Raw genomic sequence first — 56690 nt, 5'->3', positions numbered from 1 at the left:
GACCGAGCCCTATCACCTGTGGCGGGCCGAACGGCTGGCGCGCGCCACCGGGTTCGATCGCCTGTTCGATGTCCAGTTCGCCGCGGCGCCGAGCAGCTGCTGGCAGACCTGGGGCATGGCCTTCAAAGGCGCGTTGCGCGAGCCCTTGGCGATCGTCAACAATGCCGCCAATGGCTATTTCTAGCGCACGGGACTCCATGCTCAGTCCGCAGGTGATCGAGAAGTACCTCGAGCATTTGCGGGTCGAGCGCCGGCTGGCGGCGCGCACGCTCGATCTGTATGCCATCCACCTGGCGACGCTGGCGCAGAACGCTGCCGCAGCCGGGTTGGCGCTCGATCAGGTGCAGACCGCCCATGTGCGGCGCTGGATGGCCCAGCTGCACGGCGCCGGCCGCGAGTCGCGCGGCATTGCGCTGGTGCTGTCGTGCTGGCGCAGCTTCTACCGCTGGCTCGGCAATGAAGGGCGGGTCGGATCGAATCCGGTGCAGGATGTCCATGCACCGAAGGCCGCCCGGCCGCTGCCCAAGGCGCTGGCGGTCGACGAAGCGGTGCAGCTGGCCGACCTGCACGACGCCGAAGCCGAGCCTTGGGACGAAGCGCGCGATCGCGCGATCGTCGAGCTGCTCTACGGCTGCGGCCTGCGCGTCGGCGAGCTGATCGGACTCGACGTCCGCGCCAGCAGCACCGCGCGGGGCTGGATCGACCTCGATGCCGCCGAGGCCCATGTGCTCGGCAAGGGCAGCAAGCGCCGCATCGTGCCGGTGGGCAGCAAGGCGCTCGAGGCGCTGCGGGCCTGGCTGGCGCTGCGCGACGACTGCCCCGCGCTCGAGGCCGCCCGCCTGCGCGACCCCGGCAGCGCCGCGGCCCTCTTCATCGGCCGCAACGGCACCCGCTTCTCGGCCCATTCGGTCTGGAAGCAGCTGCGCGAGCGCAGCCTCAAGGCCGGCTTGACCGCGGCGGTGCATCCGCACATGTTGCGCCACTCCTTCGCAAGCCACCTGCTGCAGTCCAGCAGCGACCTGCGCGCGGTCCAGGAACTGCTGGGCCATGCCAGCATTTCCACCACCCAGATCTACACGCGGCTGGATTTCCAGCACCTCGCCAAGGCCTACGACGCCGCACATCCGCGCGCCCGGGCCCGCGACGAGGGTCCGCCGCCGGTCGGCGACACGCTGCGCAAGAACAAGAACAAGAACAAGAACAGGAACCCATGAAGCTTCTCCGTCTCCGCTCCGGCAAGGAGCGCTCGCTGCTGCGCCGCCACCCCTGGGTGTTCGAGTCCGCCATCGCCAAGGGCGGCGGCGATGCCGGCGAAACCGTGCGCATCGAGGCCGAGGACGGCTGCTTCCTGGCCTGGGCCGCCTACAGCCCGCACTCGAAGATCCGGGCCCGCGCCTGGAGCTTCGACGAAGCGCAGCGTATCGACGCCGCCTTCCTGGCGGCACGGGTCGCCCAGGCGGTGCGGGCCCGCCTGCTGTTCGACCTGCAGAGCGATGGCGTGCGCCTGGTGCACGGCGAGGCCGACGGCCTGCCGGGCCTGATCGTCGACCGCTATGGCGACACGCTGGTGGCGCAGTTCCTGTCGGCCGGCGTGGAGCGCTGGAAGGCACCGCTGGTCGACGCGCTGCTTGCCGCCACCGGCCTCGACAAGCTCTACGAGCGCTCCGACGCCAGCGGCCGCGAGCGCGAGGGGCTGAAGCCGGTCACCGGCTGGCTGCGCGGCAGCGGCCCGACCGAGCTGCGGATCCGCGAGCACGACTGGCAGCTGGGCCTGGACATCGCGACCGGCCACAAGACCGGCTTCTACCTCGACCAGCGCGACAGCCGCCGGCGCTTCGCGGAACTGGCGGCGCGGCGGCGTTTCCGCCGGGTGCTGAACTGCTTCTGCTACAGCGGCGGCTTCACGGTCGCCGCCCTGGCCGGCCTGAAGGCGGCGGGCGCGGTCGAGGGCGCCGAGCTGATCTCGATCGATTCCTCCCTCCCGGCGCTGGAGCGCGCGCGGGCCAACGTGGCGCTCAACGGTTTCGGCGATGCCCGCACCGAATTCCTCGATGCCGACGTCAACGCCACCCTGCGCCGCTACGTCGACGAGGGCCGGCAGTTCGACGCGATCGTGCTCGATCCGCCGAAGTTCGCGCCGACCGTGGCCCACGCCGAGCGCGCCGCGCGCGCCTACAAGGACCTCAACCGGCAGGCCTTCAAGCTGCTGGCGCCGGGCGGCCATCTGCTGACCTTCTCGTGCTCGGGCGGCATCGGCGCCGACCTGTTCCACAAGATCGTGGCCTCGGCCGGCATCGATGCCGGGGTCGACGGCTACATCACCGAGCGCCTGGGCGCCGCGCCCGACCATCCGATGACCATCGAGTTCCCCGAAGGCGAGTACTTGAAAGGCCTGGTGGTGGTGCGCAAGTAGGCTTTGTCCCTGCGGCGGCGGGGCCGGGCGGCCGTCGCTAAACTTCCGGCCTTCCCCTGTTTTCCCCGTTCCCCTCGTTTCCCCGTTCCCCTCGTTTCCCCGGAGCATCCCCATGGCCCTCATCCCCGCGACCATCCTCACCGGCTTCCTCGGCTCCGGCAAGACCACCCTGCTCAAGCGCATCCTGAGCGAGGCCCATGGCCAGAAGATCGCCGTGATCGAGAACGAGTTCGGCGAGGAGAACATCGACAACGACATCCTGGTCACCGAGTCGAAGGAGCAGATCGTCCAGATGAGCAATGGCTGCATCTGCTGCACCATCCGCGAAGACCTGCGCGAGGCGCTGCAGTTGCTGGCGGCCAAGAAGCGCAAGGGCCTGCTCGACTTCGATCGCGTGGTGATCGAGACCACCGGCCTGGCCGATCCGGGCCCGGTGGCCCAGACCTTCTTCATGGACGACGAGATCGCCGAGAGCTACCTGCTCGACTCGATCCTGACCCTGGTCGATGCCAAACACGCCCCGCAGCAGCTCAACGACCGCCAGGAGGCGCGCCGCCAGGTCGGCTTTGCCGACCAGATCTTCATCAGCAAGAGCGACCTGGTCGCCGAGGAGGAGACCGAGGCGCTGATCCATCGGCTCAAGCACATGAATCCGCGCGCGCCGCAGCAGAAGGTGCACTTCGGCGATGTGCCGATCAAGGACGTGTTCGACCTGCGCGGTTTCAACCTCAACGCCAAGCTGGACATCGACCCTGATTTCCTCAAGGAGGAAGAAGCGCACGACCGCGACCATGACCACGCGGATGGCGAGCATTGCGACCATCCCTCGCATGCGAACGAGGGACATGGCCACCACCACCATCATGACGACGATGTCAAGAGCTTCGTCTACCGCTCCGACCGGGCTTTCGATCCGGCCCGGCTGGAAGACTTCCTGGGCGCGATCGTCAACATCTACGGCCCGCGGATGCTGCGCTACAAGGGCGTGCTGCACATGCAGGGCACCGAGCGCAAGGTGATCTTCCAGGGCGTGCACCAACTGATGGGCAGCGACCTCGGCCCGGCCTGGGGCGCCGACGAAAAGCGCACTAGCCGCATGGTGTTCATCGGCATCGACCTGCCGCGCGAGATCCTCGAACAGGGTCTGGACCAGTGTCTGGTCTAGGCGGCCGCCGGGCCGCTCCCAAGGCGGCCTGCGGCCCCCTCGGGGGCAGCGACCACACGAAGTGAGGGAGCGTGAGGGCCAGTGTGAAACCCCCGATGCGCCAGCGGCGGCGCTTCGGGACCGATCTCTCTATACAATCGCGCGCCTGTTCCGGAGGCTGCGATTGACCTTCTTTGACCAAGTGTGACTTCCGGCATAGGGCCGGGCGCGTTTCGGGGCCGAATTCGGGGGTATAACCCCGGGGTTCGCCATCGGCGAGCCCCCATGATCTGAATGCGCGTCCGAGTCCATCGAAGGAGCCAGTCACCGTGAAGAAACCCGCCGCCAACGCCAAGCCTGCGTCGAAGCCTGCCGTCAAGAAGACGGAGGCTGCCAAGCAGGCTGTGCCCGCGGCGAAGAAGGTTTCCGCCAAGCATGCCGCGCCGTCCCCGTCTCCCGCCCGGAGCACGGCCTCTACGGCGGCCGCGAGCACCTCCTCCTCCAAACCGGCCGGCCCCCCCGCCGYGCCACCTGCACCATCGAGTCCCATGAAAAAAACGGCCGCAGCCTCCACCACCTCCGCCCCGGCGGCACCCGCAACGACCGCCGCGCCCGCCCGCGGCGGCCGCGTGTCGCGGCTGTCCCAGCTCACGGTCCCCTCCATGCCGCAATCCGTGGCCTCCACGGCGGCCAAGTCCAGCTTCGTCCAGATCACCTCGAACGCGCTGGTGCCGCCGCCGCCGATCGCGGTCAAGAAGGATCCCAAGCTGGTCAACAACTGGAAGACCAAATCGGCCGAGGAACTGACCGACGCCGAAGTGATCGCCATGCCGGATGCCGAGTACATGAACGAGAAGCAGATGGCGTTCTTCCGCCTCAAGCTGCAGGAACTCAAGCGCGGCATCCTCGAGAACGCCGGCGAGACCACCGAACACCTGCGCGAGGACACCGTGGTTGTGCCCGACCCGGCCGACCGCGCCACCATCGAGGAAGAGCACGCGCTCGAACTGCGCACCCGTGATCGCGAGCGCAAGCTGCTGAAGAAGATCGAGCAATCGATCCAGCGCATCGATGCCGGCGACTACGGCTATTGCGACGAGACCGGCGAGCCGATCGGCGTCGGCCGCCTGTTGGCCCGCCCGACCGCCACGCTGTCGCTCGAAGCGCAGCAGCGCCGCGAACTCAAGCAGAAGATGTTCGGCGACTAATCGCTGGCCGCCAGACGGAGACGCTGCGCATGGCCAAGGAAGAAACCGGTCGCTTGCTGTCGAAGGTGGCGAAGTTCGTTCGCAATCCCCTGAAGGATTGGTCCGAGCTCGACACCGACGAGTCGTCGACGCTCGAAAACGGCTACAGCCGTGAAATGCTCAAGGAGATGATCGAGCGGCGGCAGCGCAACGACTTCGTGCGCCGCCGCGAGTTCGACATGCTGCGCAAGTTGCGCCAGCGCGAGGCCGCCGGCGGGCGCGACCCCGCGGCGACGCCGTCTTCCTTCAATGTCAGCAGCACCTCCGGCAAATCGGAGGGCAGGGCGCTCACGCTCAAGAAGATCGATGAGATCGAAGAGCAGATGTCCCAGCAATGGTGGAAGGGCCGCGACCCCCGCGCCGCGCCGGCCGCCGACGGTGCGTCCGCCGACGGCTCGCAGATGGCCGCGCAGCACGCGCGCGCCTATGCCGACACCGTGCCCGGCGTGCCGGGGGTCCAGGGCATGCAGGTCCAGTTGCCGGCGCATGACGGCAGCATCGAGGAAGCCGCGATCCGCTACGCCCACGGCGACGATGCGGGCGCCGAGGCGATCCTGCTGCAGGCGCTGGCGCCCGACAGCCCGGCCGCCGAACACGACGACACCTGGCGGACGCTGCTCGATCTCTACCGCGCCGTCGGCGATGCCGAGAAGTTCGTGGCCGCCAGCACCCGCTATGCGCAGCGCATGAAACAGGCGGCGCCCGAGTGGATGTCGTTCCGTGCCCTGGCGAATTCGGCCCGCGTCTCGAGCGTCGGCCCGTCCGAGCCGCCACCGGTCGCGGCCAGCGATGCCGACTGGGCCAGCCCGCCGCGGCTCTCGCGCCAGGGCCTGATCGGCCTGACGCGCGCGCTCGGCGCCGCGGGCCCCTCCTGGCGGCTCGACTGGAGCGCGCTCGATGCCATCGAGCCCGACGCCGCCGGTCCGCTGCGGGCCTTGTTCACCCATTGGGCCGATTCCACGGTGCAACTGCGTTTTCGTGCCGCCGACCGTCTGCTGCTGGTGCTCGCCGAAGCCACGCCGGCAAACGAACGCGGCGTCGACGCGGTCTGGTGGCAACTGCATATGGCGGCCTTGCGCATGATGCATCGGGCCGACGAATTCGAATTGCTGGCGCTCAATTACTGCATCACCTACGAGGTGTCGCCGCCGCCCTGGGAAGATCCCAAGGGCAACTATGGGTCGCTGGACGCCTTTCCGGCGGCGAAGCCTGCCGCCATGGGGAACTCGGCCGATGCCGACCGCCCGGCGCCGGCCGCGGCGAGCGCGGGCCCCAGCCTTCTGGTCGGCGACCTAGTCGGGGAATCGCTCTCGACCTGGCAGCGTCTCGATGCCGAACTGGCCGATTCGACGGCGCCCACCGTGTCTTGCGCAGCCCTGGTGCGGATCGATTTTGCCGCCGCCGGAACCCTGCTCAACTGGGTCACGGACCACCACGCACGCGGCCAGAAGATCCAGTTCGTCGACGCCCACCGCTTGGTGGCGGCTTTCTTCGAAGTCATCGGCATCGGCGACCACGCCTCGATCGCGCTCAGAAAAGACTGACTTCGGCGGCTGCCGGGGTTGAGATCCGGGCTTTTGCCCTGAAGTTGCTTCGATGGAACAATTTCACGGAACCACGATCGTCAGCGTCCGGCGCAAGGTGGCCGGGGCCGCCGACCAGGTCGCCATCGGTGGCGATGGCCAGGTCACGCTCGGCAATATCGTCATCAAAGGCACGGCGCGCAAAGTGCGCCGGCTCTACCACGGCAAGGTGCTGGCCGGCTTCGCGGGCGCGACCGCTGACGCCTTCACGCTGTTCGAGCGTTTCGAGGCCAAGCTCGAAAAGCACCAGGGACACCTGGCCCGGGCGGCGATCGAGCTGACCAAGGACTGGCGCACCGACCGCGTGCTGCGCCGCCTCGAGGCCATGCTGGCGGTGGCCGACGCCACCACCTCGCTGATCATCACCGGCAATGGCGACGTGCTGGAGCCTGAGAACGGCATCATCGCGATCGGATCCGGCGGCGCCTACGCGCAGGCCGCGGCCAAGGCGCTGATCGACAACTCCGAGTTGCCGGCCGAGCAGATCGTGAAAAAAGCGCTCGAGATCGCCGCCGATCTCTGCATTTACACCAACATGCACCACACGATCGAGACCCTCTGAGAAGCGCGAGCCCCTCCATGTCCATGACCCCCCAGGAAATCGTTTCCGAGCTCGACCGCCACATCGTCGGGCAGCCTCAGGCCAAGCGCTCGGTCGCGATCGCGCTGCGCAATCGCTGGCGCCGCCAGCAGGTCGAGGAAAAGCTGCGCGCCGAGATCACCCCCAAGAACATCCTCATGATCGGCCCCACTGGGGTCGGCAAGACCGAGATCGCGCGCCGGCTGGCACGGCTGGCCGATGCGCCCTTCATCAAGGTGGAAGCGACGAAATTTACCGAGGTCGGCTACGTCGGCAAGGACGTCGATTCGATCATTCGCGACCTCGCCGAGATCGCGATCAAGCAGACACGCGAGGCCGAGAGCGCGAAGGTCCACATGCGGGCCGAGGACGCGGCCGAGGAACGCATCCTCGACGTCCTGCTGCCGCCCGCGCGGCTGCCGGATCGTGCAGCGAGCGACACTCCCAGTCCGACCCGCCAGGCCTTCCGCAAGAAGCTGCGCGAGCACGAACTCGACGACAAGGAAATCGAGATCGACCTGGCCGAGACCCGCCTGCCGCTCGAGATCATGGGCCCGGCCGGCATGGAGGAAATGACCGAGCAGCTGCGCGGCATGTTCGGCCAGCTCGGCCAGGCCAAGCGCAAGACGCGCAAGCTCAAGATCGCCGAGGCGATGCGCCTCTTGATCGACGAGGAAGCCGCCAAGCTTGTCAATGAGGACGAGATCCGCTCCCAGGCGATCCACAATGCCGAGCAGAACGGCATCGTCTTCATCGACGAGATCGACAAGGTCGCGACCCGCAACGAGGCCCAGGGCGCCGATGTCTCGCGCCAGGGCGTGCAACGCGACCTGCTGCCGCTGGTCGAGGGCACCGCGGTCAGCACCAAGTACGGCGTGGTGCGCACCGACCACATCCTGTTCATCGCCAGTGGCGCCTTCCACCTGAGCAAGCCGAGCGACCTGATCCCCGAACTGCAGGGCCGCTTCCCGATCCGGGTCGAGCTGCAATCGCTGTCGGTGGCCGATTTCGAAAGTATCCTGACCCAGACCCAGGCCTCGCTGGTGAAGCAGTACCAGGCCCTGCTGGCGACCGAGGGTGTTACGCTCGAGTTCACCCCCGAGGCCATCACGCGGCTCGCGAGCATCGCCTTCGATGTCAATGAGCGCACCGAGAACATCGGYGCCCGCCGGTTGTCGACCGTGATGGAGCGGCTGCTCGACGAAGTGAGCTTCGATGCCGCCAGGCTGGACGGACAATCGGTGCACATCGATGCCGCCTATGTCGACCAGCGACTTCAGGCACTAAGTCACGACGAAGACCTCTCTCGCTTCATCTTGTAGCGGGCGCTCACACGGGCTGCGGTTCACGCATCACATTCAGTGCGTGAGCTAAGTGCTTCATTTGCAACGGAATTCGGTGTTTTTGCGGTTGCGAAAACACCGCTAAGTCCTTGATTCCATTACAAAAAATACCCCCGAGGCATGGTTGCGCAGTAGGTGTTTCCTGCTACAGTGCAAAAAAGTGCAGTTAAGTGGGAAAAAGTGTCGAACAAGGCCTGATTTGGGTCTCGCGGCAACTCCCACCACCGGGGTCTCGTGGTCGTGTTTCAAGGCGCTTCATCGCTCAGTCTGGATGCCAAGGGGCGGCTCTCCGTGCCGACCCGGCACCGTGACGTCCTGAGCGCGACCGCCGCCGGCCAACTCACGATCACCAAGCACCCGCATGGCTGCCTGATGGTGTTCCCGCGTCCCGAATGGGAGAAGTTCCGCGAGCGCATCGCCGCGCTGCCGATGTCGGCGCAATGGTGGAAGCGGGTCTTCCTCGGCAACGCGATGGATGTCGAGATGGACGGCACCGGCCGTGTGCTGGTCTCGCCCGAGCTGCGCGCCGCGGCCGGCATCTCGCGCGATGCCCTGCTGCTGGGCATGGGCAACCACTTCGAGCTCTGGGACAAGGCAACCTACGAGGCCAAGGAAGCCGAGGCCACGCAGGGGCAGATGCCGGATGTCTTCCAGGACTTTTCGTTCTGAGGCGCGCAGTGGAACAGCCATGGACCCATACGACCGTCTTGTTGAATGAGGCGGTGGAGGCGTTGATTCCGGATGCATCGCATGCCGTGGGCACCTACGTGGATGCGACATTCGGACGCGGCGGCCATTCCCGCGCCATCCTGGACAGGCTGGGGCCGACGGGCCGGCTGATCGCGTTCGATAAGGACGCGGAAGCGGTGGCCGAAGCAGCGCGCATCGAGGATGCGCGTTTTTCCATTCGGCACCAGGGTTTCCGGGACCTCGGAGAGCTGCCACCGCGGAGCGTGGCCGGCCTGCTGATGGACCTCGGCATCAGCTCTCCCCAGATCGACAACCCCGCACGGGGTTTTTCTTTTCGTTTCGACGGACCGCTCGACATGCGCATGGACACCACGCGCGGCGAGAGCGTCTCCGAGTGGCTGGCGACAGCCGAGCAGAAACAGATTGCGGAGGTGATTCGTGACTATGGCGAAGAACGGTTTGCTGTTCAGATTGCAAAGGCGATTGTTGCTCGCCGACAAGAACGGGGCCCAGTTTCAACCACCGCCGAGCTGGCCGAGCTCGTGGCTGGCACGGTCAAAACCCGCGAGCCGGGCCAGAACCCTGCAACGCGCACATTTCAGGCTTTTCGGATTTTCATCAATGCCGAGCTTGAAGAGCTGCAACAGGCGCTAGAGGCCAGCCTGACCGTGCTGCAGCCGCAGGGCCGACTCGCGGTGATCAGCTTCCATTCGCTGGAAGACCGCATCGTGAAGCAATTCATCGCCCGGCATTCGAAGGAGGTCTACGACCGCCGCGCGCCCTTTGCCGCGCCGAAGGCGATGAAGCTCAAGGCGCTGGCGCGCATCAAGCCCTCGAAGGCCGARGTCGAAGGCAATCCGCGCGCGCGCAGTGCGATCCTGCGCGTGGCGGAACGCACCAGCGAGGGCCTCTGACATGGCCCGGCTCAACCTGCTTCTCCTGCTCGCCGTGCTCGGCTCGGCGGTCTACCTCGTCCACACGCAGTACCTGTCGCGTCAGCTTTTCACCGAGCTGCACCGGATTGAGCTCGAGGCCCGCCGCCTGGAGCTCGACCGCGACCGGCTGCAGGTCGAGAAGCGCGCCCAGGCGACGCCGCTTCGGGTCGAGAAGCTGGCCAAGGAACAGCTCAAGATGCGCACCACCACGCCGGCCATCACGCAGTACGTCCGCGCCGACGGCAGCGTGATCCCGGCCGTGGTGGCGCCGCTGCCCGTCACGCCGGTGGGCCGTCCCGCACCGTCAAAGGGAGCGCACTGATGCCGCGCCGCAGCGTCCAATACACGACCAGCCCTTTGCTCGCGAGCAAGACGCCGCTCTGGCGCAGCAAGTTCATCGTCGCGGCGATCGCCGGCGGCTTCGTGCTGCTTGCGGCCCGCGCGGGCTACGTGCAGGTGCTCGACAACGCCTTTTTCCAGCGCCAGGGCGAGGTCCGCTTCACGCGCACGCTCGAGCTGCCCGCCAACCGCGGCCGCATCCTCGACCGCAACGGACTGCTGCTGGCCTCCAGCGTGGTGGCACCGAGCATCTGGGCGATCCCGGAGGACATCGAGCGCGACGACCCGGAGGTCAAGGCCAAGCTGAAGCAGGTGGCCAAGCTGCTCGAGATGCCGCAGAAGGACTTCGACAAGAAGCTCGAGGACGAGGACAAGACCTTCGTCTGGATCAAGCGCCAGGTCGACGAACCGATCGCCAAGCAGATCGCCGCGCTCAACATCAAGGGCATCTACCAGCGCAAGGAATACAAGCGCCAGTATCCCGAGGGCGAGGCGGCCGCGCACGTGGTCGGCTTCACCAATGTCGAGGACAACGGCCAGGAAGGCATCGAGCTGGCCTTCAACAAGGACCTGGCCGGCAAGACCGGCTCGCGCCGCGTCATCAAGGACCGCCTCGGCCGCGTGGTCGAGGGCGTCGGCGAGCAGGTGCCGCCGGTGGACGGCAAGGACATCCAGCTCAGCGTCGACAGCAAGGTGCAGTTCTTCGCCTACCAGAAGCTGCGCGACGCCGTGACCATGCACAAGGCCAAGGCCGGCAGCGTGGTGGTGCTCGATGCCATCACCGGCGAGGTGCTGGCGCTGGCCAACTACCCGAGCTACGTGCCCGACAAGCGCCAGAACCTGACCGGCGAGCAACTGCGCAACCGCGCCTTGACTGACACCTTCGAGCCCGGCTCGACCATGAAGCCGGTGACGGTCGGCATGGCGCTCGAGGCCGGCCGCGTGAAGCCGCAGACGGTCATCGAGACCGCGCCCGGGCGCATGAGCATCGGCGGCTTCACGATCAGCGACACCCACAACTACGGCGCGCTGACCGTCGAGGGCGTGATCCAGAAGTCGAGCAACATAGGCGCCCTCAAGATCGCGCAGAAGATGACGCCGCGCGAGATGTGGGACACCTACACCGCGCTCGGCTACGGCCAGAAGCCGCAGATCCAGTTCCCCGGTGCGGTCACCGGCCGGCTGCGGCCCTGGAAGTCGTGGAAGCCGGTCGAGCAAGCCACCATGGCCTACGGCTACGGCCTGTCGGCCTCCCTGTTCCAGATGGCGCATTCATACACCGCCTTCGCGCACGACGGCGACATCATTCCGGCGACGATCCTCAAGAGCAGCGAGCCGGCGGTCGGCGTCAAGGTGTTCTCGTCCCAGAACGCGCTGGCGGTGCGCAAGATGCTGCAGATGGCGGCCGGCCCCGGCGGCACCGGGCCGCTGGCGCAGACCATCGGCTACTCGGTGGGCGGCAAGTCCGGCACCGCCCACAAGCAGGTCGGCAGGGGCTATGCGAGCAAGCAGTACCGGTCGTGGTTCACCGGCATGGCGCCGATCGAGAAGCCGCGCATCATCGTCGCGGTGATGATCGACGAGCCCAGCAACGGCCAGTACTTCGGCGGCCTGGTGGCGGCGCCGGTGTTCAGCGAAGTCGTCCAGCAGACCCTGCGCATGATGAACGTGGCGCCCGATCTCGCGGTCAAACCCCTGGTCGTGACCAAGGGCGTGGAAGAGAGCTTCTGATGACCGTGACGACGCTGCACAACCCCGCCGAAGCCGCCGCCTGGCTGCGCTCGCGCCTGCGCGGCGCGCTGCATGCCGACAGCCGCGCGGTGGGTGCGGGCGATGGCTTCATCGCCTGGCCAGGTGCCGCGACCGACGGCCGCCGTTTCGTTGCCGGCGCCCTGGCGCAGGGCGCCTCGGCCTGCCTGGTCGAGCAGGAGGGCAGCGCGGCCTTCGGCTTCGAGGGCGAGGCGATCGCCACTTACGCCGGCCTCAAGGCCGCGACCGGGCCGATCGCGGCCGCCTTCTACGACACGCCCTCGGCCGAGCTCGACCTGATCGCCGTCACTGGCACCAATGGCAAGACCTCGACCGCCTGGTGGCTGGCGCAGGCGTTGTCGTCAGGGTCGACCGTGCGCAAACCCTGTGCGGTGGTCGGCACGCTGGGCATCGGCGTGCCGCCCGAGCTGACCTACACCGGGCTCACGACGCCCGACCCCGTCATGCTGCAGCGCGAACTGCGCGCCTTCGTCAACCGGGGCTTCGGCGCCTGCGCGATCGAGGCCTCGTCGATCGGCATCGCCGAACGCCGGCTCGACGGCTGCCGGATCGCGGTGGCGGTGTTCACCAATTTCACCCAGGACCATCTGGACTACCACGGCAGCATGGAGGCCTACTGGGAAGCCAAGGCCGAACTGTTCCGCTGGCCCGGCCTGCGCGCCGCGGTGGTCAACATCGACGACGTGCACGGCGCGGCCCTGGTCGCCAACCTGATCGAGCACGGTGTCGGCGCGCTCGACGTCTGGACGGTGTCGGCCGAGGGCGCCCCGGCCCGGCTGCGGGCGGACGACATCAGCTACGACGCCCGGGGCCTCAATTTCTCGGTGATCGAGGAGGGCGTGCCGGCGCAGCGCCTCGCGACCTCGCTGATCGGCCAGTACAACGTGGCCAACCTGCTGGGCGTGCTAGGCGCGCTGCGCGCCCTCGGCCTGTCGCTCGAAGCGGCCGTGCAGGCCTGCGCCGGCCTCGAGAGCGTGCCAGGCCGCATGGAGCGGCTGAGCCTGCCCGGCCGGCCGTTGGCGGTGGTCGACTACGCCCATACGCCCGATGCGCTCGACAAGGCGCTGGCCGGCCTGCGGCCGCTGGCGCGGCAGCGCGGCGGCGCCCTGTGGTGCCTGTTCGGCTGCGGCGGCGACCGCGACAGCGCGAAGCGGCCGATGATGGCCGCGGTGGCCGAGTCGCAGGCCGACCGCGTGGTCGTGACCAGCGACAACCCGCGCAGCGAGAAGCCGTCGGCGATCATCAGCCAGATCCTGCTGGGCCTGGCGCGGCCCGAAGCCGCGCAGGTCGAGCCCGACCGTGCGCGGGCGATCGCCGAGACGCTGGCCCAGGCCCGGCCGGAAGACGTGGTGCTGCTCGCCGGCCGCGGCCATGAGGCCTGGCAGGAAATCGCCGGCGAGCGGATCGCGTTCTCGGACCGGAGCCATGCGCTCGATGCGCTGACGGCAAGGAGCGGCACATGACCGACACGATCCCGGCGACGCCCATGATGACCCTTGGACAGGCCTTGGCGTGGATCCCTGGTGCGCGCCTGGTCGGCGACCCCGCGACGCCGATCCAGCGCGTCCACACCGACACCCGCACCCTGGCGGCCGGCGACCTGTTCGTCGCACTGAAGGGTGAGCGCTTCGATGCCAACCAGTTCCTGGCCGATGCCCGGGCCCGCGGCGCCGTCGCCGCGATCGCCCATGCCGGTCTCGAGGCCGCGGGCCTGGCGGGCCTCGAAGTCGCCGACAGCCTGAGCGCGCTCGGTGCGCTGTCGGCAGGCTGGCGCGCCCAGTTCCAGCTGCCGCTAATCGCGGTCACCGGCAGCAACGGCAAGACCACGGTGACGCAGATGATCGCGTCGATCCTGCGCGCCGCCTGCGGCGAGGGCGCGCTGGCCACGGCTGGCAACTTCAACAACGAGATCGGCGTGCCGCTGACCTTGCTGCGCCTGCGTCCCCGGCACCAGCGCTCGGTGGTCGAGCTCGGCATGAACCATCCGGGCGAGATCGAGCGGCTGGCGCGGGTCGCGCAGCCGACCATCGCGCTGGTCAACAACGCGCAGCGCGAGCACCAGGAATTCATGGCCACGGTCGAGGCGGTGGCGCGCGAGAACGGCGCGGTGTTCGAGGCGCTGCCGCCGCAGGGCACCGCGGTCTTCCCCTATGCGGACGAATTCACGCCGCTGTGGAACGAGATCGCGCATCGGGGCGCACCGCGCCGCTGCTTGACCTTCGGCGAGCAGGCCGGTGCCGACATCGCGCTGGCGGCGGCCGACTGGGTCGACGGCGTCTGGCAGGTCGCTGCCCGCACGCCGCTGGGCGATCTGCGCTTCGCGCTCCACATCGCCGGCCGGCACAACGTCGTCAATGCGCTGGCGGCGATCGCCTGCGCGCTCGCCAGCGGCGTCTCGCTGGAACGAATCGCCGACGGCCTGTCGGCCTTCGAGCCGGTCAAGGGCCGTTCCCGGGCGATCGCGCTGCCGCTCGCGGGCCAGCGCTCGATCACGCTGGTCGACGACACCTACAACGCCAATCCCGATTCGATGCTGGCGGCGATCGACGTCCTCGCGGCGCTGCCGGGCCCGCGCCTGCTGGTGATCGGCGACATGGGCGAAGTCGGCGATCAGGGGCCGCAGTTTCATTCCGAGATCGGCGCGCGGGCCCGCGAGCGCGGCATCGAGGCGGTGTTCGCGCTCGGCCGCGAGTCGGCGCACAGCATCGCCGCTTATGGCGGGGCCGGCCCTGCCGGCGAGGGCCGGCATTTCGAAGACATCGATTCGCTCAACGCCGCCGTCCAAGCGCAGTTGCCGCAGGTTGCGAGCGTGCTGGTCAAGGGCTCGCGCTTCATGCAGATGGAGCGCGTGGTCCAGGCCGTCGCCGGCTGGGCCGAATCACGACAACAAGACAAGGAGGCCGGTCATGCCGCATGAGTCGCGCATCGAGGCCTGTTCGCTCATGCATCAAATCCCGACGAGGTTCCGCGCATGCTGATGAGCCTCGCCTTGTGGCTGCAGACCCTGTTGCCGGACTTCGGCTTCCTGCGGGTCTTCCAGTACCTGACTTTCCGCGCGCTGATGGCAGCCCTGACCGCGCTGCTGCTCGGGCTGGCGGCCGGTCCCTACGTAATCCGGCGCCTGACCGCGCTCAAGATCGGCCAGCAGGTGCGCAGCTACGGCATGGAGACGCACCTGACCAAGAGCGGCACGCCGACCATGGGCGGCGTGCTGGTGCTGTTCTCTATCGCTTTCTCGACGCTGCTGTGGTTCGACCTCTCGAACCGCTTCGTCTGGATCGTGCTGTGGGTCACGCTGGGTTTCGGCGCCATCGGCTGGGTCGACGACTGGCGCAAGGTGGTGCGCAAGGACCCCGAGGGCATGCGCTCGCGCGAGAAGTACTTCTGGCAATCGGTGGTCGGGCTGGTGGCCGCCTTCTACCTGCTGTTCAGCATTTCCGAGAGCTCCAACTGGCGCGTGCTCGAACTGTTCTTCACCTGGGTGCGTTCGGGCTTCGACCTCGACTTTCCGCCCAAGATCAATCTGCTGGTGCCCTTCTTCAAGGAGATCAACTACCCGCTCGGCGGCATCGGCTTCGTGATCCTGACCTACCTGGTGATCGTCGGCGCCAGCAACGCGGTGAACCTCACCGACGGCCTCGACGGCCTGGCGATCATGCCGGTGGTGATGGTCGGCTCGGCGCTCGGCGTCTTCGCCTATGTCACGGGCAGCGCGGTGTACTCGCGCTACCTGCTGTTCCCGCACATCCCCGGTTCGGGCGAGCTGCTGGTGTTCTGCTCGGCGATGGCCGGCGCCGGCCTGGCCTTCCTATGGTTCAACACCCATCCGGCGCAGGTCTTCATGGGCGACGTCGGCGCGCTGGCACTCGGCGGTGCGCTGGGCACCATCGCGGTCATCGTGCGGCAGGAGATCGTGTTCTTCATCATGGGGGGCATCTTCGTCGTCGAGGCGATCTCGGTGATGGCGCAGGTCAGTTACTTCAAATACACCAAGAAGCGTTTCGGCGAAGGCCGGCGCGTGCTCAAAATGGCGCCGCTGCACCATCATTTCGAGAAGAGCGGCTGGCGCGAGACGCAGGTCGTGGTCCGCTTCTGGATCATCACGATGCTGCTGTGCCTGGTCGGCCTGTCCACCCTGAAGCTGCGTTGACACCATGCGGCACCTGAAAGATCTCCACGTCCTCGTCCTGGGCCTCGGCGCGTCCGGACTGGCGATGGCACGCTGGTGCGCGCGCCACGGCGCGGTGCTCACCGTGGCCGACACCCGCGAGGCGCCGCCGCAGCTGGCCACGCTGCGCGCCGAACTGCCCGATGCCGTTTTCATCGGCGGACCGCTGTCGGCCGCGCTGGTCGAAGGCGCGCCGGTGCGCGCGGTCTACCGCTCGCCGGGCCTGTCGCCGGCCTCGGTGGCGGTGGTACTCGATGCGGCGCGCGCCATGGGGCTGACGGTCGGTGGCGAGCTGGACCTGTTCGCGCGTGCGCTCGCGGATCTGCGTACGGTCGAAGTGGTCGAAGTGGTCGAAGCCCCCGAGGCCCCCGAGGCTGTGCCCGCTGCCGAAACCGCCGTGCCGGAGGTGCCGGAGCCGGAGCCGCTTTCCGCCCCGGAAGCGGATCTCCATGACCCCGATTTCGAACCGCAGGCGCCGGCCGCCGACGCGCCCGAGTTCGAGTCGGCCCGCCCGGCCGAGGCGATCGCCGCCGCGCTGCCCGATGAGGACGACGATTCCTTCTCCCCGCTGCCGGAAGTCGTGCTGCCGCCGCCGGTGCCGCAGGGCTACATGCCGGCCGTGCTGGCGATCACCGGCACCAACGGCAAGACCACCGTCACCGCGCTGACCGGCCAACTGGTCGAGCGCGCCGGCAAGTCGGTCGCCGTGGCCGGCAACATCGGCCCGACGCTGCTCGACACGCTCTCGGCCCGCATGGATGCCGACGACCTGCCCGAAGTCTGGGTGCTCGAGCTGTCGAGTTTCCAGCTCGACGGCGTCCAGGGCTTCGAGCCGACTGCCGCCACTGTGCTGAACCTGTCGCAAGACCACCTCGACTGGCATGGCGACATGGCGGCCTATGCGGCGGCCAAGGCACGCGTCTTCGGGAGCAAGGGCGTGATGGTGCTCAACCGCGAGGATCCGGCCGTCATGGCGATGCGGCCGGCGCCGGTGAAACTGGCCCGTGGCCAGGTGGCGCGCAGCGTCATCACCTTCGGCGCGGCGATGCCGCTGCGGCCGGGCGACTACGGCATCGAGCGTCTCAACGGCATGGCCTGGCTGGTGCGTGCGCTGGAGGCCGACGAGACGCAGAAGCGCAAGCGCGGCGCCGCGGTGGAAGAGGAAGAAATCTTTATCCAGCGCCTGATGCCCGCGGACGCCCTTCGCATCCGCGGCCGCCACAACGCGCTCAACGCGCTGGCCGCGCTGGCATTGGCCACCGCGGCCGGCTGCCAGCTGGCGCCGATGCTCTACGGCCTGCGCGAGTATCGCGGCGAGCCGCACCGGGTCGAGCCGGTCGCGATCGTCGGCGAGGTCGAGTACTTCGACGACAGCAAGGGGACCAATGTCGGCGCCACGGTCGCGGCCCTGGTCGGTCTCGGCGAGGAGCGCCGGCTGGTCGTGATCCTCGGCGGCGAGGGCAAGGGCCAGGACTTCGGGCCGCTGGCCGCGCCGGTCGCGCAGTACGCACGCGCCGTGGTCCTGATCGGCCGCGACGCCCCGCTGATCGAGGCCGCGCTCGCCGGCACCGGCATCGCGCTGCTGCATGCGCCCTCGCTGCCCGAGGCGGTGACGCTGGCGGCCGGCCGTGCCCATCCGGGCGACGCGGTGCTGCTGTCGCCGGCCTGCGCCAGCTTCGACATGTTCCGCGATTACGCGCACCGGGCCCAGGTGTTCTGCGACGCCGTGGAAGCGCTCGCCGACCTGCCGGCCCACCCCGTGGAGGATGCGGGATGAACACCGCGAGCGCCGCCACGCCCGAGAAATCCGGCCGCTTCAGCGGCTGGTTCAGCCGTGCCAAGAGCGGCATCGATGCGCTGCCGATGCACCTGCCGGTGCGGCTCGGCAACGCCGGCATGACCCAGACCAACGCGGCGCCGGTGCGCGTGCTCGGATTCGACCAGGCGCTGGTCTGGGTCACCGTGGCCCTGCTGGCCTGGGGGCTGGTGATGGTCTATTCGGCCTCGATCGCGCTGTCCGACAGTCCGCGCTTCGCGCGCGCCGGCTACACGCCGACCTTCTTCCTCACGCGCCATGCGGCCTCGCTGGTGATCGCCGCGATCGCCGGCCTGCTGGCCTTCCAGGTGCCGATGAAGACCTGGGAGCGCGCCGCGCCCTGGCTCTTCGTTGCCTCGCTGCTGCTGCTGGTGGCGGTGCTGATCCCGCACATCGGCATCAATGTCAACGGTGCACGGCGCTGGCTGCCGCTGGGCTTCATGCGCTTCCAGCCCTCGGAGCTCGCCAAGCTCGCGATGGTGCTCTACGCGGCCAGCTACATGGTGCGCAAGATGGAGATCAAGGAGCGCTTCTTCCGCGCCGTGCTGCCGATGGGCGTCGCGGTGGTGGTGGTCGGCATGCTGGTGATGGCCGAGCCGGACATGGGCGCCTTCATGGTGATCGCCGTGATCGCGATGGGCATCCTGTTCCTGGGCGGGGTCAACGCGCGCATGTTCTTCGTCATCGCCGCGCTGGTGGTGGTGGCCTTCGGCACCATCGTGGCGACCAGCCCCTGGCGCCGCGAGCGCATCTTCGCCTACCTCGACCCATGGAGCGAGGAGCACGCGCTCGGCAAGGGCTACCAGCTCTCGCATTCGCTGATCGCGATCGGCCGCGGCGAAGTCTTCGGCGTCGGCCTCGGCGGCAGCGTCGAGAAGCTGCACTGGCTGCCCGAGGCCCACACCGACTTCCTGCTGGCCGTGATCGGCGAGGAGTTCGGTCTGGTTGGCGTGCTGTTCGCGATCGGCCTGTTCCTCTGGCTGACGCGCCGGATCATGCACATCGGCCGCCAGGCGATCGCCCTTGATCGCGTGTTCGCGGGGCTGGTGGCGCAGGGCATCGGCATCTGGATCGGCTTCCAGGCCTTCATTAACATGGGCGTGAACCTGGGCGCACTGCCGACCAAGGGCCTGACCCTGCCGCTGATGAGCTTCGGCGGCTCGGCGATCCTGCTGAACGTGGTGGCGCTGGCCGTGGTGCTGCGAATCGACTACGAGAACAGAGTGCTGATGCGCGGAGGCCGTGTATGAGTCGTACGGCACTGGTCATGGCAGGCGGCACGGGAGGTCACATCTTCCCGGGTCTGGCCGTGGCCGAGGCCCTGCGCGAGCGCGGCTGGCGCGTCCACTGGCTCGGCGCCCCGGGCAGCATGGAAGAGAAGCTGGTGCCGCCGCGCGGCTTCGCCTTCGAGCCGGTGCAGTTCGGCGGCGTGCGCGGCAAGGGGCCGCTGACGCTGGCCCTGCTGCCGATGCGCCTCTTGCGCGCCTTCGTGCAGAGCATTGCCGTGGTGCGCCGCGTGCGCCCCGACGTCGTTGTCGGCCTCGGCGGCTACATCACCTTCCCGGGCGGCATGATGAGCGTGCTGCTCGGCAAGCCGCTGGTGCTGCACGAGCAGAACTCGGTCGCCGGTCTCGCCAACAAGATACTCGCGGGCGTGGCCGACCGGGTCTTCACCGCCTTCCCGAACGTGCTCAAGAAGGCGCAGTGGGTCGGCAATCCGCTGCGCGCCGCCTTCCTGTCGCAGCGCGACCCGCCCAGCCGCTTCGCCGGCCGGGCCGGCCCGCTCAAGCTGCTGGTGGTCGGCGGCAGCCTCGGCGCCCGCGCGCTCAACGCCGTGGTGCCGAAGGCGCTGGCGCTGATCGCTCCGGCCGAGCGGCCGCAGGTCACGCACCAGAGCGGCGCCAAGCAGATCGACGAACTGCGCGGCAACTATGCCGCCGCCGGCGTCGACGGCGAGCTCACGCCTTTCATCGAGGACACGGCGCAGGCCTATGCCGAGGCCGATCTGATCGTCGCCCGCGCCGGCGCCAGCACCGTCACCGAAATCGCGGCCGTCGGCGCAGCAGCGCTGTTCGTGCCTTTTCCTTCCGCCGTGGACGATCACCAGACCACCAATGCCCGCTTCCTCGTCGACGCGGGCGGCGGCTGGCTCGTTCAACAAACTGAACTGACACCCGAATTGCTGGCCGACTTGCTTAAGAACACCGGGCGCGCTGCGCTCCTTGAACGCGCCGTGAAGGCGAAGACGATGCAGAAAACCGAAGCGGTCGACCAAGTCGTTCGCGCCTGCGAGGAGCTTGCCAAATGAAGCACGCGATTCGTCACATCCACTTCGTCGGCATCGGCGGCTCGGGCATGAGCGGCATCGCCGAAGTGCTGCTCAACCTGGGCTACAAGATCTCCGGCTCCGACCTGTCCGACAGCGCGACCCTCAAGCGCCTGGCCAGCCTCGGCATCGCGACCTTCGTCGGCCATGACGCCGCGAACATCGCGGGCGCCGATGCGGTCGTCACCTCGACCGCGGTCAACGCCGAGAACCCCGAAGTGGTGGCGGCGCGCGAGAAGCGCATCCCGGTGGTGCCGCGCGCCATGATGCTGGCCGAGCTGATGCGGCTCAAGCAGGGCGTCGCGATCGCCGGCACCCACGGCAAGACCACCACCACCAGCCTGGTGGCCAGTGTGCTGGCGGCCGCCGGGCTCGATCCGACCTTCGTCATCGGCGGCCGGCTCAACAGCGCCGGCGCCAATGCGCAGCTCGGCAGCGGCGACTACATCGTGGTCGAAGCCGACGAGTCCGATGCCTCGTTCCTGAACCTGCTGCCGGTGATGGCGGTGGTCACGAACATCGATGCCGACCACATGGAGACCTACGGGCACGACTTCGCGAGGCTCAAGAAGGCCTTCGTCGATTTCCTGCATCGAATGCCCTTCTATGGCGTCGCGATTCTCTGCATCGACGACCCGGCCGTGCGCGAGATCGTGACGGCGGTGTCCTGCCCGGTGACCAGCTACGGCTTCGACGAGGACGCCCAAGTGCGCGCGGTCAACGTGCGCGCGGTGGGCTCGCAGATGCACTTCACGGCCCAGCGCCGCAACGGCGTGACGCTGCCCGACCTCGATATCGTGCTGAACCTGCCGGGCGAGCACAACGTGCGCAATGCGCTCGCGGTGATCGCGGTGGCGGTGGAGCTCAACGTGCCCGACGAAGCGGTGCAGCGCGGCCTGGCCGACTTCAAGGGCGTGGGCCGGCGCTTCCAGCGCTATGGCGAGGTCCCGCTCTCCGGCGCCCGCACGGGCCGTTTCACGCTGATCGACGACTACGGCCACCACCCGGTCGAAATGGCGGCGACCATCGCTGCCGCACGCGGCGCCTTTCCGGGCCGGCGCCTGGTGCTGGCCTTCCAGCCGCATCGCTTCACGCGCACCCGCGACTGCTTCGAGGACTTCGTCAAGGTGATCGGCCAGGCCGATGCGGTGCTGCTGGGCGAGGTCTACGCAGCCGGCGAGGCGCCGATCGTGGCGGCCGATGGCCGCTCGCTGGCGCGCGCGTTGCGCGTCGCGGGCAAGGTTGAGCCGGTGTTCGTCGACGAGATCGCGGCCATGCCGCAGGCGATCCTGGACAACGCGCGCGAGGGCGACGTCGTGATCTGCATGGGCGCCGGTTCGATCGGCGCGGTACCGGCCAAGGTGGTCGAGATCGGCGCGCTGGCGCCGCAGAAATCAGAGCGCTTCACGCGCGAAGGGAGGGCGCTGTGAGCGTCGTCGATCCAAAGGCCTTCGGCAAGGTCGCGGTGCTGTTCGGTGGCAGTTCGGCCGAGCGCGAGATTTCGATCATGTCGGGCACCGGCGTACTCGAGGCGCTGCGCGCGCGCGGCGTCGACGCGCATGCCTTCGACCCGGCCGAGCGCGATTTGGCCGAACTCAAGCGCGAAGGCTTCGCGCGCTGCTTCGTCGCGCTGCACGGCCGCCACGGCGAGGACGGCACGGTGCAGGGCGCGCTCGAACTGCTCGGCCTTCCCTACACCGGCTCGGGCGTGATGGCCTCGAGCGTGGCGATGGACAAGGTCATGACCAAGCGCATCTGRCATGCCGACGGCCTGCCGACGCCACGCTACGTGCGCCTGGCCTTCGACCAGCAGAGCCGCGAGCAGATCAACGCCGTGCCCGACGTGCTGGGCCTGCCGCTGATCGTCAAGCCGCCGCGCGAGGGTTCCTCCATCGGCGTCACCAAGGTGCAGGGCTACTCGCAGATGCAGGATGCGGTCGCCCTTGCGGTGCGCTACGACGCCGACGTGCTGTGCGAGGAGTTCATCGAGGGCGAGGAAGTGACCTGTGCCGTGCTCGGCAGCGGCCTCGACGCCGTGGCGCTGCCGGTGGTGCGCATCGCCGCCCCCGAGGGCGCCTACGACTACCAGAACAAGTACTTCACCGATGAGGTCAAGTACCACTGTCCGAGCGGTCTGCCCGAAGCCGAGGAACACGAGATCCGCCGCATCGCGGTGGCCGCCTACCACCAGCTCGGCTGCCGCGGCTGGGGCCGCGCCGACCTGATGATCCGGGCCAGCGACCGCAAGCCCTTCCTGCTCGAGATGAACACCTCGCCGGGCATGACCAGCCACTCGCTCGTGCCGATGTCGGCCCGCGCCGCAGGCATCGCCTACGAGGACCTGTGCCTGCGCGTGCTGGCCACGGCCACGCTGGATTCGGGCCTGCCTGGAGGCGCCGCCTGGCCATGACACGCAGCATCCCCGTGCCCTTCGACGTCAAGCTCATGAACGTGCTCGCGACCCTCGTGTTCGTGATGTTCGCGGCCATGCTGCTGGCGGCGGGCGCCTGGTGGGTGCTGCGTCAACCGTTCTTCCCGCTGGCCGGCATCAAGGTCGACGGCGAGGTCACGCACAACAACGCGGTCACCTTGCGCGCCAACGTCGCGCCGCAGCTGGCGGGCAACTTCTTCACGGTCGACCTGGCGCACGCGCGCACTGCGTTCGAGTCGGTGCCCTGGGTCCGCAAGGCGGTGGTGCGGCGCGAGTTCCCGAACAAGCTGCGCGCCACGCTGACCGAGCATGTGCCTGTCGCGCATTGGGGCGACGAGGCCGGCTCGAAGCTGATCAACGGCTTCGGCGAGGTATTCGAGGCCAACGTGGCCGAGGTCGACGACGACCTGCCGCGGCTCGACGGTCCTGCCGAGCAGGCCGGCCAGGTGCTGGGCATGTTCCGCGTGCTGGCGCCGCTGTTCCAGCCCTACGACCTCGCCATCGACCAGCTCACGCTGACCAGCCGCGGCAGCTGGCGCGTGCTGCTCGACACCGGGGCCGTGATCGAGCTCGGTCGCGGCCAGGGCGAGGAGGTGGTGGCACGCACGCAGCGCTTCCTGCGCACCGTGACGCCGGTGGCGGGCCAGTACGGGCGTACGGTGGCGGCGGTCGAGGGGGCCGACCTGCGACACAACGAGGGCTACGCGCTGCGCTTGCGTGGCGTGACGACGGTCGTTGCCGACCCGAAGAAAAAGTAGAGAGAGCGAACAGAGGAAGCACATGTCCAAAGAGTACAAAGATCTCGTTGTCGGTCTCGACATCGGCACCGCCAAGGTGATGGCAGTGGTCGCCGAGGTGCTGCCCAACGGCGAGCTCAAGCTGGCCGGGCTCGGCATTGCGCCGAGCAATGGGCTCAAGCGCGGCGTGGTGGTGAACATCGACGCCACGGTGCAGAGCATCCAGCAGGCGCTGAAGGAGGCCGAGCTGATGGCCGACTGCAAGATCACCCGCGTCTACACCGGCATCACCGGCAGTCATATCCGCGGCATCAATTCGAGCGGCATGGTGGCGGTCAAGGACAAGGAGGTCACGCCGGCCGACGTTGCCCGCGTGGTCGAGACGGCGCGCGCCATCAACATCTCCAGCGACCAGCGGCTGTTGCTGGTGGAGCCGCAGGAGTTCGTGATCGACGGCCAGGATGTGAAGGAGCCGATCGGCATGAGCGGCATGCGCCTGGAGGCCAAGGTGCACATCGTGACCGGGGCCCAGAGCGCGGCCGAGAACATCATCAAGTGCGTGCGCCGCTGCGGCCTCGAGGTCGATCAGCTGATGCTGAATCCGCTGGCCTCCAGTTTGGCGGTGCTGACCGAGGACGAGCGCGAACTCGGCGTCGTGCTGGTCGACATCGGCGCCGGCACCACCGACGTGGCGATCTTCACCAACGGCGCGATTCGCCACACGGCGGTGATTCCGATCGCCGGCGACCTGATCACCAGCGACATCGCGATGGCGCTGCGGACGCCGACCAAGGACGCCGAGGACATCAAGGTCGAGAACGGCTTCGCCAAGCAGCTGCTGGCCGATCCCGATACCCAGGTCGAGGTGCCGGGCCTGGGCGACCGCGGACCGCGCATGCTGAGCAAGCAGGCGCTGGCCGGCGTGATCGAGCCGCGCATCGAGGAGATCTTCTCGCTGGTGCAGCAGGTGGTGCGCGAGTCGGGCTACGAGGAGGTGCTGTCCTCGGGGGTGGTGCTGACCGGCGGCAGCGCGGTGATGCCGGGCATGGTCGAGCTCGGCGAGGACATCTTCCTTAAGCCGGTGCGGCGCGGCATTCCGAAGTACTCGAGCGCGCTGTCCGACATGGTCGCGCAGCCGCGTGCCGCGACCGTGATGGGCCTGCTCGAGGAAGCACGCTATGCGCGAATGCGCGGCTTCAAGGTGGCGCAGAAGAACGGTTCCGTCAAGACCGCGTTCGGCCGCTTCAAGGACTTCATCGTGGGGAATTTCTGATCATGAACCCTCACCGTCTGTGGCTGGCGCGCGGCAGTCCGCCCCTGCATTTCAACGAGCGATGGCGACGAACAGGACCTCCGCCCTGACAGCGCAACGGTTACCCACAAAAAATTCATTCATCAATAAACGGCAACTGCAAATTCAAGGAGTCAGAAAAATGGCTATCGAAATGATCGAGATCGAAGAGTTCAACCAGGGCACCCAGATCAAGGTGATCGGTGTCGGCGGTGGCGGCGGCAACGCGGTCGCGCACATGATGGAGCGCGGCGTGCAGGGCGTGCAGTTCGTCTGCGCCAACACCGACGCGCAGGCGCTGTCGCGCAGCAACGCCCACAAGACGATCCAGCTGGGCACCAACGGACTCGGCGCCGGCAGCAAGCCCGAGAAGGGCCGAGATGCCGCCGAGGCCGCGATCGACGACATCCGCGAATCGATCGCCGGTGCGCACATGCTGTTCATCACGGCCGGCATGGGCGGTGGCACGGGCACCGGCGCRGCGCCGGTGATCGCGCGCATCGCCAAGGAGATGGGCATCCTGACCGTGGGCGTGGTGACCAAGCCCTTCGACTGGGAAGGCGGCCGCCGCATGACCAACGCCGACGCCGGGCTGGCCGAACTCGAAGCCAACGTCGACTCGCTGATCGTGGTGCTCAACGAGAAGCTGCTCGACGTGCTCGGCGAGGAGGTGACCCAGGACGAGGCCTTCGCGCATGCCAACGACGTGCTGAAGAACGCGGTCGGCGGGATCTCGGAAATCATCAACGAGTACGGCGGCGTGAACGTCGACTTCGAGGACGTGCGCACCGTGATGGGCGAGCCCGGTAAGGCCATGATGGGCACGGCAGCAGCCAGCGGCCCGGACCGCGCCCGCATCGCGGCCGAGCAGGCCGTGGCCTGCCCGCTGCTCGAAGGCATCGACCTCTCGGGCGCCAAGGGCGTGCTGGTGCTGGTCACCGCATCGAAGGCCTCGCTCAAGCTGAGCGAGTCGAAGCTGGCCATGAACACCATCCGCGCCTATGCCTCCCCGGATGCGCACGTGATCTACGGCGCCGCCTACGACGACAACTTGGGCGACGAGATGCGCGTGACCGTGGTCGCGACCGGCCTGTCGCGCCAGGATGCGCGCCGCCAGGCACCGACGCTCGAAGTGATCCGCACCGGCACCGACAACATCCCGTTCACCGTGCCGACCCTCGGCACGGGCACGGGCCACGCCGCCAGCCAGCCGAACTACGACGGCATGGCCGTGCCCAGCGTGTGGCGGACCAACCGCACCATGGCGGCGGCCAAGGTCGATGCGCTGTCGTCGGGCGGCATGGACGATTTCGAGATCCCGGCCTTCCTGCGCCGCCAGGCCGACTGAGGCGTGCCGGAGTGTCGGCTATCGGGGACATAGCGAGGCGGACGGTGCGGGGGGCACCCCGCGCCTCTAAAATGCCGTCCGTRCTGTCCCAACGAACCCTCAAATCGATCACCCGCGCCGTTGGCGTGGGGCTGCACAGCGGGCAGCGGGTCGAACTGACGCTGCGACCGGCGCCGGTCGACCACGGCATCGTGTTTCGACGGGTCGACCTGCCCGAGCCGGTCGAGATCGCGATGACCGCCGAGTCGGTGACCGACACCCGGCTGGCGTCGACCATCTCGGCGGGCGGGGCCAAGGTCCAGACCGTGGAGCACCTGATGTCGGCCTGCGCCGGGCTGGGCATCGACAATCTGCTGATCGACATCACGGCCGACGAGGTACCGATCCTCGACGGCTCGGCCTCGTCCTTCGTCTTCCTGCTGCAGAGCGCAGGCATCCAGTCGCAGGCCGCGCCGCGGCGCTTCATCCAGGTCACGAAGCCGGTCGAAGTGCGCGAAGGCGAGGGCGCCGATGCCAAGTGGGCGCGGCTCGAGCCGTACCACGGCTACAAGCTCAGCTTTGAGATCGACTTCGACCATCGCGTGGTCAACTCGACCGGGCAGCGCGTCGAGTTCGACCTCGGCAGCGGCTCCTACAGCCGCGACATCGCGCGCGCGCGGACTTTCGGATTCACGAAAGAAGTCGAGTACATGCGCTCCAAGGGCCTGGCCTTGGGCGGGGGCCTCGACAACGCGATCGTGATGGACGACACCAAGGTGCTCAATGCGGGCGGGCTTCGCTACGACGACGAGTTCGTCAAGCACAAGATCCTCGACGCGATGGGCGACCTGTACGTGATCGGCAAGCCGCTCCTGGCCGCCTACAGCGCGTTCCGCTCGGGCCATGGGCTCAACAACAAGCTGCTGCGCGAACTGCTTGCGCATCCGGACGCCTACGCGGTCGTGACCTTCGACGACGAGAAGCGGGCACCGGCCGGCTTCGCCGAAGTCGCGCGCGCCTGGTAGCGCGCCGCACGCCTGCCTTCGATGCTGCTGTTCCGCTGGGCCATCCTGCTGCTGCTCCTGGTGGCGGGCATCACGTTCGCGTTCTATGCCGGCACCGGGCAGCTCAAGTACCGGCGCTTCGGCTGGATCGTGCTCAAGTGGACCCTGCTGGCAGCCTTCGGCTTCTTCGCGGTGCTGATCGCCGAGCGGGCGTTCTAGCTCAGCGTGTCCTTACCGTTTGGTAAGGAGATCGAATGCACGCCACTCTCACATCCAAAGGCCAGATGACGCTGCCGAGTGCGGCGAGAGCCCGGCTGGGTCTGGCGGCCGGCGATCGGCTCCTGGCACCATCGTCCTCAAGCGTCCGACGCCAAGCGCCGTCAAGTCGCTGCGTGGCCTGCTGCCGCGGCCCGAAAGGGCGCTGAGCGTCGACGAAATGGACGCCGGGATCGCGACGCACTTGCGCCAGAAGCACCGCCACGGCGCTGCCAAGTGATCGCGCTCGATGCTAACGTGCTGGTGAGATTGCTCACCAATGACGATCCGCGGCAGGTCGCCAAGGCTGAAGCCTGGCTGCGCGACAACGCCAGCGCGCGTTCCCCTGCCTATGTCGATCACATCGTTCCTTGCGAATTGAGTTGGGTTCTGGAGCGCAGCTACGGCTACGCGCGCGAACTGGGGTTCACCAGGCGTTGAGCGCGCTGCTGGACCATGACCGGATCAAGCTCGAATCCGCGGAGCTGGTCCGACAGGCGCTCAGCCTGCATGCGTCGGGCCCCGCCGACTTCTCGGACTACCTGCTCGCCGCGCGGGCGCAGGCGGCCGGCCATGCCCCGGTTCTGACTTTCGACAGAAAGGTCGCGAAGACCTCCACGCATCGACTGCTTCGATGAGTCGCGCCTGCCCCTGGCGTGATCATCAGCGCGTCCGCCCGTCCCGATAGCGTCCGCTGGTGCTGTGCCCGAGCACGGTGGCCTGGCCCAGGCGGGCCAGCGATGCACCCACGTGCGCGTGGGTGATCGCGATCCCGAGCGCGTCGGCCGCGTCGCTCCCCGGAAGCCCTGGCAGATGCAGCAGCCGCTTGACCATCTCCTGCACCTGCGCCTTGGCCGCGCGCCCATGGCCCGCCACCGCCTGCTTCATCTGCAGCGCCGTGTACTCCGAGACCGCGAGGTTGCGGCTCACCAGTGCTGTCAGGCAGGCGCCGCGGGCCTGGCCCAGCAGCAGCGTGGATTGCGGATTGACGTTGACGAAGATGATCTCGACCGCGGCCGCATCGGGCTGGTAGCGCGCCGTGAGCTCGCCGATGCCGTCGAACAGCACCTTGAGCCGCGCCGGCAGTTCGCCGGTGCCGAGGTGGCGGGTGCTGATGGTCCCGCTGGCAACATAGCGCAGCGCGTGGCCGTCGACGTCGACCACGCCGAAGCCGGTGGTCTGCAGTCCGGGATCGATGCCGAGGATTCGCATGGGTGGGGGCGCTTCCTTCAAGCGCCGAAATACCAGCGCACCGAGTGGAAGAACACCGGCGCCGCGAAGCAGAGGGCATCGACCCGGTCGAGCAGGCCGTTGGCGCCGGTCACGCCAACGCCGCGGCGGCCCCAGTTGGGAATGCCGCGGTCGCGCTTGAGCGCCTTCATCACGAGGTGGCCCATCGAGCCCGCCACGCAGGCGATCAGCGATACCGCGAGCGCCTGTCCGAACTTGAAGGGCGTGATGAAGGAGAACAGCGCACCGACCGCGCTGGCGATCGCCATGCCGAGCGCCCAACTGGTCCAGTTGAAGCCGCGGCTCACGCGCGGCGCGAAAGGCTCCTGCATGAAGAGGCGGTGCCGGACCTCACCCAGCCAGCCGGGCGGCTGAGGCGGCGGCGGCGCGCCTTCGGGCGGCATCGCCTTGCGCCGCGACACCAGATGCTGCACTAGCATGCAGGTCTGGACCACGAACACCAGGAAGAACACCAGGAAGGCGTTCTTGCCCTCGTAGCCCGGGAAGGACAGCAGCAGCAGCGCCGGCACGTGGCTCATGCCGTAGACGCAGACCATGATGCCCCACTGCAGCTTGGCAGTGCGCTCGAGGAAGTGGCTCGGGTCGTCGGCCAGCGCGCTCACCACCGGGATCGCGAGGAAGGCATAGACCGGGATGAACACCGTGAAGAGGTCGAAGTGCGCGGTCGTCACCAGCCAGAACTGGATCGGCAGCACCACGAAGAAGGCCAGGATCAGGCTGCGGTGGTCGCTGCGCCGGGTCGGTGACAGCGTGATGAACTCGCGCAGCGCCAGGAAGGCGATCAGCGCGAACAGCAAGGTCGCCACCGTTTCGCCCAGCGCCCAGCCGATCCAGAAGATCACCGCCATGAACCAGGTGGTGCGCAGCAGCTTGCGGAAGTGGAGCAACTCACGCTGCCAGATCTCGTCGTGGACCGGATTGCGCCGTTCCTTGAAGCTCAGCATGAAGGCCACGATGCTGACGATGACCAGCAGCCCGAATACGATCACGAACAGGGCCGCGACCTGGTGGGTCGGGGAGAGATTGCGCAGGTACTGGTTCATGTGGCCGGCCCTAGACGTTGCGCAGCGCGACCACCGCCTCGCGCGCCCGGTCCAGGAAAGGGCGGCGCTCCTCGCCCTCCTCAAGCCGGACCGGCGCGCCGAAGGTGACCGAGCACAGGATCGGCACCGGCACCACCTCGCCCTTGGGCATCACGCGCTGCACGTTGTCGATCCAGGCCGGCACCAGCACCACCTCGGGGAACATCTGGGCCAGCGTGAAGAGTCCCGACTTGAACTTCTGCGGCTCGCCCGTGTGCCCGCGCGTGCCCTCGGGAAAGATGATGATCGAGTCGCCGCTTTGCAGCGCTTCGATCAAGGGTTGCAAGGGGGCCAGCGCCTCCGCGCTGCCCGGGGGCGCGAGTGGCGAAGGCTCCGGCGCGGGCACCGGCGGCGACAGCGGGATCTCGAACTGGGCGCTGCCGGGCTCGACCGTCGCGACCAGCGTCGGCGCATCGTCGAACGACGGCTCGATCCGCTCGACGGGCCGCGGCTCGGGCGGCGCCGGTGGCACCACCGGCGCGCCGCCGCCGCGCTCGACGTAGATCGCGTTGAACACCTCGGTCGTGATCCAGCGCTTGAACGGCGTGTTGGCCCAGTAGTCGCGTGCCGCGATCGGCCGGGTGATGCTGCGCAGTTCCTCGGGCAGGGCGGCCCAGATCATCACGAGGTCGAGGTGGCTCTGGTGATTGGCGAAATAGATGCGCTGCTCGGCCTTGGGCGGACAGCCCCACCAGCGTGCCTGGGCACCCGTGAGCAGCCGGATTAAGGCCAGCAGTCCCCACGCCATCAACTTTGCAAGCATGGCGCCGATGATACGGGGCGCTCAGGGCAGTTCTGCGGCCGGCATGCGCGCCGCGATCGTTGCCGATCGGCTCGCCAGATAGCCCGAGCCTAGGCGGCGCTCGAAGAACTTCGGGCTCGGCAGCATCACGGCCAGCCGCGCCGCCTCGTTGACACCCAGGCGCGAAGCGGGCTTCTTGAAGTAATGCTGCGCCGCGGCCTCGGCGCCGAAGATGCCTTCGCCCCACTCGACGTTGTTGAGGTAGATCTCGAGGATCCGTTCCTTGCTCAGGAACAACTCGAGCGCGGTGGCCAGCACCAGTTCCTGGCCCTTCCTGAGCATCGTGCGCTCGCTCGACAGCAGCAGGTTCTTGGCCAGTTGCTGCGTGATGGTCGAGCCGCCGCGCAGCGGAGCCGGGCGCGGCTCCTTGCCGCGCGCGCGCATCTGCGCGGCGCGCTTCGCGGCGAGCTCCTCGGCCTTGGCATTGCGTTGGCGGGCCCTCTCGATCGCCTCCCACTCGACGCCCTGGTGGTAGACGAACTCGCTGTCCTCGCTGGCAATCACCGCCCGCTTGAGGGTGTCCGAGATCTGGCTGTAGGGCAGCCACTGCTGGCGCCATTCGCGCCCGCCGTTGCTGCGCCCCTGAGTGGCGAGCTGCCAGGCCTCGGAGCGCTGGAAGGCCGTCGACTGCGGGTCGATCACCGCCATCGCGGCGATCCGCAGGATGAAGAAGAGCTGCAGCGCGAAGGCCGCGATCAGCACGCAGCCGAGCAGGCGCAGGACGGCCCTCACCGGGCCTCGACGAGGGCGCGCAGTTCGGCCAGCACCGGCGCCGTCGGCGGCCGCACGCCACGCCAGATCTCGAAGGCCTCGGCGGCCTGCTCGACCAGCATGCCGAGGCCGTCGCGCGGCACGGCGCCGTGGTCGCGCGCCCATTGCATGAAACCGGCGGCCGCTGGCCCGTACATCATGTCGACCGCCAGGGCGCCGGGCTTCAGCACGCTGGCCGTCACCGGCACGGCATCGCCGCCGAGGCTCGACGCGGTGGCATTGACCAGCACGTCGAAGGCGCCGGGCACGGCATCGAGCGGCTGGGCTTCCAGCGACACGTGATGCTGCAGCGCGAGCGCCGCGTGCCGCTGCACCAGCGCGATCGCCTTGCCGAGCGTGCGGTTGGCCACGACCACGCGGCGCGGACCGGCTTCGAGTAGCGGGCCGAGCACGCCGGCCGCGCCGCCGCCCGCGCCCAGCAGCAGCAGGTCGCGGTCCTTCAGGGCGACGCCGGCGTGCTGCGTGATGTCGTAGACCAGCCCGATGCCGTCACTGTTGTCGCCGTGCACGCCATCGTCGCGGAAGCTCACCACGTTGACCGCCTGGGCCAGCGCGGCGCGGGGCGTCAGGTGCTGCGAAAGCGCCGCGGCCTCGAACTTGAAGGGCACCGTGACGTTGCAGCCGCGCGCCGTGCCCGTGGTCTCGGCCCGGAACGCCGCCACCGCGCCGGCGAAGTCGTCGAGCGGCGCCAGCCGGCGGCCGTACTGGAGTTGCTGGCCGGTCAGTTCGGCGAAGCGCGCATGGATCCAGGGCGAGCGGCTGTGTTCGACCGGATGGCCCATCACGCAGTACAGGTCGGTCATCGTCGGATGGTCATTATCTTGACGAGAGCTGAGTCTCCAGCGTCTCGTCGCGGGTGAACTTGAAGCGCGAGGGCAGCACGATCTGGTCGGTCTGGCGCCGCATCGCGTCGGTGAACTTGCCGAAGCCGCCGATGCTGCGCACGATCGCTTGCGCGCGCCGGTCGAGCGTGCGGTCGCCGGAGCTCTCGACGATGTCGGTCGACAGGATCGAGCCGTCGTGGTTGACGGTCACCATCATGGTCAGCTCGCCGTACAGCTTCTTGCCGGCGGCTTCGGGGAAATTCTCGGTGCCGCGGACCTCGATCTTGCGGCGCAGCGCGTCGACGTAGGCGGCGTAGGCGGCCTCGCGCGTGGCCGGGCTGATGTAGCGCTTCTTGGGCCGCGCGTTCTCCTCGTTCACGCGGCGCTCGATCTCGGCCAGCAGCTCGACCAGCTGGCGCCGCTTCTCTTCGCGGGCCGCGACCTCGCTCGGGTTGCCCTGGGCCCGCGGATCGGGCACCGGCATGCTGGCGAGCTGCTGCTTGATCTGGGCCAGCAGCAGCATCTGCTGCTGCTGCATCGCCTCGACCTGGCGCTGGGCATCGTCCATCGAGTCGCCGATGGCGGTGAAGGTCGACGGCGGCAGCGGACTCGTGGCGCGGCCCTTGTCGAGGTCGCCGCCGCCGGCCAGCGAGGCCTGGGCGATCGCCTTGGCCTTGTCCGGGCGCTCGTTGGTCCTGGCGTTGACCAGGATCACCTCGAGCGGCGTCTCCTTGAAGACCCGGTTGAAGGACTCCGGGTCGACGAAGCGCACCGCCAGCAATGCGGCGTGCGCGACGATCGACACGCCGAGCGCGATCTGCAGCGTGCTGAGGTCGCGCAGGTTCATGCCGGTGTGTTCTCCGGTGCGGCCTCGCTGTCGGCCAGGTCGACAGCGATGGCGATCGGACCGGCGACTTCTTCCTCATCCTCGCCGCTCTCGTCCTCGGCCTGCGCATCGGCCGGCGCGGTGTCGAGCCGCTCGATGACGGTGCCATGCACGTCGAGCGCGATCTCGTCGATCGAGCCGAGCCGCACGCGCACCCGGGCGCCGCGCTGCAGGCCCTGCGTGCCGGCCACCTCGAACACCAGCGGCAGGGCGTCGACACGCACCAGCGCGCCGTTCGGCAGTTCCTTGATGAGGGTCGCCTCGAGCTCGGTGATGCCTTGCTGCTGCAGGTACTTGAGGGTCCAGAAGCGTTCCATGCCGCCCTGGTGGCCGTTGTAGGTGCTGTAGGCGGCATCGAAGCCCGAGAGGATCGAGAACAGGTCGGCATCCTTGGGCTTGAACGGTGCCGCCAGCGCGGCGGTCTTGCCGTGGCGGGCGGCCGCGATGATCTGCCACTGGTTCACGAGGTCGGTGTAGCGGCGCAGCGGCGAGGTGCTCCAGGCGTAGCTCTTCACGCCCAGGCCGGCGTGCGGCAAGGCCCGCGTGCCCATGCGCACCTTGATGCCGGGCGCCAGGCTGGCCTGGCTGCGGTAGAGGCCGGGCACGCCGAGTTCGCCGAGCCAGCCGCCCCAGCTGCTGTTGGCCAGGATCATGGCCTCGGAGACGATCAGGTCGAGCGGCGCGCCGCGCTGCCGGGTGCCGATCTGCACCTCTTCGTTGCCGGTCGGCTCACCCTCGTGGCCGACCAGGCGGAAGGTGTAGTCGGGCCGGCTGAAGTTCTCGGGTTTGCCGCGCACCACCTCGCGCTGCGCCTTCAGCTGCTTCGCCAGGCGGAACAGGAAGGACAGCGGCGCGCGCAGTGGCGCCAGCAGCGCGGGCGCGTCGGCAGCGCCGACCGATGCGTCTTCGAGCCATGGCTGGCTGATCACGGTGTCGAGCTGGTCATGGCGCAGGTTGGCGACGATCGGCACCCGTTCGAGCCGGGTCTCGGTGCCTTTCAGCGCCAGCGACTCTTCGTCGAAGGTGGCGTAGAGCGAGACGGCCGGGCAGTCGCGCCCTTCCTGCAGGGTATAGGCCTCGACCACGTGGTCGGGCAGCATCGTGATCTTGTGGCCCGGCATGTAGACGGTCGACATCCGCGTGCGCGCCACCTGGTCGATGGCGCTGCCCGGCACCAGGGCCAGGCCGGGCGCGGCGATGTGGACGCCGACCACCACGGTGCCGCTGCCGAGCCCCTGGACCGACAGCGCGTCGTCGATCTCGGTGGTCTGCGAATCGTCGATCGAGAAGGCCTGCACCGCAGCCAGTGGCAGCTCGTCGGCGATCGCCGGCGCCTGCAGCGCCGGGAAGCCGGTGCCCTTGGGGAAGTTCTCGAACAGGAAGCGGCGCCAGTGGAACTGGTAGGCCGAGTCGATCGCGCCGGCCTGCTTCAGCAGTTCAAGCGGCGGGCGCTGGGTGGCGCGGGCGGCGTCGACCACCGCCTTGTACTCGGGCGCGTTCTTGTCGGGCTTGAACAGGATCTTGAACAGCTGCTCGCGCACCGGCGCCGGGCAGACGCCGTCGGCCAGCTGGCCGGCCCATTCGGCGATCTGCGCCTGCACCAGCTTCTTCTTCTCGATCGCGGCCAGCGCCTGCTGGATGATCTCGGCTGGCGCTTTCTTGAAGCGGCCCTTGCCGGCGCGGCGGAAGTAGTGCGGGGCATCGAACAGCGCCAGCAGCGCCGCCGCTTGCTGCGCCAGCGTCGGACGAGCCTGGAAATACTCGGCGGCCAGTTCGTCGAAGCCGAATTCGCCCTCGGGCGCGAACTCCCAGGCCAGGTCGAGGTCGACCGTGGCCGCCAGCGCGCGGCCTTCGGCGATCAGCTCGGCCGGCGACGGCTTCTCGAAGCGCAACACGATGTTGGCGCCCTTGACCTTGACCCGCTTGCCGGTCTCGAGCTCCACCTGCGCCGAGGCCTCGGCCTCCGACAGGACGCGGCCGCCCAGGTATTTGCCGGCTTCTTCGAACAATACAAACATGGCGCGGATTCTCCCATGCCCGGCCCGGGCCGGCGCTCAGACCGGTTCGATGAAGGCCATGACCTCGTCGAGATGCGAGGTCTCGAAATCCGACAGGGCATGGTCGCCGCCCTCCAGCACCTTCAGCCGGCTGCCCGGATAGCGGTCCGACATGTCGCGCCAGTCCAGCACTTCGTCGCCCTTGGCGATGATCGCGAAGACCTGCTCCGGGCGGTCCAGCGGGCCGGCCTCGAGTGCGCGCAGTTCGGCGATGTACTCGGGCCGGAAATGGAAATGCTCGGCCGGATCGTGCCAGAGGGTCTGTTCGCCGATGTGGCGCACCAGGTCGCGTGCCGGATCGACTGCCGGATTCAGCAGCACCGCCCGGCAATAGGTGGTGGCAGTGACATAGGTGGCATAGAAGCCGCCGAGCGAGGAACCCACGACCGCCATCGAGCTGCGCGGCCAGTCGGCGATGCCCCGCATCACGAGCCCGATCGCCTCGCGCGGCGAGGGCGGCAACTGCGGGCACCACCAGCGCAGGTTCGGGTGCTGGCTGGCGACGCGACGCGCCATCTGGCTGGCCTTGGTCGACCGCGGCGAGGAGCGGAAGMCGTGGAGATAGAGCAGGTGGGTCGTGGGCGGCATGCAGCGATTATCGGGAACCGGGGCCCGAAATTGCCCCTGGAGCCCTTCGGACGGGCTCGGGCGGGGATAATTACGCCCCATGTCGGCCGTCTTCAACCAACCTTCGCTCGCGCGGCGCCTGTTGCCCGTGTTCCAGGGCTTCGACGGCTTCCTCGCCTTCGCCGTGCTGCTGCTGGGCTGCGCCGGCATGCTGACCATGTATTCGTCCGGCTACGACCATGGCACCCGCTTCGTCGACCACGGACGCAACATGCTGCTGGCCGGCTTCATCATGTTCGTGGTGGCACAGGTGCCGCCGCAGCGCCTGATGACCGCCGCCGTGCCGCTCTACACCGTCGGCGTGGCCCTGCTGGTGGCGGTGGCGATGATCGGCATCACCAAGAAGGGCGCCCAGCGCTGGATCAACGTCGGCGTCGTGATCCAGCCCAGCGAGATCCTCAAGATCGCGATGCCGCTGATGCTTTCCTGGTGGTTCCAGCGCCGCGAGGGCCAATTGCGGCCGCTCGATTTCGTCGTTGCGACGGTGCTGCTGGCGGTGCCGGTGGGGCTGATCATGAAGCAGCCCGACCTCGGCACCGCGCTGCTAGTGCTGGCGACCGGGCTGTCGGTCATCTTCTTTGCCGGGCTGTCGTGGAAGCTGATCGTGCCGCCGGTGGTGATCGGCCTGATCGTGGTGGCGCTGATCGTCGGCTTCGAATCCCAGCTGTGCGCCAATGGTTTCGACTGGAAGATCCTTCACGAATACCAGAAGCAGCGTGTCTGCACCCTGCTGGACCCGACCAAGGACCCGCTCGGCAAGGGTTTCCACATCATCCAGGGCATGATCGCGATCGGCTCCGGCGGCATCGGCGGCAAGGGCTTCATGCAGGGCACCCAGACCCACCTCGAATTCATCCCCGAGCGCACCACCGACTTCATCTTCGCGGCCTATTCCGAGGAATTCGGGCTGGCCGGCAACCTGGCGCTGATCGCCGCCTTCATCTTCCTGATCTTCCGCGGCCTGGCGATCGCGCTTGATGCGCCGACGCTGTTCTCGCGGCTGCTCGCGGGCGCGGTCACGATGATCTTCTTCACCTACGCGTTCGTGAACATGGGCATGGTGAGCGGCATCCTGCCGGTGGTCGGCGTGCCGCTGCCTTTCATCAGCTACGGCGGCACGGCGATGGTCACGCTGGGGTTGGGGCTGGGCATCTTGATGTCCATTTCGCGGGCCAAGCGAATGATCCAGAGTTGACCCGCTTCACGGCCGGCGAAGCCAGGCCGCCTTCGTGGAACACCGCGGAACCGGCTTCGCCGGGCCGCTGGTGTTGCCCTCGGCAGGGGGTGGGAGCGCTACACGAAGTGAGCGCGACTTGGGGGGGAGCCATAGAATCCCGGCATGATCTCCCGCGAACCCACCATCGAACGCCTCGTCACGGCGCAACAGCTCCTGCTCACGCCCTTCGGCCTCGACGAATCGCACCTGTCGCGTGCGCTCGCCGAAATCAAGGCGCACCAGGTGGACGACGCCGACCTCTACTTCCAGTACACCCGCAGCGAGGGCTGGAGCCTCGAGGAGGGGATCGTCAAGACCGGCAGCTTCAGCATCGACCAGGGCGTCGGCGTGCGCGCGGTCAGCGGCGAGAAGACGGCTTTCGCCTATTCGGACGACATTTCCGAAGCCTCGCTGCTCGATGCCGCACGCACCGTGCGCAGCATCTCGGCCGCCGGCAAGACCGCGCGGGTCAAGGCGCCGACGCGCAAGATCGCCGGCAGCCGCTCGCTCTACAACGGCGTCGACCCGATCTCGACGCTCGACAGCACCGCCAAGGTCAAGCTGCTCGAGAAGGTCGAGCAGCTGGCGCGCTCGCGCGATCCGCGGGTGGCCCAGGTCATGGCTGGGCTGGCGAGCGAATACGACGTGGTGCTGGTTGCGCGCGCCGACGGCACCCTGGCCGCCGACGTGCGGCCGCTGGTGCGCCTGTCGGTCACCGTGATCGCCGAGCAGAACGGTCGTCGCGAAGTCGGTTCCGGCGGCGGCGGCGGGCGTTTCGGCCTGGCCTACTTCGATGACGAGCACATTGCCGAGTACGTCGACCAGGCGGTCAAGTCGGCCCTGACCAATTTGGATTCCCGGCCCGCACCGGCCGGCGAAATGACCGTGGTCCTCGGTCCGGGCTGGCCCGGCATCCTGCTGCATGAGGCGATCGGCCACGGACTCGAGGGCGATTTCAACCGCAAGGGCTCCAGTGCCTTCTCGGGCCGCATCGGCGAGCGCGTAGCGGCCAAGGGCGTCACGGTGCTCGACGACGGCACCATCGCCGACCGCCGCGGCTCGCTCAACGTTGACGACGAGGGCAACGCGACCCAGCGCAACGTGCTGATCGAGGACGGCATCCTCAAGGCCTACATCCAGGATTCGCTCAACGCCCGCCTCATGAAGGCCAAGCCCACGGGCAACGGCCGGCGCGAGAGCTACGCCCATGCGCCGATGCCGCGCATGACCAACACCTACATGCTCGGCGGCGACCGGGTGCCGGAGGAAATCGTCGCCAGCATTAAGAAGGGCCTCTACGCCACCAACTTCGGCGGCGGCCAGGTCGACATCACGAGCGGCAAGTTCGTGTTCTCGGCCAGCGAGGCCTACTGGGTCGAGAAMGGCAAGATCCAGTACCCGGTGAAGGGCGCGACCATCGTCGGCAACGGTCCCGATGCGCTGACGCGCGTGACCATGATCGGCAACGACATGGCGCTGGATTCGGGCGTCGGCACCTGCGGCAAAGAGGGCCAGAGCGTGCCTGTGGGCGTCGGCCAGCCGACGCTGCGGATCGACGGATTGACGGTCGGCGGCACCGCCTGACGGCTCCTGTGCTACATTCCCTCCCCATGTCCGCTTCCCGCGCTTTCTACTTTGCCTATTTTTGGTTCCCGGTTCCCGGCGGACGAGAGGCGCGCGCGTAAAAGCAGCAGACAGCAGAACCTCCCAAAACCGCCGGTGCTTCAAGCCCGGCGGTTTTTTTTTGCCCACGACATCCAGACCCTTCGAAGGAAGCACACATGAGCACGAAAGCCGCCCCGCCCAGCGACACCTGGTACGCGAACGTCGAGAAAACCAGCCGAACCGACGACGAACGCATTAAGGACATCACTGTGTTGCCCCCTCCCGAACATCTGATCCGCTTCTTCCCGATTGCCGGGACGCCGGTGGAGTCGCTGATCACCGGCACCCGCCACGCGATCCACAAAATCATGGCCGGCAAGGACGACCGGCTGCTGGTGATCATGGGCCCGTGCTCGATCCACGACCCGGCCGCCGCGCTCGACTATGCGCGCCGCCTGAAGGCCGAGCGCGACAAGCACGCCGGCACGCTGGAGATCGTGATGCGGGTCTACTTCGAGAAGCCGCGAACCACGGTCGGCTGGAAGGGGCTCATCAACGACCCCTACCTCGACGAAAGCTACCGCATCGACGAAGGTCTGAGGATCGCGCGCCAGCTGCTGATCGACATCAACCGCATGGGGCTGCCGGCCGGCAGTGAATTCCTCGACGTGATCTCGCCGCAGTACATCGGCGACCTGATTTCCTGGGGCGCGATCGGGGCCCGCACCACCGAGAGCCAGGTGCACCGCGAACTGGCCTCGGGCCTGTCGGCGCCGATCGGCTTCAAGAACGGCACCGACGGCAACATCCGGATCGCCACCGACGCGATCCAGGCGGCAGCGCGCGGCCACCACTTCCTCTCGGTGCACAAGAACGGCCAGGTGGCGATCGTGCAGACCAAGGGTAACCGAGACTGCCACGTGATCCTGCGCGGCGGCAAGGCGCCCAACTACGACGCCACCAGCGTCGCCGCGGCCTGCAAGGACCTCGAGGCCGCCAAGCTGCCGCCCAAGCTGATGGTCGACTGCAGCCACGCCAACAGCAGCAAGCAGCACCAGAAGCAGATCGACGTGGCGCGCGACATCGCGGACCAGATCGCCGGGGGCAGCCACAGCGTGTTCGGCCTGATGGTCGAGAGCCATCTGAAGGCCGGGGCGCAGAAATTCACGCCGGGCAAGGACCCGATCGCGGCCCTGGAATACGGCCAGAGCATCACCGATGCCTGCCTGGGCTGGGAGGATTCGACCCAGGTGCTGGACATCCTCTCGCGGGCGGTCAAGAAGCGCCGCGGCTGATGTTGCCCCCACGCTCCCCCACTGCGTGTGGGTCGTTGCCCCCCGAGGGGGCGCCAGGCCGCCTTGGGGCGGCCTGGCGCCGGCCTGGGTTGCCGCTGCTGAACTGAACCTTCAGATCAGCGCGGCCAGGTCGGGCCAGTGGTGGCGCAGCAGCGCGGCTTCGTCGCCGTTGGGCTGCATGAAGGTGAAGTCGTCGAAGTCGAAGCCGGGCCCGACGGTGCAGCTGACCAGCGTGTAGTCGGGGCCCGCCGGCGTCACGATCGGCCGTGCCGCCTGCCACTGGCCGGCGGGCACCGTGTGCTGGGGGCGGGTGCCGTGGACGTCGACCGGGCCGAGGCGCAGGTGGGCGGGTGGCGTGCGCAGTGCCGCGTCGCTCGTCCAGAGCGCCAGCGGGGCGCCTTCGAGATGAATCCACACCTCGTCGGACTGCACCCGGTGCCAGCGCGAATGCTGGTCGGCCTCGAGCAGGAAATAGATGGTGGTGAGCGCATCGCGCGCCGCCCGTCCGTCGGTCGGCATCACCTGTGCGGCCGAGCGGAACATCTCGCGGAACCAGCCGCCTTCGGGATGGGGCTGCAGCTGGAGGGTTTCGATGAGTTGTCGTGCGCGCATAAGGCTCATTGTGGCGCGCGCAGCGCCGTCAGAAGCTTGTCGTGCACGGCACCGAAGCCGCCGTTGCTCATGCACACGATGTGGTCGCCGGGGCGCGCCGCCGCCGCCACCTGCGCGACCAGGGGCTCGATGGCGCCTGCCACCCGGGCCCGGCCGCCCATTGGCGACAGGGCCGCCGCCGCATCCCAGTCGAGGCCGCCGCTGTGGCAGAACGACAGATCGGCGCTCTCCAGGCTCCAGGGCAACTGGRCCGCCATGGTGCCGAGCTTCATGGTGTTGCTGCGGGGCTCGAACACCGCCAGGATGCGGTCTTGCCTGCGGCCGGCGGCGTCGAGCTTCTGGCGCAAGCCGTCGAGGGTGGTGCGGATCGCGGTCGGATGGTGGGCGAAATCGTCGTAGACCGTGATCGTCCCCGGACTGCGCGCCACGCTGCCCCGCAGCTCCATGCGGCGGCGGACGTTGCCGAAGCCGGCCAGCGCCTGGGCCGCTTCGGCCGGCGCGACGCCGACGTGCTCGGCGGCGACGATCGCGGCCAGCCCGTTCATCTGGTTGTGCAGGCCGGAGAGTTCCCATTCGACCCGGCCGACGCGCTCGCCCCGGCGCAGCACGTCGAAGGCGTCGTGCGGTCCCGAGGCCTGCCATTCGCCACCGGCGCCGAAGCGCGCCAGCTCGCTCCAGCAGCCCTGGGCCAATACGCGCTGCAGGCTTTCCTCGGTGGCGTTGACGACCACCCGGCCCCGGCCCGGCACCGTGCGCACCAGGTGGTGGAACTGCCGCTCGATCGCCGCCAGGTCGTCGAAGATGTCGGCGTGGTCGAACTCCAGGTTGTTCAGGATCGCGGTGCGCGGACGGTAGTGGACGAACTTGCTGCGCTTGTCGAAGAACGCGGTGTCGTATTCATCGGCCTCGATCACGAAGGGGGCCGTCGCATCGCGGCCCAGCCGCGCCGAGACGCCGAAGTCGAGCGGCACGCCGCCGACCAGGAAGCCGGGCGCCCGGTCGGCGCGCTCGAGGATCCAGGCCAGCATCGAGGTGGTGGTGGTCTTGCCGTGGGTGCCGGCGACGGCCATCACATGGCGGCCCTGCAGCACCTGTTCGGCCAGCCACTGCGGTCCGCTGCTGTAGGGCGCGCCGGCGTCGAGGATCGCTTCCATCAGCGGAAACTTCGGCTGGCCGTCCGCCAGCCGGGCCCGCGACACCACGTTGCCGACCACGAAGACGTCGGGCTTCAGGGCCAGCTGGTCGGCGCCGAAGCCCTCGATCAGATCGATGCCGAGCGCGCGCAGCTGGTCGCTCATCGGCGGATAGACGCCGGCGTCGCAGCCGGTCACCCGGTGGCCGGCTTCGCGGGCAAGCGCGGCCACCCCCCCCATGAAGGTGCCGCAGATGCCGAGAATATGAATGTGCATCGGTCGATTCTAGGGACGCGCTGGGGCCATCCGCCTGCAATCCGCGCAGTCCGGGCAAAATGCCGCGATGGACACGTCGAAGCAGGAAATTGCCGCCACCGCGGCCCGTCTCGTGGTCGAGGAGGGGCTGGAATACGGGCCCGCCAAGCGCCGCGCGCTGCGCGATCTTGGCTTGCCCACGCGCACCGCGCTGCCGAACAACGACGAGGTCGAGGCCGAGGTCCGCGACTACATCGAGCTATTCTGCGCCGACACCCAGCCGCAGGAACTGCATGCGCTGCGCCTGCTGGCCCTCGAATGGATGGAGCGCATGGCGCAGTTCCGCCCCCATGTGGGCGGCGCCGTCTGGCATGGCACCGCGACGCGGCTGTCGGACATCTATATCCAGTTGTTCTGTGACGATTCGAAATCGGCCGAGATCGCTTTGATCGATCACCATGTCGACTACGAGCCGCGCATGGTCACCGGCTTCCACGGCGAGCAGGTCGAGGCGCTCAGCCTGCATGCCAGCAGTCGCACGCTGGGCGAGGAGGTCGGCGTCCACTTGCTGGTCTACGACCTGGACGACTTGCGTGGGGCGCTCAAGCCCGACTCGCAGGGGCGGGCGCCGCGGGGCAACCTGGCGGCGCTCCGGCGGCTGATGGAAAACAAGAGGGACGGCGGATGAGCGCCGCGCCCGGACGCCCCAAGCAAGCTTGCACCGCAGTGCGAAGCACGAAGGTACTCCAATGAGCCCGAGTTCGACACGGCGCGCCTGGCTCTATGGCGGCGTAGCCGCGGTCGCGGCCGCCGCCGGGATCGGCGGTGCCTGGTGGAAACAGCGCCAGGGCGGCAGCGATGGCGCAGAGACGCTCGACCCGGCCTTCTGGTTGCAGCGATTCGAGCGGCCGGAGGGYGGAGAACTTGCGCTCGAAAGTTTGCGCGGCAAACCCCTGCTGATCAACTTCTGGGCCACCTGGTGTCCGCCCTGCGTCGAGGAAATGCCGATGATCGACGCCTTCTTCCGTGAAAACAACGCCAATGGCTGGCAAGTGATTGGATTGGCCATCGATCAGCCCAGCGCCGTGCGTAAGTTCCTGGCCCGGACGGCGGTCAGCTACCCGATTGGCCTCGCGGGCCTGCAGGGCACCGAACTGGTCAAGCAGCTTGGCAATACGGCGGGCGGGCTGCCCTTCACCCTGGTGGTCGATCCGGGCGGGAGGATCGCGGCGCGTAAAATTGGCAAGCTCGACGCCGCCGACCTGCAATCATGGCGACGGGCATAGTTCACGGCTAGAATCCAGCCCCTATCAATCCGGTAGTTGGCGTTGAAACGCCGAAATAACCGGATCTTCAGGCGAGTTAAATTCAAATGACCGGCAAAGCCGGCGCTGGAGTCCCATGGATCTACGCAAGCTCAAGACACTGATCGACCTGGTGTCCGAATCCAACATTTCCGAGCTGGAAATCACCGAAGCCGAAGGCAAGGTTCGTATCGTCAAGGGCGGTATCGCGGCACCGGTTCAGTACGTCCAGACTCTGGCTGCACCGGCCGTCGTTCAACAGGCTGCCAGCGCGGCACCGGCCATTGCGGCGGCGCCCGCGGCTGCGCCGGCCGAGGCCGCACCGGTGGGCCATGCGATCAAGTCGCCGATGGTCGGCACCTTCTATCGATCTTCGAGCCCGGGCGCCCCGGCCTTCGTGGAGATCGGCAGCCAAGTCAAGGAAGGCGACACGGTCTGCATCATCGAGGCAATGAAGATCCTCAACGAGATCGAGGCCGACAAGTCCGGAACCGTGACCCAGATCCTCGGCGAGAACGGCCAGGCGGTCGAGTACGGCCAGCCGCTGTTCATCATCGAGTGAGCATGTTCAAGAAGATCCTGGTCGCCAACCGCGGCGAGATTGCGCTGCGAATCCAGCGCGCCTGCAGTGAACTGGGCATCAAGGCGGTGATGGTCTATTCCGAAGCCGATCGCGAGGCCAAGTACGTCAAGCTGGCCGAGGAAGCGGTGTGCATCGGCCCCGCGCCGTCCTCGCAGAGCTACCTGAACATGCCCGCCATCATCTCGGCGGCCGAAGTGACCGACTCGGAGGCGATCCATCCGGGCTACGGCTTCCTGAGCGAGAACGCCAACTTCGCCGAGCGCGTCGAGCAGAGCGGCTTCCAGTTCATCGGCCCGACGCCCGAGTCGATCCGCATCATGGGCGACAAGGTGTCGGCCAAGCAGGCGATGATCAAGGCCGGCGTGCCCTGCGTGCCGGGCTCCGAGGGCGAGCTTTCGGACGACGCGAACACCAACAAGCGCATCGCGCGGGCGATCGGCTATCCGGTCATCATCAAGGCCGCAGGCGGTGGCGGCGGGCGCGGCATGCGCGTGGTCCACACCGAGGCGGCGCTGGTCAATGCGATCCAGATGACCAAGGCGGAAGCCGGCGCGGCCTTCAACAATCCCGCCGTCTACATGGAGAAATTCCTCCAGAACCCGCGCCACATCGAGATCCAGATCCTCGCCGACAAGCACAAGAACGCGGTCTACCTGGGCGAGCGCGACTGCTCCATGCAGCGGCGCCACCAGAAGGTGATCGAGGAATCGCCGGCGCCGGGCGTCCCGCGCAAGCTGATCGAGAAGATCGGCGAGCGCTGCGCCGCCGCCTGCAAGAAGATCGGCTACCGCGGTGCCGGCACCTTCGAGTTCCTCTACGAGAACGGCGAGTTCTACTTCATCGAGATGAACACCCGCGTGCAGGTGGAGCATCCGGTGACCGAGTTCACCACCGGCATCGACATCGTGAAGACGCAGATCATGGTGGCGGCGGGCGAGAAGCTGCCCTTCACCCAGCGGCAGATCGAGATGCGCGGCCACGCGATCGAGTGCCGCATCAACGCCGAGGACCCGTACAAGTTCGTGCCCTCGCCGGGGCGCATCACGATGTGGCATCCGCCGGGCGGACCGGGCGTGCGCGTGGACTCCCACGTGTACACCAACTACTTCGTGCCGCCGAACTACGATTCGATGATCGGCAAGATCATCGTCTACGGCGACACGCGGGAACAGGCGATGGCGCGCATGCGCACGGCGCTCAACGAGACCGTGATCGAAGGCATCCAGACCAACATCGCGCTGCATCGCGAACTGATGGTCGACGCCAACTTCATGAACGGCGGCACCAACATCCACTATCTCGAAGAGTGGCTCAGCGCCCACAAGCGCTGAGAGGAATCGCCGTGTTCGAACTTCGCCTGCTGGCACCCGAGGATCTGGTCGAAACCGTCAGCGACGCGCTCGACGCGCTCGATGCGCTGAGCGTCTCGGTCGAGGATGCCGACGCCCAGACCGACGCCGAGCAGGCCCTGTTCGGGGAGCCGGGCATGCCGCCACCCAAGGACGGCTGGCAGCGTTCGCGCGTGATCGCGCTGTTCGCCTCCGAGGCGCTGGCGCGCGAGGCGGCGGCGTTGCTCGAGGCGCAGGATTTCTTCGCCGAATGCCGGCTGTTGGGCCTGGCCGACGTGCCCGAGCAGGACTGGGTTCGTCTGACGCAGTCGCAGTTCGCGCCGGTCGAGATCACGCCCGAGTTCTGGATCGTGCCGACCTGGCACGAACCGCCGGCGCAGGCCCGCCACGTGATCCGGCTCGATCCGGGGCTGGCTTTCGGCACCGGCACGCATCCGACCACGCGCATGTGCCTGCGCTGGATCGCCACGCGCGGCAACCCGGGCGGTAAGCGGGTACTCGACTACGGCTGCGGCTCGGGCATCCTCGCGATCGGGGCCGCCAAGTACGGCGCCGCCGACATCGATGCCGTGGACATCGATCCGGCCGCGGTGGAGTCGACCGAACTCAACGCCGAAGCCAATGGCGTGCAGTTGAAGGCGGGTTTGCCGGACGCATCGTCGGGCCGCTACGACATCGTGCTCGCGAACATCCTCGCGACGCCGCTCAAGGTGCTGGCGCCCCTGCTGTGCGCCCATGTCGCTCCGGGTGGCGCGCTGGTGCTCGCCGGCATCCTCGAGCGCCAGGCCGACGAACTGAAGGCGGCCTACGCGTCCTGCGCATCGCTGGAAGTCACCGACAGCGAGGACGGCTGGATCCTGATGACTGCCAGGCTGTAGCGCGTAGGGTGCCGCCGCCGGCAACCCTACAATCGGCGCCTGATGAGCTTGGTCACCCGCTGCCCCGCGTGCGACACCACATTCAAGGTGGTGCGGGACCAGCTTCGCATCTCCGATGGCTGGGTGCGCTGCGGGCGGTGCAGCCAGGTGTTCGATGCGACCGTCGATCTGCACGAGATGCCGGAAGGCTCCTCGGCGCCGGCAGTGCCCGAGCCCGAGCCCGAGCGGGAACTCGAGCCCGAGCGGGAATCCGAGCCCACAGCTGAAGCGCCCGAAGCGGTCGACGCTCCCGAGCAGGACATCGCCGAGAGCGATTTCCTCGACGAGGAGTCGGGCCCGGTGCCGCTGACCGAGGTGCCGGCCTTCCCGGTTGCCAGCTCGCTCTCGTGGCCCGATCCGGATTCGCTGCTGCTCGGTGAGCAGGGCCGCACGGCGGTTCGTCCGCCGGCAGCGCCGCCGCTGTCGTTCCCGGACATCGATCTCACGCTGCCCGCGCGCCCTGCGATGCTGGCCAGTGCCAGCGAGGCGGCAGCGCCGGAGTTCGACGATTCCGGCCATGCGCAACTACAGAAGGCGCTGCGCCGTGCGCGCGCCAAGGCCGCCAAGGTCGCGAAGGCAAGAGCCAGGGGACAGGGGGGCACGCAGGCCGAGGTCGCGCCGGTGGTGCTGGCTGCGAGCGAGGCCGAGCAGGCAGCGGGTCCGGCGCTTCTGGTCGTTCCGACACCCGGCTTCCTGGGCGTCGACCAAGGTCCTTCCTGGTGGCACCGCTCCGCGGTGCGGCGTTGGCTGGTCGTCGCGGCCGTGCTGGCGGCGCTCTTGCTGATCGCCCAGGTGCTGCGCCACGAGCGCGACCTGATCGCAGCGCGTCAGCCTGCATTGCGCCCGCTCCTGGAGACGCTGTGCCGGGTGACCGGTTGCGAGCTTTCGGCCCTGCGGCAGATCAACGACATCAAGATCGACGGCGCTTCGTTCGCGCGCGACAAGAGCGGCGACGGCTTCCAGCTCGACTTCACGGTGCGCAATGTCGCCGGGGTGCCGCTCGCGATGCCGGCGGTCGAACTGTCGCTGCTCGACACTCAGGAGCGGGCCGTGGTGCGGCGCGTGCTCATGGCCCGCGACTTCGGTGCGCCGGCCGTGCTGCCGGCGCGCGCCGAGCGCTCGGCATCGCTGTCCCTCAACCTCAGCGGCGCCGAAGCGGCGTCCATGCCGCCGGTCGCCGGCTTTCGCATCGAGGCGCTCTATCCCTGAGCGCCTCGACCTTCCAGCTTCTTCAATCCAACCAGTGACCTCCCATGGCAGCAGTGATTTGCGGTTCGCTCGCGTTCGACACCATCATGACTTTCGAGGGGCGGTTCGCGGACCAGATCCTTCCGGACCAGTTGCACATCCTCAACGTGTCCTTCCTGGTGCCCGGGCTGCGGCGCGACTTCGGCGGCTGTGCCGGCAACATCGCCTACAGCCTCAATGCACTGGGCGGCACGGCGTTGCCGATGGCGACAGTCGGCAGCGACGGCGCCGACTACCTCGAGCGCCTGCGCTCGCTGGGCATCAGCACCGAGTTCGTGCGACAGGTCGACCACACCTTCACGGCCCAGGCCATGATCATGAACGACCGCGACAACAATCAGATCACGGCCTTCCATCCGGGCGCGATGCAGCAGGCGCACATCACGAAGGTCGCCGCCCGCGAGGACATCCGGCTCGGCATCGTGGCACCCGACGGCCGCGATGCGATGCTGCAGCATGCCGAGCAGTTCAAGGCGGCCGGCATTCCCTTCGTCTTCGATCCGGGGCAGGGCCTGCCGATGTTCGACGGCAAGGAACTGGCGCACTTCGTCGACCTGGCAAGCTGGGTGGTGGTCAACGACTACGAGGGCAAGATGCTGTCGCAGCGCACCGGCTGGAGCCTGGCGGAGATCTCGAAGCGGGTGCGCGGCCTGGTCGTGACTCTGGCGGCGGAGGGCTGCGAGGTCTGGACCCAGGGTGAGCGTGAACATGTGCCGGCCGTCACGCCCGAGGCAGTGGTCGAGCCGACCGGATGCGGCGACGCCTGGCGTGGTGCCTTGCTGTTCGGTCTCGAGCAGGGCTGGCCGCTGGGGCGCTGCGCCGCCCTCGGCAATCATCTGGGATCGCTCAAGATCGCCCAGCGCGGTCCGCAGAACTATCAGGTCGACCGCAAGGCACTCGGAATCTAGTCCCTCCCCCGAAGCGCCTTCAGCGCTCCCCCTCAAGGGGGCGATACCAGCGGCCTGGCAAAAGCCAGTTCCGCGGTATCCCTGGATTGGAGCTGCCGCTCATGCGCCGCAGCGAAGCGCCATGAAAAAAGCCCGGCATCTTGCGATGCCGGGCTTGTGCCATCAAGGCCGCTCAGAGACTCAGGGCTTGCTGGCCGTCGGGAACGGCCAGGCAGCCTGCGGGTTCAGCGTCGTTTGCGCAGCAGGAGCAGGCGCTACGGCAGCCTTGGCGGGCGCTTTCGCGGCCTTCTTGGCAGCGGGCTTCTTCGCGGCTTTCTTGGCAGCGGGCTTTTTCGCTGCAGCCTTTTTCGCCGGGGCCTTCTTCGCTGCGGCCTTCTTCGCCGGGGCCTTCTTCGCTGCGGCCTTCTTGGCAGGCGCCTTCTTCGCCGGAGCCTTCTTGGCCGCTACCTTCTTGGCGGGGGCCTTCTTTGCCGGCGCCTTCTTGGCGGCGACCTTCTTGGCCGCAACCTTCTTCGCCGGGGCCTTCTTTGCAGCGACCTTCTTTGCCGGGGCCTTCTTCGCCACTACCTTCTTGACAGCGACCTTCTTTGCCGGGGCCTTCTTTGCAGCGGCTTTCTTAGCCGGCGCTTTCTTTGCAGTTGCCATTTCTATTTCTCCTTGATCAAGTTGAAAAAATCAACCTTTTGAAGCACTCCACGCATGTTGGTCAGCGTGAAGCGATTCATGGCGTTGGAACGGATTCCAGCACCATGAACACCTGCGCCCTCAGCGATGCCGCACTCTCCGGTGCCGTGTCTCGCTGAGCGCTTTTTCTGAATTCACTTTGTTCTTGTCGGAAAGCTTCAATCCCAGGAGAGCGCACCACCCGACTGATACTCGATCACGCGGGTTTCGAAGAAGTTGCGCTCTTTCTTCAGGTCAATCATTTCGCTCATCCAGGGGAACGGGTTTTCCTCGTTCGGGAAGAGCGTTTCGAGGCCGATCTGCTGCGCGCGCCGGTTGGCGATGTAGCGCAGGTAGCCCTTGAACATGGAGGCGTTCATGCCGAGCACGCCACGCGGCATGGYGTCTTCGGCGTACTTGTACTCGAGCTCGACGGCCTTCATGAAGAGGGCCTTGATCTCGGCCTTGAACTCTGCCGTCCAGAGCTGAGGATTCTCGAGCTTGAGCTGATTGATCAGGTCGATGCCGAAATTGCAGTGCATCGATTCGTCGCGCAGGATGTACTGGTACTGCTCGGCGGCGCCGGTCATCTTGTTCTGGCGGCCGAGCGCGAGGATCTGCGTGAAGCCGACGTAGAAGAACAGGCCTTCCATCAGGCAGGCGAAGACGATCAGCGACTTGAGCAAGGTCTGGTCGGTCTCGTGCGTGCCGGTGCGGAAGTTCGGGTCGCTGATGGCGTCGATGAACGGGATCAGGAACTSGTCCTTSTCRCGGATYGACKGCACTTCGTTGTAGGCGTTGAAGATCTCGCTCTCGTCCAGGCCGAGCGACTCGACGATGTACTGGTAGGCGTGCGTGTGGATCGCTTCCTCGAAGGCCTGGCGCAGCAGGAACTGGCGGCATTCGGGCGCCGTGATGTGGCGGTAGGTGCCCAGCACGATGTTGTTCGCGGCCAGCGAGTCGGCGGTCACGAAGAAGCCGAGGTTGCGCTTGACGATGCGGCGCTCGTCTTCGGTCAGGCCGTTCGGGTCTTTCCAGAGCGCGATGTCGCGCGTCATGTTCACTTCCTGTGGCATCCAGTGGTTGGCGCAGGTGGCAAGGTACTTTTCCCAGGCCCACTTGTACTTGAACGGCACCAGCTGGTTGACGTCGGTCTGGCCGTTGATGATGCGCTTGTCGGCCGCCTTGACGCGGTGCGCGGCGGGCGCGATCGGCGCGGCAGGCTGCGAGGCCGGTGCCGGTCGCAGCGATGCGCCGTCGTCGAGCGTGCGCATCGCGGGGGAAGCTTGAGGGGCAATTTGCGAAGTCGGGAACTCCGACGAGCGGGCGATTGGCGCGCCGCTGTTCGATGTGTGCCGCAGTCCTTGCTGCAGATCCTTTGGCAAGGAGGGCTTGACTTCTTCGTCCCAGGTCAACATAGAAAAATCCAATGCTCAAATTATGTGAGCAACGATGTGAGTTGCAAAGTGCTCCTCACATCGCGCTTCAATTATGTGGTCGTTATGTTGTTCGCATGCATCGCAATTTGTCGGTCGATGCCGCGAACTGCGACAACTTCACGCCGACATCACTGGCAGGCTTCGCAGGTCGGGTCGTCGACACCGCAGAACGCGATGTCGGTCGCGGGCATCGCGCTCAACTGCGCTTGCGCTGCGAGCGCCGCCACTTCGAGTGCGCTCATGCCCGACGATGCATCGCCGCTGCCCGACGACACTGCGTTCAAGCGACCCGATTGCACGGTCGATTTCTCGGCGTGCGTCGCGCTCTGCGTGCGCAGGTAGTAGGTGGTCTTGAGACCGCGCAGCCAGGCCAGCTTGTAGGTGTCGTCGAGCTTCTTGCCCGATGCGCCGGCCATGTAGATGTTGAGCGACTGCGCCTGGTCGATCCACTTCTGGCGCCGCGCCGCGGCCTCGACCAGCCAGGTGGTCTCGACTTCGAAGGCGGTTGCGTAGAGCGCCTTAACGTCCTGCGGCACGCGATCGATCGGGCGCAGCGAGCCGTCGAAGTGCTTCAGGTCCATCACCATCACGTCGTCCCACAGGCCAAGGCGCTTGAGGTCACGCACCAGGTAGTGGTTGATGACCGTGAACTCGCCCGACAGGTTCGACTTGACCGACAGGTTGCCGAAGCAGGGTTCGATCGAGGCGTCGACGCCGATGATGTTCGAGATGGTCGCGGTCGGTGCGATGGCGACGCAGTTCGAGTTGCGCATGCCGTCGGCCTTGATCTTCTGGCGCAGCGCGTCCCAGTCGAGGGTGGCCGAGCGGTCGACCTCGACGTAGCCGCCGCGGGCCTTCTCGAGCAGGTCGAGTGTGTCGGGCGGCAGCACGCCCTTGTCCCACAGCGAGCCCTTGTAGCTCGAGTACTTGCCGCGTTCGCGCGCCAGCTCGGTCGAGGCCCAGTAGGCGTGGTAGCAGATCGCTTCCATCGATTCGTCGGCGAACTGCACGGCTTCCTGCGAGGCGTAGGGGATGCGCAGTTCGTACAGCGCGTCCTGGAAGCCCATCAGGCCGAGGCCGACCGGGCGGTGCCGCAGGTTGGAGTCGCGCGCCTTCTTGACCGCGTAGTAATTGATGTCGATCACGTTGTCGAGCATCCGCATCGCGGTCGCGATGGTGCGCTGGAGCTTGGCCTGATCGACCTTGCCGTCCTTCAGGTGCTGCAGCAGGTTGACCGAGCCGAGGTTGCAGACCGCGGTTTCGGTGTCGCTGGTGTTCAGCGTGATCTCGGTGCAGAGGTTCGACGAATGGACCACGCCGGCGTGCTGCTGCGGCGAGCGCACGTTGCAGGCGTCCTTGAAGGTGATCCAGGGATGGCCGGTCTCGAACAGCATCGTGAGCATCTTGCGCCACAGGTCGGTGGCCTGCAGGGTGCGGCTGGGCTTGATCTCGCCGCGCGCGGCCTTTTCTTCGTAGGCCACGTAGGCGGTCTCGAAGTCGAGGCCGAACTTGTCGTGCAGATCGGGCACGTTGGACGGCGAGAACAGGGTCCAGCTGCCCTTTTCCATCACGCGGCGCATGAACAGGTCGGGGATCCAGTTGGCGGTGTTCATGTCGTGCGTGCGGCGGCGGTCGTCGCCGGTGTTCTTGCGCAGCTCGAGGAATTCCTCGATGTCGAGGTGCCAGGTTTCCAGGTAGGTGCAGACCGCGCCCTTGCGCTTGCCGCCCTGGTTGACCGCCACCGCGGTGTCGTTGACCACCTTGAGGAAGGGCACGACGCCCTGCGATTCGCCGTTGGTGCCCTTGATATGGCTGCCGAGCGCGCGCACGCGGGTCCAGTCGTTGCCCAGGCCGCCGGCGAACTTCGACAGCAGCGCGTTTTCCTTGATCGACTCGTAGATGCCGTCGAGGTCGTCGGGCACGGTGGTGAGGTAGCAGCTCGACAGCTGCGAGCGCAGGGTGCCGCTGTTGAACAGGGTCGGCGTGCTCGACATGAAGTCGAACGAGGACATCACCTCGTAGAACTCGATGGCGCGGGCTTCGCGGTCGATCTCGTTGAGCGACAGGCCCATCGCGACGCGCATGAAGAAGGCCTGCGGCAGCTCGATGCGCGACTTGCGCACGTGCAGGAAGTAGCGGTCGTAGAGCGTCTGCAGGCCGAGGTAGTCGAACTGCAGGTCGCGCTCGGGCTTGAGGGCGGCGCCCAGGCGGGCCAAGTCGAACTGCAGCAGCTTCTCGTCGAGCAGCTCGTTGTCGACGCCCTTCTTGATGAAGTGCGGGAAGTAGTCGGCGTAGGCCTGGGCCCGTTCGGCCAGCGGCACTTCGCGGCCGATGACTTCCTTGAAGATCGTGTGCAACAGCAGGCGGGCGGTGGCGAAGGTGTAGTCGGGGTCTTTCTCGATCAGCGTGCGGGCCGCCAGGATCGAGGCCTTGTAGACCTCGTCGAGCGGCACGCCGTCGTAGAGGTTGCGCATCGTCTCGGCCACGATCGGGCTGGCCGTGATGCTGTCGCCGAGGCCGACGCAGGCCGATTCGATCAGGTCCTTGAGGTCGTTGAGGTCGAGCGCGACGCGCTCGCCGCGGTCCAGCACGTGCAGCGTGGAGACCGCGATCGGCGCGTCCTGTTCGCCCTGCTTCAGACGCTCCTGGCTGCGGCGCTCGCGGTAGAGCACGTAGGCACGGGCGATCTCGTGGTGGCCGCCGCGCATCAGGCCGAGCTCGTCCTGGTCCTGCACGTCCTCGATGTGGAAGGTGCCGCCGCCCGGACGCGAGCGCACCATGGCGCGGACCACGGCCTGGGTCAGGGTGTCGACCGTCTCGCGCACGCTGGCGGAGGCCGCGCCCTGGGTGCCGTGCACCGCGAGGAAGGCCTTCATCATCGCGATCGCGATCTTGTTCGGCTCGAAGGGCACCACCGCGCCGTTGCGGCGGATGATCTGGTAGTGGGCCAGCGCATTGCCGGTGGGCGAGCCGGCGACGTCGCGCTGCTGCGGCGTCGAGGAAACAGCGCGGGAGGCGGAGGGGGTGTTCAGGGCAGTTTGCATGCGATCCTCGGTTGGCTTTCTTGTTCGGGCGGCGGTGCCAGTGCGGCCATGGTTTTGGGCGTTGGGCGCCGGGCAGGGCACACTATATCTAGGGTCTCACGGGCCTACAACCCACTAGATGTAGTGTTTTCTACGAATATCAACGATTGTGAAAATGGCCCCGGGGAGGCCGGATCGCGCTTCTGCCCCGTGGCCGTTGAACGACGGTAGCGCAGCCCGCGGCTGGCGGGCGTTTCCGCTGCTTTTGAGCCTGGAAAGCGCATGGTTGCTACGCCTGAACAGCGGCAGGGCCGTCGCAGCCACGTCGGTTCAGCGACGCATCGCGTGCCGCCGGCCGATTGAAAAAAACTAGCGGCCTATCGCGCCCGGCGGAAGCATGGCGGGGTCCCAGCCTAGTTGCGCCTGCAGCAGCTGCCAGTCGAAGCCGGCGCCGGGGTCCTCCTTGCGGCCCGGCGCGATGTGCTGATGGCCGGCGATGTAGCGGATCGCATGGCGCTGCGCGATTGCGGGACACAGGCTGGTCAGGGTTTCGTATTGCGCGGGTTCGAACGGCCCGCCCTCGATGCCCTCGAGTTCGATGCCAATCGAATCATCGTTGCAATTGGCGCGGCCACGCCAGAAGGACGCACCGGCATGCCAGGCACGGTCGTCACAGCTGACGAATTGCCACAGCTCGCCGTTGCGCCGCACATAGAAGTGCGCCGACACCTCGAGGCCGCGGATGCTGCCGAAATAAGGGTGCGCATCCCAGTCGAGGCGATTCGTGAAGAGTTGCTGGACCTCGTCGCCGCCGTATTGGCCGGGCGGCAGGCTGATCGAATGCAGCACGATCAGATCGATCTCGGCCTCTGCAGGGCGCGGCCCGAAGTTGGGCGAGCGAAGGGTCCGCGCGAAGCGATACCAGCCGTTCTTCCAGAGACCGGCGGGGGCTTCGGCTTCAGTCGTCGACGCCGAAGCCATGGGGGTCGTCGCCGTTCGGGGTCGCGATGCCCAGGCGTGCGATCCGGTAGCGGATCTGGCGCAGGCTCAGGCCGAGCCGGGCCGCTGCGGCGGTGCGGTTGAAGCCGGTCTCTTGCAGCGCCCGGACCAGGATCTCGCGCTCTTGCTGGTCGAGGTAGCTCTGCAGGTCGCTGGGCACTTCGGGCGCCGCCTTCGACGGCGCGGGCGTGGCGGAGGCGGGCGCGGACAGGTAGGCCGGCGGCGCGGGTTCCGACAACTGCGCTTCGGCCGGCAGCGTCGTGCTGCCGGCGAAGTCGAGGTGCAGCATGTCGCCGTCGCTCAAGGCCACGGCGCGGTGCAGCAGGTTCTCGAGTTCGCGCACGTTGCCATGGAGCGGATGCTCCGACAGCCGCTGCAGCACCTCGGTCGACAGCGTCGGCACCGGCATGCCGGAGTCGCGCGCGATGCGCGCCAGCAAGGCCTTGCACAGCGCCGGCAGGTCGCCGCGGCGCTCGCGCAGGGCCGGCACCGCGATCTCGATCACGTTGAGGCGGTAGAAAAGATCTTGCCGGAACCGGCTGGCCTGCACCTCGGCCTGCAAGTCCTTGTGGGTCGCGCTGACGATTCGAACGTCGACTGCGTCCTCCTGGGTCGAGCCGATCGGCCGCACGCTGCGCTCCTGGATCGCGCGCAGCAGCTTGGATTGCATCGCCAGCGGCAGGTCGCCGATTTCGTCGAGGAACAGCGTGCCGCCGCGGGCGGCCTGGAAATAGCCGTCGCGATCTTGCGAGGATCCGGTGTAGGAGCCCTTGCGGGCGCCGAAGAACTCGGCCTCGAGCAGGTTCTCGGGAATGGCGCCGCAGTTGACCGCGACAAAGGGGCCGTCGCTGCGCTGGCTGCAGGCGTGCACGGCGCGGGCGACCAGTTCCTTGCCGGTACCGGATTCGCCGCGCACCAGAACCGGGGCCATGCCGCGCGCCACCTTGGCGATGCGCGCCTTGACGATGCGCATCGGTTCCGAGTCGCCGACCAGGCGCTCGAGCGCGGCCGCGCCGCCGCTGCCGATCGGGATGGCGATCCTGACGCCGTCCTCGGCCCGTTCGTCGACCGGCCGCGCGACGCTGGTGCTGCCCCACTGCGCGGTGGCCCGCACCGCGGAAGCGACCACGGTCCGGAACTGCTTCAGATCGACCGGCTTGGTCAGGTAGTCGAAGGCGCCGGCCTTGAGGGCCTCGACCGCGTTCTCGGCCGAGCCGTAGGCGGTCATCACGACGCAGCGCTCGCTGCGCTGGTCCTGCTGGATCCGCTGCAGGATCTGCATGCCGAGCCCGTCGGGCAGGCGCATGTCGGTGATCACGGCATCGAAGCGGCCGGCGTCCAGGTGCTGCGAGGCCTCGGCGACGCTGCCGGCGGCCTCGACCCGGTAGCCTTCGCGCAACAGCGTGAGTTCGTAGAGCGTGCGCAGGTCGGGCTCGTCGTCGACGACCAGGATCTGGGCGGGGCGCGATGCGGACGGGTTGGGTGTGCTCACGCGGCTATTGTGTCAGCCGGGTCTCGGCCGCGGCAAACGAAACGAAGAACTCGTTACCTTCGGCGCCCGATGCCGACAGCGCGCGGCGCTCGTAGCCGATGGTGGCGCCGTGCCGCTCGCACAGTTCCCGACATAGAAAAAGGCCCAGTCCGCTCGAACGGCTCTCGGAGGAGAAGAAGGGCTCGAACAGATGCCGCTGCACCGCTGGTTCGAGCGGCGCGCCGTCGCTCCAGATCTGCAGCGTGGCCCGGCCGGCGGCATTGAGCCGGGTCGTGACCTGGATCGAGCCGTCGCGGTCCCCCGCGTAGCGGGCCGCGTTGTCGAGCAGGTTCACGAGGATGCGGCGCAGGTGCTCGACGTCGAAGCGGACGTCGCTGCCGGGGGCGTCGAGCGCCAGCACGACGCCCTGGCGCTGCGAATGCAGCACCCATTCCTCGGCCAGCGTGCGCACGGTGGCATCGAGCGACAGCTGTTCGCCGAGCGGCAGCACGCGCTGCTGGCGAGCTCGCGCGACATCAAGCACGTCGTCGACGATCCGCGCCAGGCGCTGCGCGTTCTGCTGCACCATGGTCGTCAACTGGCGATGCGCCGGATCGACCAGGTCCTCGGCCAGCAGCGCGCTGGCCTGTGTGATGGCGGCCAACGGATTGCGGATCTCGTGCGCCACCGCGGCCGACATGCGGCCCATGGCGGCCAGCTTCTCGGTGCGGATGCGGGCCTCGAGTTCGCGCAGGTCCTGCAGGAACATCACGCAGAGGCTGTCGGAGTTCGGGTCGAGCGAGCGGGTCAGGCGCGTGCGCACGCGCACTTCGCGCGCCGCCCCCTGGGACTGGGCGAGCGGGATCTCCTTCGACTGTGGCGTGCGCCGCGCAAAGGTCTGTTGTGCCAGCGCGGCCAGCGAGACCCAGGCCGGATGGGCAGCGAGCATGAAGGGCAGCTCGATCCGGACC

54 protein-coding genes (1 of these 54 running past the window's edge) are annotated in these 56690 nt (G+C 67.9%); 38 read left to right on the top strand and 16 right to left on the bottom strand.

What is annotated here, in order from left to right:
- The 28 genes from AC1DY5_RS00270 to AC1DY5_RS00135 form a co-directional block, all read left to right on the top strand.
- Positions 1-184, top strand: the 3' portion of a protein-coding gene (locus tag AC1DY5_RS00270; protein WP_478107202.1) for a YdcF family protein. Its footprint begins 431 nt before the window's first position; the window shows 184 of its 615 coding nt (coding positions 432-615); the start codon falls outside the window, past its left edge; it ends in the stop codon at positions 182-184.
- Positions 171-1214 (top strand): tyrosine-type recombinase/integrase, encoded by a 1044-nt coding sequence (locus tag AC1DY5_RS00265; RefSeq protein ID WP_478107200.1) that lies wholly within the window; start codon positions 171-173, stop codon positions 1212-1214. Before AC1DY5_RS00270 ends, AC1DY5_RS00265 begins: the two co-directional genes overlap by 14 nt.
- On the top strand, positions 1211-2413 hold the full coding sequence (locus AC1DY5_RS00260; protein WP_478107197.1) for a class I SAM-dependent rRNA methyltransferase: 1203 nt from the start codon (positions 1211-1213) through the stop codon (positions 2411-2413). The genes AC1DY5_RS00265 and AC1DY5_RS00260 overlap by 4 nt, the downstream gene beginning before the upstream one ends.
- A gap of 112 nt (positions 2414-2525) precedes the next feature.
- The gene (locus AC1DY5_RS00255) at positions 2526-3578 is read left to right on the top strand and encodes a CobW family GTP-binding protein (RefSeq protein WP_478107195.1); all 1053 of its coding nucleotides are present in this window, start codon (positions 2526-2528) and stop codon (positions 3576-3578) included.
- Between the two features lie 383 nt (positions 3579-3961).
- The gene (gene dksA, locus AC1DY5_RS00250) at positions 3962-4765 is read left to right on the top strand and encodes an RNA polymerase-binding protein DksA (protein ID WP_478107240.1); all 804 of its coding nucleotides are present in this window, start codon (positions 3962-3964) and stop codon (positions 4763-4765) included.
- 29 nt (positions 4766-4794) lie between these two features.
- A complete protein-coding gene (locus AC1DY5_RS00245) occupies positions 4795-6348 on the top strand; it encodes an STAS domain-containing protein (RefSeq protein WP_478107193.1) in 1554 nt (517 codons plus the stop codon).
- Between the two features lie 52 nt (positions 6349-6400).
- Positions 6401-6949 (top strand): ATP-dependent protease subunit HslV, encoded by a 549-nt coding sequence (gene hslV / locus AC1DY5_RS00240; protein ID WP_478107191.1) that lies wholly within the window; start codon positions 6401-6403, stop codon positions 6947-6949.
- A 17-nt stretch (positions 6950-6966) separates the two neighbouring features.
- Entirely contained in the window at positions 6967-8289 is a 1323-nt protein-coding gene (gene hslU / locus AC1DY5_RS00235) for an ATP-dependent protease ATPase subunit HslU (protein WP_478107189.1), read from the top strand.
- Positions 8290-8550: 261 nt separating this feature from the next.
- Positions 8551-8979 carry a division/cell wall cluster transcriptional repressor MraZ gene (mraZ, locus tag AC1DY5_RS00230; RefSeq protein WP_478107238.1) on the top strand — a complete coding sequence of 143 codons (429 nt, stop codon included), beginning with the start codon at positions 8551-8553 and terminating at the stop codon, positions 8977-8979.
- An 8-nt stretch (positions 8980-8987) separates the two neighbouring features.
- Positions 8988-9914 (top strand): 16S rRNA (cytosine(1402)-N(4))-methyltransferase RsmH, encoded by a 927-nt coding sequence (gene rsmH / locus AC1DY5_RS00225; RefSeq protein ID WP_478107187.1) that lies wholly within the window; start codon positions 8988-8990, stop codon positions 9912-9914.
- 1 nt (position 9915) lies between these two features.
- Positions 9916-10257 carry a cell division protein FtsL gene (gene ftsL / locus AC1DY5_RS00220; RefSeq protein ID WP_478107185.1) on the top strand — a complete coding sequence of 114 codons (342 nt, stop codon included), beginning with the start codon at positions 9916-9918 and terminating at the stop codon, positions 10255-10257.
- Positions 10257-12005, top strand: coding sequence for a peptidoglycan D,D-transpeptidase FtsI family protein (locus AC1DY5_RS00215; protein WP_478107182.1), 1749 nt, complete (start codon positions 10257-10259; stop codon positions 12003-12005). The genes ftsL and AC1DY5_RS00215 overlap by 1 nt, the downstream gene beginning before the upstream one ends.
- Positions 12005-13507: a UDP-N-acetylmuramoyl-L-alanyl-D-glutamate--2,6-diaminopimelate ligase gene (locus AC1DY5_RS00210; RefSeq protein WP_478107180.1), complete on the top strand. Its 1503-nt coding sequence runs from the start codon at positions 12005-12007 to the stop codon at positions 13505-13507. The genes AC1DY5_RS00215 and AC1DY5_RS00210 overlap by 1 nt, the downstream gene beginning before the upstream one ends.
- A complete protein-coding gene (locus AC1DY5_RS00205; protein ID WP_478107178.1) occupies positions 13504-14961 on the top strand; it encodes a UDP-N-acetylmuramoyl-tripeptide--D-alanyl-D-alanine ligase in 1458 nt (485 codons plus the stop codon). The genes AC1DY5_RS00210 and AC1DY5_RS00205 overlap by 4 nt, the downstream gene beginning before the upstream one ends.
- Before the next feature lie 54 nt (positions 14962-15015).
- On the top strand, positions 15016-16194 hold the full coding sequence (mraY, locus tag AC1DY5_RS00200; protein WP_478107176.1) for a phospho-N-acetylmuramoyl-pentapeptide-transferase: 1179 nt from the start codon (positions 15016-15018) through the stop codon (positions 16192-16194).
- Positions 16195-16198: 4 nt separating this feature from the next.
- Positions 16199-17989 (top strand): UDP-N-acetylmuramoyl-L-alanine--D-glutamate ligase, encoded by a 1791-nt coding sequence (gene murD, locus AC1DY5_RS00195; protein WP_478107174.1) that lies wholly within the window; start codon positions 16199-16201, stop codon positions 17987-17989.
- Positions 17986-19278 carry a putative lipid II flippase FtsW gene (gene ftsW, locus AC1DY5_RS00190; RefSeq protein ID WP_478107172.1) on the top strand — a complete coding sequence of 431 codons (1293 nt, stop codon included), beginning with the start codon at positions 17986-17988 and terminating at the stop codon, positions 19276-19278. Before murD ends, ftsW begins: the two co-directional genes overlap by 4 nt.
- A complete protein-coding gene (gene murG, locus AC1DY5_RS00185) occupies positions 19275-20336 on the top strand; it encodes an undecaprenyldiphospho-muramoylpentapeptide beta-N-acetylglucosaminyltransferase (protein ID WP_478107170.1) in 1062 nt (353 codons plus the stop codon). The genes ftsW and murG overlap by 4 nt, the downstream gene beginning before the upstream one ends.
- Complete coding sequence (gene murC, locus AC1DY5_RS00180; protein ID WP_478107168.1) at positions 20333-21784, top strand: UDP-N-acetylmuramate--L-alanine ligase; 1452 nt, start codon at positions 20333-20335, stop codon at positions 21782-21784. The genes murG and murC overlap by 4 nt, the downstream gene beginning before the upstream one ends.
- The gene (locus AC1DY5_RS00175) at positions 21781-22764 is read left to right on the top strand and encodes a D-alanine--D-alanine ligase (RefSeq protein WP_478107166.1); all 984 of its coding nucleotides are present in this window, start codon (positions 21781-21783) and stop codon (positions 22762-22764) included. Before murC ends, AC1DY5_RS00175 begins: the two co-directional genes overlap by 4 nt.
- Positions 22761-23543 carry a cell division protein FtsQ/DivIB gene (locus AC1DY5_RS00170; protein WP_478107164.1) on the top strand — a complete coding sequence of 261 codons (783 nt, stop codon included), beginning with the start codon at positions 22761-22763 and terminating at the stop codon, positions 23541-23543. The genes AC1DY5_RS00175 and AC1DY5_RS00170 overlap by 4 nt, the downstream gene beginning before the upstream one ends.
- Before the next feature lie 22 nt (positions 23544-23565).
- On the top strand, positions 23566-24795 hold the full coding sequence (ftsA, locus tag AC1DY5_RS00165) for a cell division protein FtsA (RefSeq protein WP_478107162.1): 1230 nt from the start codon (positions 23566-23568) through the stop codon (positions 24793-24795).
- Positions 24796-24955: 160 nt separating this feature from the next.
- Positions 24956-26161, top strand: a complete 1206-nt coding sequence (gene ftsZ / locus AC1DY5_RS00160) for a cell division protein FtsZ (RefSeq protein ID WP_478107160.1) — start codon at positions 24956-24958, stop codon at positions 26159-26161.
- Positions 26162-26232: 71 nt separating this feature from the next.
- On the top strand, positions 26233-27165 hold the full coding sequence (gene lpxC / locus AC1DY5_RS00155; RefSeq protein ID WP_478107158.1) for a UDP-3-O-acyl-N-acetylglucosamine deacetylase: 933 nt from the start codon (positions 26233-26235) through the stop codon (positions 27163-27165).
- Positions 27166-27186: 21 nt separating this feature from the next.
- Entirely contained in the window at positions 27187-27363 is a 177-nt protein-coding gene (locus AC1DY5_RS00150) for a hypothetical protein (RefSeq protein ID WP_478107156.1), read from the top strand.
- A 35-nt stretch (positions 27364-27398) separates the two neighbouring features.
- Positions 27399-27569, top strand: a complete 171-nt coding sequence (locus AC1DY5_RS00145; protein ID WP_478107154.1) for a hypothetical protein — start codon at positions 27399-27401, stop codon at positions 27567-27569.
- A gap of 67 nt (positions 27570-27636) precedes the next feature.
- Positions 27637-27840, top strand: a complete 204-nt coding sequence (locus tag AC1DY5_RS00140; protein ID WP_478107152.1) for a PIN domain-containing protein — start codon at positions 27637-27639, stop codon at positions 27838-27840.
- Positions 27837-28037 (top strand): hypothetical protein, encoded by a 201-nt coding sequence (locus AC1DY5_RS00135; protein ID WP_478107150.1) that lies wholly within the window; start codon positions 27837-27839, stop codon positions 28035-28037. The genes AC1DY5_RS00140 and AC1DY5_RS00135 overlap by 4 nt, the downstream gene beginning before the upstream one ends.
- Before the next feature lie 25 nt (positions 28038-28062).
- On the opposite strand, the gene ruvC is transcribed toward AC1DY5_RS00135, so the two are convergent.
- The 8 genes from ruvC to AC1DY5_RS00095 are packed head-to-tail and all read right to left on the bottom strand — an operon-like array spanning position 28063 to position 35660.
- Positions 28063-28611 carry a crossover junction endodeoxyribonuclease RuvC gene (ruvC, locus tag AC1DY5_RS00130; RefSeq protein ID WP_478107148.1) on the bottom strand — a complete coding sequence of 183 codons (549 nt, stop codon included), beginning with the start codon at positions 28609-28611 and terminating at the stop codon, positions 28063-28065.
- Between the two features lie 17 nt (positions 28612-28628).
- Positions 28629-29693: a phosphatidate cytidylyltransferase gene (locus AC1DY5_RS00125; RefSeq protein ID WP_478107146.1), complete on the bottom strand. Its 1065-nt coding sequence runs from the start codon at positions 29691-29693 to the stop codon at positions 28629-28631.
- A gap of 10 nt (positions 29694-29703) precedes the next feature.
- Positions 29704-30495, bottom strand: a complete 792-nt coding sequence (locus tag AC1DY5_RS00120; protein WP_478107144.1) for a lysophospholipid acyltransferase family protein — start codon at positions 30493-30495, stop codon at positions 29704-29706.
- Positions 30496-30516: 21 nt separating this feature from the next.
- Positions 30517-31266 (bottom strand): transglycosylase domain-containing protein, encoded by a 750-nt coding sequence (locus AC1DY5_RS00115; RefSeq protein ID WP_478107142.1) that lies wholly within the window; start codon positions 31264-31266, stop codon positions 30517-30519.
- Positions 31263-32108, bottom strand: coding sequence for a shikimate dehydrogenase (aroE, locus tag AC1DY5_RS00110; protein WP_478107140.1), 846 nt, complete (start codon positions 32106-32108; stop codon positions 31263-31265). Before aroE ends, AC1DY5_RS00115 begins: the two co-directional genes overlap by 4 nt.
- A 13-nt stretch (positions 32109-32121) precedes the next feature.
- Positions 32122-32976, bottom strand: a complete 855-nt coding sequence (locus tag AC1DY5_RS00105) for an energy transducer TonB (protein ID WP_478107138.1) — start codon at positions 32974-32976, stop codon at positions 32122-32124.
- Positions 32973-35033 (bottom strand): ribonuclease catalytic domain-containing protein, encoded by a 2061-nt coding sequence (locus tag AC1DY5_RS00100; protein WP_478107136.1) that lies wholly within the window; start codon positions 35031-35033, stop codon positions 32973-32975. The genes AC1DY5_RS00105 and AC1DY5_RS00100 overlap by 4 nt, the downstream gene beginning before the upstream one ends.
- Before the next feature lie 36 nt (positions 35034-35069).
- Positions 35070-35660: a YqiA/YcfP family alpha/beta fold hydrolase gene (locus tag AC1DY5_RS00095; RefSeq protein WP_478107134.1), complete on the bottom strand. Its 591-nt coding sequence runs from the start codon at positions 35658-35660 to the stop codon at positions 35070-35072.
- A gap of 79 nt (positions 35661-35739) precedes the next feature.
- Here AC1DY5_RS00095 and rodA point away from each other — a divergent pair, with 79 nt between their 5' ends.
- From rodA to AC1DY5_RS00080, 3 genes are all read left to right on the top strand, one after another.
- Complete coding sequence (gene rodA / locus AC1DY5_RS00090; RefSeq protein WP_478107132.1) at positions 35740-36894, top strand: rod shape-determining protein RodA; 1155 nt, start codon at positions 35740-35742, stop codon at positions 36892-36894.
- A gap of 144 nt (positions 36895-37038) precedes the next feature.
- Complete coding sequence (gene tldD / locus AC1DY5_RS00085; RefSeq protein WP_478107130.1) at positions 37039-38499, top strand: metalloprotease TldD; 1461 nt, start codon at positions 37039-37041, stop codon at positions 38497-38499.
- Between the two features lie 197 nt (positions 38500-38696).
- Entirely contained in the window at positions 38697-39815 is a 1119-nt protein-coding gene (locus AC1DY5_RS00080; RefSeq protein WP_478107127.1) for a 3-deoxy-7-phosphoheptulonate synthase, read from the top strand.
- 111 nt (positions 39816-39926) lie between these two features.
- On the opposite strand, the gene AC1DY5_RS00075 is transcribed toward AC1DY5_RS00080, so the two are convergent.
- Both AC1DY5_RS00075 and mpl read right to left on the bottom strand, forming a co-directional pair.
- Entirely contained in the window at positions 39927-40436 is a 510-nt protein-coding gene (locus AC1DY5_RS00075; protein ID WP_478107125.1) for a cupin domain-containing protein, read from the bottom strand.
- Positions 40433-41836, bottom strand: coding sequence for a UDP-N-acetylmuramate:L-alanyl-gamma-D-glutamyl-meso-diaminopimelate ligase (gene mpl / locus AC1DY5_RS00070; RefSeq protein WP_478107123.1), 1404 nt, complete (start codon positions 41834-41836; stop codon positions 40433-40435). Before mpl ends, AC1DY5_RS00075 begins: the two co-directional genes overlap by 4 nt.
- 67 nt (positions 41837-41903) lie before the next feature.
- On the opposite strand from mpl, the gene AC1DY5_RS00065 reads away from it, so the two are divergent.
- The 7 genes from AC1DY5_RS00065 to AC1DY5_RS00035 all read left to right on the top strand — a co-directional run bounded on the left by AC1DY5_RS00065 (position 41904) and on the right by AC1DY5_RS00035 (position 48124).
- Positions 41904-42503 carry a hypothetical protein gene (locus tag AC1DY5_RS00065; protein ID WP_478107121.1) on the top strand — a complete coding sequence of 200 codons (600 nt, stop codon included), beginning with the start codon at positions 41904-41906 and terminating at the stop codon, positions 42501-42503.
- A 61-nt stretch (positions 42504-42564) separates the two neighbouring features.
- Entirely contained in the window at positions 42565-43101 is a 537-nt protein-coding gene (locus AC1DY5_RS00060; RefSeq protein WP_478107119.1) for a TlpA family protein disulfide reductase, read from the top strand.
- A gap of 115 nt (positions 43102-43216) precedes the next feature.
- Positions 43217-43681, top strand: a complete 465-nt coding sequence (gene accB, locus AC1DY5_RS00055; RefSeq protein WP_478107115.1) for an acetyl-CoA carboxylase biotin carboxyl carrier protein — start codon at positions 43217-43219, stop codon at positions 43679-43681.
- A gap of 2 nt (positions 43682-43683) precedes the next feature.
- Positions 43684-45033 carry an acetyl-CoA carboxylase biotin carboxylase subunit gene (gene accC, locus AC1DY5_RS00050; protein WP_478107114.1) on the top strand — a complete coding sequence of 450 codons (1350 nt, stop codon included), beginning with the start codon at positions 43684-43686 and terminating at the stop codon, positions 45031-45033.
- Positions 45034-45044: 11 nt separating this feature from the next.
- Positions 45045-45929: a 50S ribosomal protein L11 methyltransferase gene (gene prmA / locus AC1DY5_RS00045; protein WP_478107112.1), complete on the top strand. Its 885-nt coding sequence runs from the start codon at positions 45045-45047 to the stop codon at positions 45927-45929.
- Between the two features lie 42 nt (positions 45930-45971).
- Entirely contained in the window at positions 45972-47177 is a 1206-nt protein-coding gene (locus AC1DY5_RS00040) for a zinc-ribbon and DUF3426 domain-containing protein (RefSeq protein WP_478107110.1), read from the top strand.
- Between the two features lie 44 nt (positions 47178-47221).
- Positions 47222-48124, top strand: coding sequence for a carbohydrate kinase family protein (locus tag AC1DY5_RS00035; RefSeq protein WP_478107108.1), 903 nt, complete (start codon positions 47222-47224; stop codon positions 48122-48124).
- Positions 48125-48304: 180 nt separating this feature from the next.
- Here AC1DY5_RS00035 and AC1DY5_RS00030 read toward each other — a convergent pair whose 3' ends face one another.
- The 6 genes from AC1DY5_RS00030 to AC1DY5_RS00005 form a co-directional block, all read right to left on the bottom strand.
- Positions 48305-48769, bottom strand: a complete 465-nt coding sequence (locus AC1DY5_RS00030; RefSeq protein WP_478107106.1) for a histone H1-like DNA-binding protein — start codon at positions 48767-48769, stop codon at positions 48305-48307.
- Between the two features lie 197 nt (positions 48770-48966).
- Entirely contained in the window at positions 48967-50205 is a 1239-nt protein-coding gene (locus AC1DY5_RS00025) for a ribonucleotide-diphosphate reductase subunit beta (protein WP_478107104.1), read from the bottom strand.
- A 149-nt stretch (positions 50206-50354) separates the two neighbouring features.
- Positions 50355-53270 carry a ribonucleoside-diphosphate reductase subunit alpha gene (locus tag AC1DY5_RS00020; protein WP_478107102.1) on the bottom strand — a complete coding sequence of 972 codons (2916 nt, stop codon included), beginning with the start codon at positions 53268-53270 and terminating at the stop codon, positions 50355-50357.
- A gap of 348 nt (positions 53271-53618) precedes the next feature.
- Positions 53619-54230 (bottom strand): 1,6-anhydro-N-acetylmuramyl-L-alanine amidase AmpD, encoded by a 612-nt coding sequence (gene ampD / locus AC1DY5_RS00015; RefSeq protein WP_478107100.1) that lies wholly within the window; start codon positions 54228-54230, stop codon positions 53619-53621.
- Positions 54208-55740, bottom strand: coding sequence for a sigma-54-dependent transcriptional regulator (locus AC1DY5_RS00010; protein ID WP_478107098.1), 1533 nt, complete (start codon positions 55738-55740; stop codon positions 54208-54210). Before AC1DY5_RS00010 ends, ampD begins: the two co-directional genes overlap by 23 nt.
- Positions 55741-55744: 4 nt before the next feature.
- The coding region (locus tag AC1DY5_RS00005) for a sensor histidine kinase (RefSeq protein ID WP_478107096.1) at positions 55745-56690 on the bottom strand (946 nt) is incomplete at its 5' end.

The sequence above is a fragment of the Variovorax sp. P4_D9 genome (assembly GCF_056401695.1).
The sequence above is the reverse complement of the archived record's forward strand: the minus strand, read 5'-3'. Positions and strand labels throughout refer to the sequence as shown.

Excerpts from the sequence above, each read along its gene's own strand:
- ruvC (WP_478107148.1), bottom strand. The coding sequence starts at position 28,611 with ATGCGAATCCTCGGCATCGATCCCGGACTGCAGACCACCGGCTTCGGC.
- AC1DY5_RS00170 (WP_478107164.1), top strand. The coding sequence starts at position 22,761 with ATGACACGCAGCATCCCCGTGCCCTTCGACGTCAAGCTCATGAACGTG.
- AC1DY5_RS00265 (WP_478107200.1), top strand. The coding sequence starts at position 171 with ATGGCTATTTCTAGCGCACGGGACTCCATGCTCAGTCCGCAGGTGATC.
- AC1DY5_RS00040 (WP_478107110.1), top strand. The coding sequence starts at position 45,972 with ATGAGCTTGGTCACCCGCTGCCCCGCGTGCGACACCACATTCAAGGTG.
- aroE (WP_478107140.1), bottom strand. The coding sequence starts at position 32,108 with ATGACCGACCTGTACTGCGTGATGGGCCATCCGGTCGAACACAGCCGC.
- AC1DY5_RS00105 (WP_478107138.1), bottom strand. The coding sequence starts at position 32,976 with ATGAACCTGCGCGACCTCAGCACGCTGCAGATCGCGCTCGGCGTGTCG.
- ampD (WP_478107100.1), bottom strand. The coding sequence starts at position 54,230 with ATGGCTTCGGCGTCGACGACTGAAGCCGAAGCCCCCGCCGGTCTCTGG.
- hslV (WP_478107191.1), top strand. The coding sequence starts at position 6,401 with ATGGAACAATTTCACGGAACCACGATCGTCAGCGTCCGGCGCAAGGTG.
- AC1DY5_RS00145 (WP_478107154.1), top strand. The coding sequence starts at position 27,399 with ATGCACGCCACTCTCACATCCAAAGGCCAGATGACGCTGCCGAGTGCG.
- murC (WP_478107168.1), top strand. The coding sequence starts at position 20,333 with ATGAAGCACGCGATTCGTCACATCCACTTCGTCGGCATCGGCGGCTCG.
- AC1DY5_RS00255 (WP_478107195.1), top strand. The coding sequence starts at position 2,526 with ATGGCCCTCATCCCCGCGACCATCCTCACCGGCTTCCTCGGCTCCGGC.
- rodA (WP_478107132.1), top strand. The coding sequence starts at position 35,740 with ATGTCGGCCGTCTTCAACCAACCTTCGCTCGCGCGGCGCCTGTTGCCC.
- AC1DY5_RS00080 (WP_478107127.1), top strand. The coding sequence starts at position 38,697 with ATGAGCACGAAAGCCGCCCCGCCCAGCGACACCTGGTACGCGAACGTC.
- AC1DY5_RS00120 (WP_478107144.1), bottom strand. The coding sequence starts at position 30,495 with ATGCTTGCAAAGTTGATGGCGTGGGGACTGCTGGCCTTAATCCGGCTG.
- AC1DY5_RS00035 (WP_478107108.1), top strand. The coding sequence starts at position 47,222 with ATGGCAGCAGTGATTTGCGGTTCGCTCGCGTTCGACACCATCATGACT.
- accB (WP_478107115.1), top strand. The coding sequence starts at position 43,217 with ATGGATCTACGCAAGCTCAAGACACTGATCGACCTGGTGTCCGAATCC.
- AC1DY5_RS00150 (WP_478107156.1), top strand. The coding sequence starts at position 27,187 with ATGCTGCTGTTCCGCTGGGCCATCCTGCTGCTGCTCCTGGTGGCGGGC.
- murD (WP_478107174.1), top strand. The coding sequence starts at position 16,199 with ATGCGGCACCTGAAAGATCTCCACGTCCTCGTCCTGGGCCTCGGCGCG.
- ftsA (WP_478107162.1), top strand. The coding sequence starts at position 23,566 with ATGTCCAAAGAGTACAAAGATCTCGTTGTCGGTCTCGACATCGGCACC.
- AC1DY5_RS00125 (WP_478107146.1), bottom strand. The coding sequence starts at position 29,693 with ATGAACCAGTACCTGCGCAATCTCTCCCCGACCCACCAGGTCGCGGCC.
- AC1DY5_RS00210 (WP_478107180.1), top strand. The coding sequence starts at position 12,005 with ATGACCGTGACGACGCTGCACAACCCCGCCGAAGCCGCCGCCTGGCTG.
- ftsW (WP_478107172.1), top strand. The coding sequence starts at position 17,986 with ATGAACACCGCGAGCGCCGCCACGCCCGAGAAATCCGGCCGCTTCAGC.
- AC1DY5_RS00245 (WP_478107193.1), top strand. The coding sequence starts at position 4,795 with ATGGCCAAGGAAGAAACCGGTCGCTTGCTGTCGAAGGTGGCGAAGTTC.
- AC1DY5_RS00065 (WP_478107121.1), top strand. The coding sequence starts at position 41,904 with ATGGACACGTCGAAGCAGGAAATTGCCGCCACCGCGGCCCGTCTCGTG.
- mraY (WP_478107176.1), top strand. The coding sequence starts at position 15,016 with ATGCTGATGAGCCTCGCCTTGTGGCTGCAGACCCTGTTGCCGGACTTC.
- AC1DY5_RS00020 (WP_478107102.1), bottom strand. The coding sequence starts at position 53,270 with ATGCAAACTGCCCTGAACACCCCCTCCGCCTCCCGCGCTGTTTCCTCG.
- murG (WP_478107170.1), top strand. The coding sequence starts at position 19,275 with ATGAGTCGTACGGCACTGGTCATGGCAGGCGGCACGGGAGGTCACATC.
- AC1DY5_RS00215 (WP_478107182.1), top strand. The coding sequence starts at position 10,257 with ATGCCGCGCCGCAGCGTCCAATACACGACCAGCCCTTTGCTCGCGAGC.
- AC1DY5_RS00075 (WP_478107125.1), bottom strand. The coding sequence starts at position 40,436 with ATGAGCCTTATGCGCGCACGACAACTCATCGAAACCCTCCAGCTGCAG.
- AC1DY5_RS00030 (WP_478107106.1), bottom strand. The coding sequence starts at position 48,769 with ATGGCAACTGCAAAGAAAGCGCCGGCTAAGAAAGCCGCTGCAAAGAAG.
- AC1DY5_RS00260 (WP_478107197.1), top strand. The coding sequence starts at position 1,211 with ATGAAGCTTCTCCGTCTCCGCTCCGGCAAGGAGCGCTCGCTGCTGCGC.
- AC1DY5_RS00205 (WP_478107178.1), top strand. The coding sequence starts at position 13,504 with ATGACCGACACGATCCCGGCGACGCCCATGATGACCCTTGGACAGGCC.
- AC1DY5_RS00100 (WP_478107136.1), bottom strand. The coding sequence starts at position 35,033 with ATGTTTGTATTGTTCGAAGAAGCCGGCAAATACCTGGGCGGCCGCGTC.
- accC (WP_478107114.1), top strand. The coding sequence starts at position 43,684 with ATGTTCAAGAAGATCCTGGTCGCCAACCGCGGCGAGATTGCGCTGCGA.
- ftsL (WP_478107185.1), top strand. The coding sequence starts at position 9,916 with ATGGCCCGGCTCAACCTGCTTCTCCTGCTCGCCGTGCTCGGCTCGGCG.